Origin of the sequence: Rhizobium sp. Root483D2 (assembly GCF_001426685.1) — a bacterium.
Taxonomy (GTDB): Bacteria; Pseudomonadota; Alphaproteobacteria; order Rhizobiales; family Rhizobiaceae; genus Pararhizobium; species Pararhizobium qamdonense.
Genome location: NZ_LMFB01000012.1, coordinates 300402 through 356089, shown reverse-complemented (window position 1 = coordinate 356089; position 55688 = coordinate 300402). Strand labels below are relative to the sequence as shown.

General features: G+C 61.1%; 59 protein-coding genes (1 of these 59 only partly in view). 25 read left to right on the top strand and 34 right to left on the bottom strand.

The window, feature by feature from the left end; all coding sequences use genetic code 11:
* Positions 1-534 carry the 5' portion of a signal peptide peptidase SppA gene (gene sppA / locus ASD32_RS11260; protein WP_060638101.1) on the bottom strand. The gene continues 426 nt to the left of window position 1, outside the view, so only the first 534 of its 960 coding nucleotides appear in the window; it begins with the start codon at positions 532-534; the stop codon falls past the left edge of the window.
* A gap of 247 nt (positions 535-781) precedes the next feature.
* Here sppA and lptC point away from each other — a divergent pair, with 247 nt between their 5' ends.
* The 8 genes from lptC (at position 782) to ASD32_RS11220 (ending at position 8517) form a co-directional block, all read left to right on the top strand.
* Entirely contained in the window at positions 782-1450 is a 669-nt protein-coding gene (gene lptC / locus ASD32_RS11255; RefSeq protein WP_060638100.1) for an LPS export ABC transporter periplasmic protein LptC, read from the top strand.
* Positions 1451-1465: 15 nt separating this feature from the next.
* Positions 1466-2026 carry an LptA/OstA family protein gene (locus ASD32_RS11250; RefSeq protein ID WP_060638099.1) on the top strand — a complete coding sequence of 187 codons (561 nt, stop codon included), beginning with the start codon at positions 1466-1468 and terminating at the stop codon, positions 2024-2026.
* 13 nt (positions 2027-2039) lie between these two features.
* Positions 2040-2849, top strand: coding sequence for an LPS export ABC transporter ATP-binding protein (gene lptB / locus ASD32_RS11245; protein WP_060638098.1), 810 nt, complete (start codon positions 2040-2042; stop codon positions 2847-2849).
* A gap of 393 nt (positions 2850-3242) precedes the next feature.
* A complete protein-coding gene (gene rpoN, locus ASD32_RS11240) occupies positions 3243-4817 on the top strand; it encodes an RNA polymerase factor sigma-54 (protein ID WP_060638097.1) in 1575 nt (524 codons plus the stop codon).
* Between the two features lie 284 nt (positions 4818-5101).
* Complete coding sequence (raiA, locus tag ASD32_RS11235) at positions 5102-5677, top strand: ribosome-associated translation inhibitor RaiA (RefSeq protein WP_060500852.1); 576 nt, start codon at positions 5102-5104, stop codon at positions 5675-5677.
* Positions 5678-5853: 176 nt separating this feature from the next.
* Positions 5854-6318 (top strand): PTS IIA-like nitrogen regulatory protein PtsN, encoded by a 465-nt coding sequence (ptsN, locus tag ASD32_RS11230; protein ID WP_060638096.1) that lies wholly within the window; start codon positions 5854-5856, stop codon positions 6316-6318.
* A gap of 172 nt (positions 6319-6490) precedes the next feature.
* On the top strand, positions 6491-7258 hold the full coding sequence (locus ASD32_RS11225) for an SDR family NAD(P)-dependent oxidoreductase (protein ID WP_060638095.1): 768 nt from the start codon (positions 6491-6493) through the stop codon (positions 7256-7258).
* 23 nt (positions 7259-7281) lie between these two features.
* Positions 7282-8517, top strand: a complete 1236-nt coding sequence (locus ASD32_RS11220; protein WP_060638094.1) for a D-arabinono-1,4-lactone oxidase — start codon at positions 7282-7284, stop codon at positions 8515-8517.
* Between the two features lie 373 nt (positions 8518-8890).
* On the opposite strand, the gene grpE is transcribed toward ASD32_RS11220, so the two are convergent.
* Together grpE and hrcA are read right to left on the bottom strand one after the other, a co-directional pair.
* A complete protein-coding gene (grpE, locus tag ASD32_RS11215; protein WP_060638093.1) occupies positions 8891-9505 on the bottom strand; it encodes a nucleotide exchange factor GrpE in 615 nt (204 codons plus the stop codon).
* Between the two features lie 115 nt (positions 9506-9620).
* Positions 9621-10700 carry a heat-inducible transcriptional repressor HrcA gene (hrcA, locus tag ASD32_RS11210; protein WP_060638182.1) on the bottom strand — a complete coding sequence of 360 codons (1080 nt, stop codon included), beginning with the start codon at positions 10698-10700 and terminating at the stop codon, positions 9621-9623.
* A gap of 189 nt (positions 10701-10889) precedes the next feature.
* Here hrcA and rph point away from each other — a divergent pair, with 189 nt between their 5' ends.
* The 4 genes from rph to hemW all read left to right on the top strand — a co-directional run bounded on the left by rph (position 10890) and on the right by hemW (position 14341).
* Positions 10890-11609, top strand: coding sequence for a ribonuclease PH (rph, locus tag ASD32_RS11205; RefSeq protein WP_060638181.1), 720 nt, complete (start codon positions 10890-10892; stop codon positions 11607-11609).
* A gap of 140 nt (positions 11610-11749) precedes the next feature.
* Positions 11750-12169, top strand: coding sequence for a VOC family protein (locus tag ASD32_RS11200; protein WP_060638092.1), 420 nt, complete (start codon positions 11750-11752; stop codon positions 12167-12169).
* Between the two features lie 40 nt (positions 12170-12209).
* On the top strand, positions 12210-12854 hold the full coding sequence (gene rdgB / locus ASD32_RS11195) for an RdgB/HAM1 family non-canonical purine NTP pyrophosphatase (RefSeq protein ID WP_060638091.1): 645 nt from the start codon (positions 12210-12212) through the stop codon (positions 12852-12854).
* Between the two features lie 311 nt (positions 12855-13165).
* Positions 13166-14341, top strand: coding sequence for a radical SAM family heme chaperone HemW (hemW, locus tag ASD32_RS11190; protein WP_060638090.1), 1176 nt, complete (start codon positions 13166-13168; stop codon positions 14339-14341).
* 3 nt (positions 14342-14344) lie between these two features.
* Here hemW and ASD32_RS11185 read toward each other — a convergent pair whose 3' ends face one another.
* On the bottom strand, positions 14345-14857 hold the full coding sequence (locus ASD32_RS11185) for a MarR family transcriptional regulator (RefSeq protein ID WP_060638089.1): 513 nt from the start codon (positions 14855-14857) through the stop codon (positions 14345-14347).
* A 57-nt stretch (positions 14858-14914) separates the two neighbouring features.
* Here ASD32_RS11185 and ASD32_RS11180 point away from each other — a divergent pair, with 57 nt between their 5' ends.
* Positions 14915-15817, top strand: coding sequence for an EamA family transporter (locus ASD32_RS11180; protein WP_060638088.1), 903 nt, complete (start codon positions 14915-14917; stop codon positions 15815-15817).
* On the opposite strand, the gene ASD32_RS11175 is transcribed toward ASD32_RS11180, so the two are convergent.
* The 9 genes from ASD32_RS11175 to ASD32_RS11135 all read right to left on the bottom strand — a co-directional run bounded on the left by ASD32_RS11175 (position 15807) and on the right by ASD32_RS11135 (position 23579).
* Complete coding sequence (locus ASD32_RS11175) at positions 15807-16586, bottom strand: pyrroline-5-carboxylate reductase dimerization domain-containing protein (protein WP_162252661.1); 780 nt, start codon at positions 16584-16586, stop codon at positions 15807-15809. The genes ASD32_RS11180 and ASD32_RS11175 overlap by 11 nt on opposite strands.
* Entirely contained in the window at positions 16583-17830 is a 1248-nt protein-coding gene (locus ASD32_RS11170; protein ID WP_060638086.1) for an aminopeptidase, read from the bottom strand. Before ASD32_RS11170 ends, ASD32_RS11175 begins: the two co-directional genes overlap by 4 nt.
* Positions 17831-17916: 86 nt before the next feature.
* Positions 17917-18804, bottom strand: coding sequence for an MBL fold metallo-hydrolase (locus ASD32_RS11165; protein ID WP_348270738.1), 888 nt, complete (start codon positions 18802-18804; stop codon positions 17917-17919).
* A 7-nt stretch (positions 18805-18811) separates the two neighbouring features.
* Positions 18812-19285 (bottom strand): Cys-tRNA(Pro) deacylase, encoded by a 474-nt coding sequence (ybaK, locus tag ASD32_RS11160; RefSeq protein ID WP_060638085.1) that lies wholly within the window; start codon positions 19283-19285, stop codon positions 18812-18814.
* 2 nt (positions 19286-19287) lie between these two features.
* Positions 19288-19638 (bottom strand): ArsC family reductase, encoded by a 351-nt coding sequence (locus ASD32_RS11155; protein ID WP_060638084.1) that lies wholly within the window; start codon positions 19636-19638, stop codon positions 19288-19290.
* A 63-nt stretch (positions 19639-19701) separates the two neighbouring features.
* A complete protein-coding gene (gene phnX / locus ASD32_RS11150) occupies positions 19702-20481 on the bottom strand; it encodes a phosphonoacetaldehyde hydrolase (RefSeq protein WP_060638083.1) in 780 nt (259 codons plus the stop codon).
* Positions 20478-21608 (bottom strand): TIGR03364 family FAD-dependent oxidoreductase, encoded by a 1131-nt coding sequence (locus ASD32_RS11145; RefSeq protein WP_060638082.1) that lies wholly within the window; start codon positions 21606-21608, stop codon positions 20478-20480. The genes phnX and ASD32_RS11145 overlap by 4 nt, the downstream gene beginning before the upstream one ends.
* Positions 21609-21780: 172 nt before the next feature.
* Positions 21781-22839 carry a succinylglutamate desuccinylase/aspartoacylase family protein gene (locus ASD32_RS11140; RefSeq protein ID WP_060638081.1) on the bottom strand — a complete coding sequence of 353 codons (1059 nt, stop codon included), beginning with the start codon at positions 22837-22839 and terminating at the stop codon, positions 21781-21783.
* Between the two features lie 167 nt (positions 22840-23006).
* A complete protein-coding gene (locus tag ASD32_RS11135) occupies positions 23007-23579 on the bottom strand; it encodes a 2'-5' RNA ligase family protein (RefSeq protein ID WP_162252660.1) in 573 nt (190 codons plus the stop codon).
* 294 nt (positions 23580-23873) lie between these two features.
* Between ASD32_RS11135 and ASD32_RS11130 the strand changes: the two genes are divergently transcribed.
* The 3 genes from ASD32_RS11130 to ASD32_RS11120 all read left to right on the top strand — a co-directional run bounded on the left by ASD32_RS11130 (position 23874) and on the right by ASD32_RS11120 (position 26244).
* Positions 23874-24371, top strand: a complete 498-nt coding sequence (locus tag ASD32_RS11130; protein WP_060638179.1) for a methylated-DNA--[protein]-cysteine S-methyltransferase — start codon at positions 23874-23876, stop codon at positions 24369-24371.
* 60 nt (positions 24372-24431) lie between these two features.
* Positions 24432-24995, top strand: a complete 564-nt coding sequence (locus tag ASD32_RS11125) for a methylated-DNA--[protein]-cysteine S-methyltransferase (protein WP_060638079.1) — start codon at positions 24432-24434, stop codon at positions 24993-24995.
* Between the two features lie 145 nt (positions 24996-25140).
* Positions 25141-26244, top strand: coding sequence for an agmatine deiminase family protein (locus ASD32_RS11120; protein WP_060638178.1), 1104 nt, complete (start codon positions 25141-25143; stop codon positions 26242-26244).
* Positions 26245-26307: 63 nt separating this feature from the next.
* Here the strand turns inward: ASD32_RS11120 and guaA are convergent, their stop codons facing one another.
* The 4 genes from guaA to ASD32_RS11100 form a co-directional block, all read right to left on the bottom strand.
* Complete coding sequence (gene guaA / locus ASD32_RS11115) at positions 26308-27870, bottom strand: glutamine-hydrolyzing GMP synthase (RefSeq protein WP_060638078.1); 1563 nt, start codon at positions 27868-27870, stop codon at positions 26308-26310.
* 108 nt (positions 27871-27978) lie between these two features.
* Entirely contained in the window at positions 27979-28617 is a 639-nt protein-coding gene (locus ASD32_RS11110; protein ID WP_060638076.1) for a 5'-methylthioadenosine/S-adenosylhomocysteine nucleosidase, read from the bottom strand.
* Positions 28614-29000: a PaaI family thioesterase gene (locus tag ASD32_RS11105; RefSeq protein ID WP_244490152.1), complete on the bottom strand. Its 387-nt coding sequence runs from the start codon at positions 28998-29000 to the stop codon at positions 28614-28616. Before ASD32_RS11105 ends, ASD32_RS11110 begins: the two co-directional genes overlap by 4 nt.
* A gap of 118 nt (positions 29001-29118) precedes the next feature.
* Positions 29119-29571, bottom strand: coding sequence for a TspO/MBR family protein (locus ASD32_RS11100; RefSeq protein WP_060638072.1), 453 nt, complete (start codon positions 29569-29571; stop codon positions 29119-29121).
* 83 nt (positions 29572-29654) lie between these two features.
* Here ASD32_RS11100 and ASD32_RS11095 point away from each other — a divergent pair, with 83 nt between their 5' ends.
* Positions 29655-30194: a GNAT family N-acetyltransferase gene (locus tag ASD32_RS11095; RefSeq protein WP_060638070.1), complete on the top strand. Its 540-nt coding sequence runs from the start codon at positions 29655-29657 to the stop codon at positions 30192-30194.
* A gap of 10 nt (positions 30195-30204) precedes the next feature.
* Here ASD32_RS11095 and ASD32_RS11090 read toward each other — a convergent pair whose 3' ends face one another.
* From ASD32_RS11090 to ASD32_RS11045, 10 genes are all read right to left on the bottom strand, one after another.
* Positions 30205-31308 carry a DUF1513 domain-containing protein gene (locus ASD32_RS11090; protein ID WP_060638177.1) on the bottom strand — a complete coding sequence of 368 codons (1104 nt, stop codon included), beginning with the start codon at positions 31306-31308 and terminating at the stop codon, positions 30205-30207.
* A 140-nt stretch (positions 31309-31448) separates the two neighbouring features.
* A complete protein-coding gene (locus ASD32_RS11085; protein ID WP_060638068.1) occupies positions 31449-32438 on the bottom strand; it encodes a magnesium transporter CorA family protein in 990 nt (329 codons plus the stop codon).
* A 217-nt stretch (positions 32439-32655) separates the two neighbouring features.
* Positions 32656-33783, bottom strand: a complete 1128-nt coding sequence (locus tag ASD32_RS11080; RefSeq protein WP_060638066.1) for an imelysin family protein — start codon at positions 33781-33783, stop codon at positions 32656-32658.
* Positions 33783-35375, bottom strand: a complete 1593-nt coding sequence (locus tag ASD32_RS11075; protein ID WP_082546736.1) for a di-heme oxidoredictase family protein — start codon at positions 35373-35375, stop codon at positions 33783-33785. The genes ASD32_RS11080 and ASD32_RS11075 overlap by 1 nt, the downstream gene beginning before the upstream one ends.
* Positions 35376-35425: 50 nt before the next feature.
* Positions 35426-36706, bottom strand: coding sequence for an imelysin family protein (locus ASD32_RS11070; protein WP_060638065.1), 1281 nt, complete (start codon positions 36704-36706; stop codon positions 35426-35428).
* Positions 36707-36935: 229 nt separating this feature from the next.
* Entirely contained in the window at positions 36936-38225 is a 1290-nt protein-coding gene (locus ASD32_RS11065) for an RsmB/NOP family class I SAM-dependent RNA methyltransferase (RefSeq protein WP_060638064.1), read from the bottom strand.
* 182 nt (positions 38226-38407) lie between these two features.
* Positions 38408-38809 (bottom strand): septal ring lytic transglycosylase RlpA family protein, encoded by a 402-nt coding sequence (locus tag ASD32_RS11060; protein WP_162252659.1) that lies wholly within the window; start codon positions 38807-38809, stop codon positions 38408-38410.
* A 463-nt stretch (positions 38810-39272) separates the two neighbouring features.
* Positions 39273-40145 carry an SDR family oxidoreductase gene (locus ASD32_RS11055; protein WP_060638063.1) on the bottom strand — a complete coding sequence of 291 codons (873 nt, stop codon included), beginning with the start codon at positions 40143-40145 and terminating at the stop codon, positions 39273-39275.
* Positions 40145-41305, bottom strand: a complete 1161-nt coding sequence (gene queG / locus ASD32_RS11050; protein ID WP_060638062.1) for a tRNA epoxyqueuosine(34) reductase QueG — start codon at positions 41303-41305, stop codon at positions 40145-40147. Before queG ends, ASD32_RS11055 begins: the two co-directional genes overlap by 1 nt.
* An 11-nt stretch (positions 41306-41316) precedes the next feature.
* The gene (locus ASD32_RS11045; RefSeq protein ID WP_060638061.1) at positions 41317-42009 is read right to left on the bottom strand and encodes a glutathione S-transferase family protein; all 693 of its coding nucleotides are present in this window, start codon (positions 42007-42009) and stop codon (positions 41317-41319) included.
* 177 nt (positions 42010-42186) lie between these two features.
* Between ASD32_RS11045 and ASD32_RS11040 the strand changes: the two genes are divergently transcribed.
* Complete coding sequence (locus ASD32_RS11040; RefSeq protein ID WP_060638060.1) at positions 42187-42993, top strand: undecaprenyl-diphosphate phosphatase; 807 nt, start codon at positions 42187-42189, stop codon at positions 42991-42993.
* 95 nt (positions 42994-43088) lie between these two features.
* Here the strand turns inward: ASD32_RS11040 and ASD32_RS30245 are convergent, their stop codons facing one another.
* The 3 genes from ASD32_RS30245 to ASD32_RS11030 form a co-directional block, all read right to left on the bottom strand.
* Positions 43089-43253: a hypothetical protein gene (locus tag ASD32_RS30245; RefSeq protein ID WP_112834648.1), complete on the bottom strand. Its 165-nt coding sequence runs from the start codon at positions 43251-43253 to the stop codon at positions 43089-43091.
* A gap of 248 nt (positions 43254-43501) precedes the next feature.
* Positions 43502-44482 carry a complex I NDUFA9 subunit family protein gene (locus ASD32_RS11035; RefSeq protein ID WP_060638059.1) on the bottom strand — a complete coding sequence of 327 codons (981 nt, stop codon included), beginning with the start codon at positions 44480-44482 and terminating at the stop codon, positions 43502-43504.
* A 121-nt stretch (positions 44483-44603) separates the two neighbouring features.
* Positions 44604-44891 carry a DUF1330 domain-containing protein gene (locus ASD32_RS11030; protein WP_060638058.1) on the bottom strand — a complete coding sequence of 96 codons (288 nt, stop codon included), beginning with the start codon at positions 44889-44891 and terminating at the stop codon, positions 44604-44606.
* A 149-nt stretch (positions 44892-45040) separates the two neighbouring features.
* Between ASD32_RS11030 and ASD32_RS11025 the strand changes: the two genes are divergently transcribed.
* Complete coding sequence (locus tag ASD32_RS11025; RefSeq protein WP_060638057.1) at positions 45041-46108, top strand: right-handed parallel beta-helix repeat-containing protein; 1068 nt, start codon at positions 45041-45043, stop codon at positions 46106-46108.
* Between the two features lie 12 nt (positions 46109-46120).
* On the opposite strand, the gene pyrF is transcribed toward ASD32_RS11025, so the two are convergent.
* The 4 genes from pyrF to dnaN all read right to left on the bottom strand — a co-directional run bounded on the left by pyrF (position 46121) and on the right by dnaN (position 49383).
* The gene (pyrF, locus tag ASD32_RS11020; RefSeq protein WP_060638056.1) at positions 46121-46834 is read right to left on the bottom strand and encodes an orotidine-5'-phosphate decarboxylase; all 714 of its coding nucleotides are present in this window, start codon (positions 46832-46834) and stop codon (positions 46121-46123) included.
* Complete coding sequence (locus ASD32_RS11015; protein ID WP_060638055.1) at positions 46831-47421, bottom strand: histidine phosphatase family protein; 591 nt, start codon at positions 47419-47421, stop codon at positions 46831-46833. Before ASD32_RS11015 ends, pyrF begins: the two co-directional genes overlap by 4 nt.
* A 9-nt stretch (positions 47422-47430) precedes the next feature.
* Positions 47431-48033 (bottom strand): phospholipid N-methyltransferase PmtA, encoded by a 603-nt coding sequence (gene pmtA / locus ASD32_RS11010; RefSeq protein WP_156383143.1) that lies wholly within the window; start codon positions 48031-48033, stop codon positions 47431-47433.
* Positions 48034-48264: 231 nt separating this feature from the next.
* The gene (gene dnaN, locus ASD32_RS11005) at positions 48265-49383 is read right to left on the bottom strand and encodes a DNA polymerase III subunit beta (RefSeq protein ID WP_060638053.1); all 1119 of its coding nucleotides are present in this window, start codon (positions 49381-49383) and stop codon (positions 48265-48267) included.
* Positions 49384-49639: 256 nt separating this feature from the next.
* Between dnaN and rsmI the strand changes: the two genes are divergently transcribed.
* From rsmI to ASD32_RS10975, 6 genes are all read left to right on the top strand, one after another.
* Positions 49640-50569 (top strand): 16S rRNA (cytidine(1402)-2'-O)-methyltransferase, encoded by a 930-nt coding sequence (rsmI, locus tag ASD32_RS11000; protein ID WP_060638174.1) that lies wholly within the window; start codon positions 49640-49642, stop codon positions 50567-50569.
* Positions 50559-50927 (top strand): YraN family protein, encoded by a 369-nt coding sequence (locus ASD32_RS10995; RefSeq protein ID WP_060638052.1) that lies wholly within the window; start codon positions 50559-50561, stop codon positions 50925-50927. The genes rsmI and ASD32_RS10995 overlap by 11 nt, the downstream gene beginning before the upstream one ends.
* Positions 50928-51031: 104 nt before the next feature.
* Positions 51032-52330 carry an extracellular solute-binding protein gene (locus ASD32_RS10990; RefSeq protein WP_060638051.1) on the top strand — a complete coding sequence of 433 codons (1299 nt, stop codon included), beginning with the start codon at positions 51032-51034 and terminating at the stop codon, positions 52328-52330.
* Between the two features lie 458 nt (positions 52331-52788).
* Positions 52789-53613, top strand: a complete 825-nt coding sequence (locus ASD32_RS10985) for an ABC transporter permease subunit (protein ID WP_060638173.1) — start codon at positions 52789-52791, stop codon at positions 53611-53613.
* 14 nt (positions 53614-53627) lie between these two features.
* Positions 53628-54470, top strand: a complete 843-nt coding sequence (gene ugpE, locus ASD32_RS10980; protein ID WP_060638050.1) for a sn-glycerol-3-phosphate ABC transporter permease UgpE — start codon at positions 53628-53630, stop codon at positions 54468-54470.
* A gap of 13 nt (positions 54471-54483) precedes the next feature.
* Positions 54484-55593: a sn-glycerol-3-phosphate import ATP-binding protein UgpC gene (locus ASD32_RS10975; protein ID WP_060638049.1), complete on the top strand. Its 1110-nt coding sequence runs from the start codon at positions 54484-54486 to the stop codon at positions 55591-55593.
* Positions 55594-55688 lie beyond the last annotated feature (95 nt).

Here is a 55688-nt window from a genome sequence, read left to right as displayed (position 1 = left end):
CGACGGCTCGGCCTTCAGCGGCGCGGATTTGATTTCCTCCAGCGAGACGCCGATCTTGTCCATCAGGTTCTTGAACTGCGGATATTGAAAGATTACCCCGATGGAGCCGGTGATCGAGCTGTCGCCCGCCACGATGCGGTCGCCGGCAAGGGCAATCATATAGCCGGCTGAGGCTGCCAGGGTGCGGACATCGGAGACGACCGGCTTGTTTGCCGCGACCTTGCGGATGGCCTTGAACAGCACTTCGCCGCCATAGGTGGTGCCACCCGGCGAGGAGATGGTAACGACCAGCGCCTTCACCGCATCGGTTTCGGCGATGGTATTCAGCCGGTCCAGCAGTTCGCGATCATCCTGGATGATGCCGGAGATATCGACGCGGGCAATATGCGGCTGGCTGAGGCCACCCTTCCCGGCCGCACCGGAATAGAAATAAGCGGCAATGCCTGCGCAAAGCACGAGGGCGATGGACACAAGCCGCCAGAAACCGAGCTTCCGCCGCAGCTGGCGCCGGTCGGCGATGGCAAGCTGATCCATGATCTTTTCTCCTGTTGACGCGCGCCAGGGCACATCGCCCCGGCTGCAAATGTGGTGTTGCGGCCTATGCAAACGCACAGTTCAATAACCGCAGCGCACGCCCGTTGTAACCCGGCCAGAACAAAATTCGCGCCTTACATTGTGGTGGAACAAAAAAATCTCCATATTCAGGCTCACTCACATCGCTCGACAGACGGGGCCTGCGCGCCATTGCGCCGCGATGCATTTGAATAACGGGTTTTATTTCATGCTGAATGACGTGCAATTTTCTGGCGCCTTGCCGCATTCAGGGCCGGTTCTGACCGACGCTTACACGGTTGCTTCCCGCCATTCGCGTCGCGTCAGGCGGCTGAAAATCATGCTGCCGCTGATTGCGGTGCTGATCGGCGCCATTTTCGTCGCTGTTTCCGTGGTCAGGGCCTTTTTGCCGGAAAGCCTGCAGATCGAGAATGCCACGATCGAAAACGGCAAGATCGTCATGCAGAACCCGGCGATTTCCGGGCGCAACAAGCAGGACATCAGCTATTCGATGAAAGCCAAGCGGGCGCTGCAGGATATTGCCAATCCCGACATCATCACCCTTGAAACGATCCATGCGGAAATGCCCGTCAATGACACGCTGATCGCCACTGTCGAGGCAAACAGCGGCATTTACGATCGCGGCCACAATACGCTGGATATGAACGCTCCCTTCAGCATTACCATGAACAATGGGCTCGTCGCCGATTTCGAGGCGGCCTATCTCGATATCAATGCCGGCGAGATGGAAACGAAGAAGCCGATTGCAATCAGCATGAAGGGCGGTTCCATTGTTGCACAGACGCTGAGAATGACGGATAAGGGACGCATTGTAACATTTGAAGGCATGGTGAAGGTCGTCGCCGATCCCGCAACCATCCGTAAAACCGCAAACTAGAAAACCGGGGCACATATGTCGGCCATTTCAGCCTTTTCCTTTCGGCTTGCCGGAACAGTCATTCTCTTGAGCCTTTTTGCCAGCGCCTCAATGTCTCCGGCCGCCGCCCAGGCGACGACGAGCAAGATGAAAGGCATGCAGCTTTCCAACGACGAACCGATCCAGATCGAAAGCGACAAGCTGGAAATCAAGGACGCCGAAAGCAAGGCCATGTTTACCGGCAATGTGAAGGTCGTTCAGGGAACGACGACGCTGCAGGCCGGCAAGATGGTGGTTTTCTACAAGAAAGGTGGCGGTTCGATTTCCGGCGGCAATGCCGAGATCGATCGCATCGAGGTCGATCAGAAGGTCTTCCTGCAATCGGGAACCCAGCAGGCGACAGCCGATACCGGCGAGTTCAACATGACGGCGCAGACGCTGGTGCTGAAGGGCAAGCAGGTCGTCCTGTCGGAAGGCAAGAACGTCTTCAGCGGCTGCCAGCTGAACGTTCAGATGGACACCGGCGAGGCACAGCTGGAGGCCTGTGGCGGCCGCGTCCAGATTCAGCTTGACCCGAAGTCCCAGAAAACGAATTGATGCAGACGCCGAAGTGAACATTCCCTTTCTTCAAAAACGCAAACGGGGCGTCAAGCCTGAAGCCGCCGCGCCTGCCCGCGCAGTCGACAAGGCGCGCTATGAGGGCACGCTGATCGCGCGCGGCTTGACGAAGGCCTATCGCGGACGCCGCGTGGTGGACGGCGTGTCGCTCGTGGTGCGCCGCGGCGAGGCGGTCGGCCTGCTCGGGCCCAATGGTGCCGGCAAGACCACCTGTTTTTACATGATCACCGGGCTTGTGCCGGTCGATGAAGGCACGATCGAGATCAACGGCAACGATGTCACCTCGATGCCGATGTACCGCCGCGCCCGCCTTGGGGTCGGCTACCTGCCACAGGAAGCCTCGATCTTTCGCGGCCTGACGGTGGAAGAAAACATTCGCGCCGTGCTTGAGGTTCACGACAAGAACAGCGAGCGGCGCGAGAGCAAGCTCAACGAATTGCTTGGCGAATTCAATATTTCCCATTTGCGCAAATCGCCGGCCGTTGCGCTGTCCGGTGGTGAACGGCGGCGCCTCGAAATTGCCCGTGCACTGGCAACCGACCCGACGTTCATGCTGCTGGACGAGCCGTTTGCCGGTGTCGATCCGATCTCGGTTGCCGACATCCAGGCGCTGGTACGGCATCTGACCTCGCGCGGGATCGGCGTCCTGATCACCGACCATAATGTGCGCGAAACGCTGGGCCTGATCGACCGCGCCTATATTATCCACGCCGGCGAAGTGCTGACGCATGGGCGGGCCAACGATATCGTCACCAACCCCGACGTCCGCCGTCTTTATCTCGGCGATAATTTCAGCCTCTAAAGCCGCTATCCGGTCACATCGTGAATGAAACCGGCGGCAGCAGGCAAGAATCTGCCGCTTCTGGAACAGGTTTCTCTTGACCACCACCCGGAATTGCGCAAATTTTGCCTGCCCGGAAATGCTGCAATGCGGTATTGTTTTTGAGGCCGAAAAATGACCGTCGTCAGTCTGCGATCGAGAGCCTACGATCCGGGCGGGATGTGTGCAATTCGCTCATATTAGACGATGATTGCACATAAAATGCGCGGCACGGGCCTTCTTCACCTTATTTCCGGTTGCCGCTTGACCAAACCCCATTAATACGCAATTTTTGGGCCAGTTGACGAACTGGCATTTTCACCCCCTCGAAACATGTGAGCCAGCTCCGATCATCAAGGGGAGTTTTGCGTCAGAATGGCACTTTCAGCCAGCCTCTTCCTGCGTCAAAGCCAGACTCTGGCCATGACGCCGCAACTGATGCAGTCGATCCAGCTGCTGCAGATGACGCATTTTGAATTGAACCAGTTCATCGAGCTGGAAGTCGAGAAAAACCCCCTGCTTGAATTCGCCGCCAATGACGATGCGCCGGCTGGAATCGACCGGCATGGCAAGGACGATCTGCATATCACCCAGGACGATCGCAGCGACCGGGACAATGCCGACAGCGCAACATTCGATCCGCTGGGTGACGTCTATGACAGCGCGACCTCTGCGACCGGCGAACGGATGAGCGAGCAGCTCGATGCCAATTTCGAGAATGTCTTTCCAGACGACACCGCGCCGCAGCGCGCCGACGCGCCGGAACTGCTCAGCCAGTGGAAGTCCATGCCCGGCGGCGGCGAAGGCGAGAGCAGCGAAGGATATGACCTCGACGATTTCGTCGCCAACCGCGTGACGCTGCGCGATTTTCTCAACGAGCAGGTCCCCTTCAGCGTCCATGGCGCCGCCGACCTTCTGATCGCCCAGCACCTGATCGACCAGCTCGACGAAGCCGGCTACCTGCATGCCGACATCGCGGAGATGGCGGAACGTCTGGGATGCGCGACGGTGGAGGTGGCGCGGGTTCTCGACAGCCTGCAGCAGTTCGATCCGCCAGGCGTTTTTGCCCGCACGCTCAGCGAATGCCTGGCGATCCAGCTCAAAGCGCGCAACCGGCTGGATCCCGCCATGGCCGCCCTGCTCGACAATCTCGAACTGCTGGCGCGGCGCGACTTTACCAGCCTGAAGCGGATCTGCGGCGTGGACGAGGAAGACCTGCTCGACATGCTCGCCGAAATCCGCAAGCTCGATCCCAAGCCCGGTACCGGCTTCGAGGCAAGCCCTTCGGAAGCGATCATGCCGGATATCGTCGTTCGCCCGGCGCAGGACGGCAGCTGGGCCGTGGAGCTCAATCCCGATACGCTGCCGCGCGTTCTCGTCAACCAGACCTATTACGCGACGGTCTCGCGGCATGCCCCGAAGAACAGCGCCGATCAGGCCTTCCTGACCGAATGCCTGCAGACCGCCAACTGGCTGACCCGCAGCCTTGACCAGCGCGCGAAGACGATCATGAAGGTTGCGACGGAGATCGTGCGCCAGCAGGACGCGTTTCTGATCAACGGCGTCGATCATCTGCGGCCGCTCAACCTGAAAACCGTGGCCGATGCCATCAAGATGCATGAATCGACCGTCAGCCGCGTCACCTCCAACAAATACATGCTGACGCCGCGTGGACTGTTCGAGCTGAAATATTTCTTCACCGTCTCGATCGGATCGGCAGAGGGCGGCGACAGCCACTCGGCCGAATCCGTGCGTCACCGCATCCGCAACATGATCGTGCTAGAAAGCCCGGACGCCGTTCTTTCGGATGACGATATCGTCGATCTTTTGAAGAAGGGCGGCGTCGATATCGCCCGCAGGACTGTGGCGAAATACCGCGAAGCGATGAAAATCGCCTCCTCCGTTCAGCGCCGCAGAGAGAAAAAGGCTATGGCCAAGGTGTCTGCCTGATCCTTTGGAGCGCTTGACCGAAACCACGCCAAATGCCCATAAATCCCGGCAATCCGCGGGCTTTCGGCCTCGGATTCTTGTTTTCTTAACTGTTTCATTGACTCCAGCAACAACCGGTAGTATGAGGCGGCCGCAATGGGCATGGGACATAGAGCCTGCTCACGCATATCCCTTTAAATTCTGGGCTTTCTGGCGCAAAATTGTTTTGCGTGCGTGAAGTGCTTGGATGACGGATGCGGTTGGAATAGACTGGCTACGCAAATCACGAAAAGAGAGGAAACTCCATGAGTGTGCGTGTATCCGGTAAACATATGGAAATCGGCGAAACGTTTCGTCTGCGGATCGAAGATCAGATAGAACAAGCCGTAACCAAATATTTTGACGGAGGATATTCAAGCCAAGTCACTGTGGAAAAGTCTGGATCCCGCTTCAGCGCCGATTGCAAGATTCACCTCGATTCTGGTGCTGCCTTGCAGGCGAGCGGCGAAGCGAACGACCCGCAAGCTGCGTTTGACGCAGCGTCTGAGCGGATTGCCAAGCGCATCCGCCGTTACAAGCGGAAGCTCAAGGACCACCACAATGGCAATGGCCATGCTGGATTTGCTGAAGTAGCCTACACCGTTATGGATTCAGTGCCCGATGAAGACGATGAGCTTCCGGATAATTATGCACCGACGATCGTGGCGGAGAGTTCAAAACAACTGAAGACGATGTCTGTTGCAAATGCCGTGATGGCGCTCGACATGACTGACGATCCCGTTCTGATGTTCCGTAGTCCTGGCAATGAACAGTTGAATATCGTCTATCGACGCAATGATGGAAACATTGGCTGGATCGACGCAGCCAATATAAAGAGCTAAGTGGATGACGTCCCGGGCCGGTTCGCCGGCTCGGGGCAGTCTGCTTTTTTCTGGTGGTTTACATAGGGAAGACCGTTGACGGTCCGCCGGTAAAGCGCCGAGAGAAAGATGGATGGAGCCGCCGTCCGGCATTTTGCCGGGCGATGCGGTTTCTACCTGCGAACGAGGACAAAAGAATGGCATTGGCAGGCTTGCTGCAGCAGAATGCGATACTTCCGGCCATGAAGGCCAATTCCAAGAAGCAGTTGCTTCAGGAATTGGCGGCAAAAGCATCCAAGATCACTGATCTACCCGAACGGGAAATATTCGACGTCATTCTTCAGCGCGAACGACTGGGCTCGACCGGTGTCGGCAACGGCATTGCCATCCCGCATGGCAAGCTCGCCCATCTGTCGTCGATCGTCGGGATTTTTGCCCGGCTGGAATCGCCCGTCGATTTCGAGGCGCTGGATGACCAGCCGGTCGATCTGGTGTTTCTGCTGCTTGCCCCGGAAGGTGCGGGCGCCGATCACCTGAAGGCCCTGTCGCGGATTGCCCGCGTGCTGCGCGATCCGGAAATGGTCGCCCGCCTGCGCGCGACGGATTCTGCCTCGGCCATCTACGCCTTTCTCAGCGACGACCAGGCCTCCAACGCGGCCTGACCGATACAAGCTGAATGATTTCGTGAAACGCGGCCGCAGGGTCGCGTTTTTTGCGTTTTCATCACGCTATCAGGCCGGCATCCATAAATTACCCGACTGGGCTCGAAGAGATATCGACACGGCTTCATGGCTCGACAATACTCCCGTTCAATCAACATGGAGGAGGACGGGCATGGCAGGACGTTTGGCAGGAAAGACCGCGTTGATCAGCGGCGGTGCGGGCGGATGCGGCCTTGCCGCCTCTGAGCTTTTTGCCCGTGAAGGCGCGAGAGTCGGCATTGTCGATCTGCCGCGCAGCAAGGGGGAGGAGGTTGCCGCCCAGATCCGCGCCGAGGGTGGAGAGGCCTTCTTCGCACCGGCTGATGTCTCGGTGTCCTCAGAGGTCAAGGCGGCGGTCAAGGCCGTCGAAGACACGTTTGGCGCAATCACCGTGCTCTTCAACCATGCCGGCATTCTGGCTGTCGGGCCATTTCTGGAAACCGGGGAGGATGAGTGGGACCGGCTGATGGCCGTCAATGTGCGCTCGATGTTCCTGATGACCAAGGCCGTGCTGCCGGGCATGCTGGCCGCCGGAGGCGGCAGTATCGTCTCGACCTCCTCGATCTCCGCCGTGGCAGCGACGCCGATGGAGGTGCTCTACGATACGACCAAGGGCGCCTGCCATATGTTTGCGCGCGCCATTGCGGTCGAGTTCCGGGACCGCGGCATCCGCTCCAATGCCGTCTGCCCCGGCTTTATCGCCACCGACCACGGCAAGCGCGAACTGGTTGGCCTGGCCAAATATGGCGTCGATGTTTCCGATGCGGCCATCGCCGCGCAGCAGGGCCGCCTGTGCGATCCGATGGAGGTGGCGCAGGCTGCCCTTTTCCTGGCAAGCGACGAATCCAGCTTCGTCAACGGCACGCATCTGTTCGTCGATAATTGCTTCACCGCGATGTGAAGACCAAAGGGGAAAACGGGACCATGATGGAATCAGGCGGCCACTGGCGCAACTGGGTGGGAAATCAATCGTGCATCGTCCGGCACCGGGGCGCGCCCGATAGCGAGGCGGCGCTGGCTCAGATGGTGCGCGAGGCAACGTCGAACGGGCTGAACGTGCGCTGCGCCGGCTCCGGGCATTCGTTCACCCCGGTGGCGCTGACCAGCGGGCTGCATCTGACGCTCTCTGGCCTGCAGGGCATCAGCCATATTGACACGGCCCGCAAGCGCGTCTCGGTGCATGCTGGAACGACGATCAACACGCTCGGAAAGGCGTTGAAGCGCAGCGGTCTGTCGATGATCAACCAGGGCGATATCGACAGCCAGGCGCTGGCGGGCGCGCTCACCACCGGAACGCACGGCACCGGGCTTACGCTTGGCAACATGGCGTCGCAGATCGTCGGCATGCGGCTGGTGCAGCCGAATGGCAGCATTCTCGCCATCGACGACAGCGAACCGGACATGCTGAACGCCGCCCGCGTTTCCATCGGCATGCTCGGCGTCATCTCCGAAATCACCCTGCAGGTGATGGAAAGCTATAATCTGCATGAGAAACTGTGGCGCTGCACCTTCGACGAATGCATGGAGCAACACGACGAACTGGCTGCCAACCACCGGCATTTCGGCTTTTTCTGGTGCCCGGTACCGAAAAGCCGCCATTGCTACTGCCTGCCGGATACATCCTCCGTCTCGACCACGGCGAGCCTGTCCGATGTCTGCGAAATGAAGACGATCGACATCACCGATGCGCCGCCGATGGAAAGCGCGTTCGAGAAGATCGCCTATTCCTCGGAAATCTATCCGATCGAATATGTGCCGAATTTCCACGAGCTGGAATATGCCGTCCCGGTTCAATACGGCAAACAGGCCTGCACCGAAGTGCGCAAGCTGATGCTGGAGAAACACCCGACCTGCATCTATCCCATCGAATACCGCTTCACCGCCGGCGACGGCGGCTGGATCAGCCCGTTCTTCGAGCAGGATTCGATCACGCTCTCGGTCTCCGGCCAGCCGGGCACCGACTATTGGAACTACCTGAAGGACGTCGACGATATCCTGCGCCAATTCGGCTCCCGCCCGCATTGGGGCAAGCTGCATTTCCTGGGCAACGGGGACGTGGACGCGCTCTATCCGCGCGCCGGGGATTTCAAGGCGCTGCGCAACAGGCTCGACCCGGAAGGGCGGTTCCTGAACGATCATCTGAAGCAGTTGTTTGGGTAACCCACCACCCCCTTGAGGGGGGAGGTCGCCGCGAAGCGGCGGGTGGGGGTGATGGTCAGGGACGCGTGAAGCGTCACCCCACCCCGGCACTCACGTGCCGACCCTCCCCCTCAAGGGGAGGGTAAAGATCAAACCGCCGGTGTTTCTTCCGCCGAAACAATCTTCGGGCCGCCCTTGAAGACACAATAGCACGATGCGGAAAAGCGTTTCCTGAACAATCACCCGAAGCAGTCGTTTGGCTGACTCCCACCTCCCCCTTGAGGGGGGAGGTCGCCGCGAAGCGGCGGGTGGGGGTGGGGGTCAGGGACGCGTGAAGCCTCACCCCACCCCGGCACTCACGTGCCGACCCTCCCCCTCAAGGGGAGGGTAAAGATCAAACCGCCGGTGTTTCTTCCGCCGCAACGATCTTCGGGCCGCCCTTGGCGACGCCGACCATGGCGGGGCGCAGGACGCGTTCGCCGATCGTGTAGCCGGCCTGCACGACCTGGACGACGGTGTTGTTGGGCACTTCCGTATTCGGAACTTCGAACATCGCCTGGTGGAAGTTCGGGTCGAACTTCTGGCCGACGGGCTCCAGCTTCTGGACGCCGTGGCGCTCCAGCGCCGACAGCATCGCCCGTTCGGTCATTTCCACGCCTTCGATCAGTGCATTGAAGCCGGCATCGCCGGACTCTCGGGCTTCCGTCGGAATGGCATCGAGCGCGCGGCGCAGGTTGTCGGACACGGCAAGCATATCGCGGGCAAAGCCGGCGACGGAATAGGACTTTGCATCCTTGACGTCGCGGGCGGTGCGGCGGCGCAGATTGTCCATTTCCGCAGCAAGGCGCAGGTAGCGGTCGCGCATATCGGCCGCTTCAGCCTTGGCAAGCTCCAAAGGATCCGGCTCGGAAACGGCAGCATCGACCTGCTCATCGGCGGCTTCCGCATAGGCGGCAGCTGCTTCGTCCGCGTTCGCTTCTGCACCGTGTTTGTTCATATCGTCGGTCATGACGGTCTCCGCACTGTCAACATGTCTAGGATTTGGTCCCGATATCGAGCTTTGAAGCCGAAAAATCAAGGGTACAATCGAAAGCTGCCGGAAAAACCGGCCGATCCAGGGCCGGTTAGCGCGACAAACGCGACATCAATTGCGCAGTATAGTCCACCATCGGCACAATACGCGAATAATTCAGCCGCGTCGGGCCGATGACCCCGACGGCGCCGACGATCTTGTCGTCGCCGTCCCTGTAGGGCGCGACGATCAGCGACGAGCCCGACAGTGAAAACAGCTTGTTTTCCGACCCGATGAAAATCCGCACCCCCGGCCCGCTCTCGGCCAGATTGAGGATTTCGATCAGGCTATCCTTCTTTTCCAGATCATCGAACAGCATGCGCAGCCGGTCGACATCCTCGGCACCCGCCAACCCTTCGAGAAGATTGGCGCGGCCGCGCACGATCAGCTGCGTCGGCTTATCATCCGCCTCGCTGCCCGACCAGATGGCAAGCCCGCGCTCGACCAGATCCTGGCTCAGCGTATCCAGCTCGCGCCGGACGGTTTCCTTGACTTTTTCCAGCTGGCCGCGCACTTCGGGCAGGGTCTGCCCGGCGAGATGGGCGTTCAGAAAATTGGCGGCTTCGGTCAGCTGCGAACTGGTGACGCCGGCCGGAAGCTCGATGATACGGTTTTCGACCTGATCATGCTCGCCGACGAGCACCGCCAGCGCCTTGGTGGGCGCCAGCCGCACGAACTCGACATGCCGCAGCACTGGATCATTCTTGGCAGTGATCACCAGCCCTGCCCCGCGCGACATGCCCGACAGCATCTGGCTGGCATCGTTCAGCAAGGTCTCGACCGGCTGGTCGCGATCGGCGCGGCGCACATGCCGGTCGATCGAGGCGCGATCCTCGGCGGAGAGATCGCCGACCTGCATGAAGGCATCTACGAAGAAGCGCAGGCCATTTTGCGTCGGCAGGCGGCCGGCGCTGATATGCGGCGAATAGATGAGGCCGAGCTCCTCAAGGTCGCTCATGACGTTGCGGACGGAGGCCGGCGACAGCGACATCGGCAGGATGCGCGACAGGCTGCGCGAACCCAGCGGCTCACCGCTTTCCAGATAGCTTTCCACGATGCGACGGAAAATTTCGCCCGACCGCTCGTCGAGCGCCGAAAGCCTTTCCCGCATTGCAGATTTATCCAGGACCATTCGAACGCGGGAACCCATGTTGTTGAAGACAATTGAAATATAGTGATCCCAGCCCGGATAGCAAAAGAGAAATTGGCTGGAATGCCCGCCGTACAGCGGCTTTTGGCTCTCCGCCACTCTTTTGGCGCAAATGATTTCCCTTCATCGCAACATAGGTTAGAAGGCTGACAAACATCACAGGAGTTCATGATGCGGCCTTCCGGCAGAAAAACCGACCAGATGCGCAAGGTTTCCTTCGAGCGCAATGTTTCCAAACATGCAGAAGGATCGTGCCTGGTGAAGTTTGGCGACACGCATGTGCTGGTCACGGCGAGCCTGGAGGAAAAGACGCCGCCATGGCTGCGCAACAGCGGCAAGGGTTGGGTCACCGCCGAATACGGCATGCTGCCGCGCGCCACCGGCGAGCGCATGAAGCGCGAGGCGGCATCCGGCAAGCAGAGCGGCCGCACCCAGGAAATCCAGCGTCTGATCGGCCGTTCGCTGCGCGCCGTCGTCGATCTGAAGGAACTCGGCGAACGCCAGATCTCGATCGACTGCGACGTCATCCAGGCCGATGGCGGCACCCGGACCGCCTCGATCACCGGCGCGTGGATTGCGCTGCGCGATTGCCTCGCCTGGATGGAAGCCCGCAACATGATCAAGGTCGAGAAAGTCCTGAAAGACCATATCGCCGCGATCTCCTGCGGCATCTTTGCCAACCAGCCGGTCATCGACCTCGATTATCTGGAGGACTCGGCAGCGGAAACCGACGCCAATTTCGTCATGACCGGCTCGGGCGGCATCGTCGAGATCCAGGGCACGGCCGAAGGCAAGCCGTTCTCGGAGGAAGAATTCGGCACGCTGCTCGGCCTTGCCAAGAACGGCATTTCAGAACTGGTCACCATGCAGAAGCAGGCCATCGGGGGCTGAGGCGTTCATGCGGACAATGCCCCTCAACTGCCCTATCGGGCATCGTCTCCCCGTCCTGACGGGGAGAAGGACCGGACGGCAATCTCTGGCGTCCCCTCTCCCCGCGAGCGGGGAGAGGACTAGGGTGAGGGGCAATTCGCATGGATAAGCTGACGTTTGAAGGCATTCTGGAAACAGCACTTTATGTGGATGATCTCGATGCGGCGGAGGCGTTTTACGGCTCCGTTCTCGGCCTTGAAAAAATCAGCCGCGCCGGCAACCGGCATATCTTCTTCCGCTGCGGACCGGGCGTCCTTTTGATCTTCAACCCGGCGGAGACGGTCAAGCCACCGCCGGCAGAGGGACTGCAGGTTCCGCCGCATGGAACGCGAGGCAACGGCCATATGTGTCTGCGGGTGCAGAAGGGCCAGCTTCAGGCCTGGGAAGACAAATTGAAGGCCGCTGATATCGCGATCGAAACCGAAGTGCTCTGGCCATCGGGCGCGCGGTCCTTCTATTTCCGCGACCCCGCCGGAAACAGTCTGGAATGCGCCGAGGCCAGCCTCTGGAATATCGACTGACACGAATGGGCAAAAGCCCGCCGGATTGAGAAAGACGCAGATGCGCAAGCTTGAAGACAAGACCCTGATCGTCGCCAGCCACAATGCCGGCAAGATCCGCGAAATCCGCGACCTGATCGGCCCGATGGGCTTTGAAGCCAAGTCGGCGGCCGATCTCAACTTCGTTGAGCCGGACGAGACCGGCACCACCTTCGAGGAAAACGCCACGATCAAGGCGCTGGCCTCGGCGAAAGCCTCCGGCCTGCCCGCCCTTTCGGACGATTCCGGCCTTGTCGTCGATGCGCTGAACGGCGATCCCGGCGTCTACACCGCCAACTGGGCCGAGACCGCCGATGGCACGCGCGATTTTGCCATGGCGATGGAAAAGGTCGAGACCGCCATCCAGGACGCCGGCGCCACCGCCTTTGACCGGCGCACCGGCCGCTTCGTCTCGGTACTCTGCCTTGCCTGGCCGGATGGCCATGTCGAACTTTTCCGGGGCGAGGTGGAAGGCCATATCGTCTGGCCGCCGCGTGGCAGCCAGGGATTTGGTTACGACCCGGTCTTCCAACCGCTCGGCTACGACACCACATTCGGCGAAATGAGTGCCGAGGAAAAGCATGGCTGGAAGCCGGGCGATGCCGAGGCGCTGTCGCACCGGGCGCGCGCGTTCAAGCTTTTTGCCGAGACATGCTTGAGTGCTTGAAGGCAACAGGGGGATAGTTCCGAATGCGAGGTGAATTACCCCCCTCTGTCACTTCATGACATCTCCCCCGCAAAGGGGGAGATCATTCTTTTTCCTAGCTGCCCGAAAGCCTGCGGCTCATCTCCCCTCTTGAGGGGGAGATGTCGGCGTTGCCGACAGAGGGGGGTGACGCAGCTCTCCGATTTCGGACATAGAGAAGATGAAGCAAATCATATATGGGACGGGAGAGACGCTCAGCATCTCGGGCCTGTAGATATGCAGACGACACGACCTTAACTCCGCGCCAAAGCGCCTGAAAGACCTGAAACAGAATGGCTACTTTTTCTTCCATCGGCGACAGCAAGGAGCCCGGTTTCGGGGTCTATGTGCATTGGCCATTCTGTGCTGCCAAATGTCCCTATTGCGATTTCAACAGCCATGTGCGGCATCAGCCGGTGGATCAGCCGCGTTTCGTCACGGCGTTTCTCACCGAGATGGCGGCGATGCGGCATATGTCGGGCCCGCGCACCGTCACCAGCATCTTCATGGGCGGCGGCACGCCGTCGCTGATGAACCCCTCGACGGTCGAGGCCATTCTCGACGGCATTGCCAATCTCTGGCATGTGCCCGACGGCATCGAAATTACCATGGAGGCCAATCCGTCCAGCGTCGAGGCGACGCGGTTTCGCGGCTATCGCGCCGCCGGCGTCAACCGGGTCTCGCTCGGCGTCCAGGCGCTGAACGACCGCGACCTGAAGTTTCTCGGCCGGCTGCACAATGTCGAGGACGCCCTCAAGGCTATCGGCCTGGCGCGCGATATCTTTCCGCGCATGTCGTTCGACCTGATCTACGCCCGCCCCAACCAGACCGTCGAAGCCTGGGAGCAGGAGCTGAAACAGGCCGTCTCCTACGCCGTCGATCACCTGTCGCTCTACCAGCTGACGATCGAGGAAGGCACGCCTTTCTACGGCCTGCACAAGGCGGGCAAGCTGATCGTTCCGGATGGCGAACATTCCGCCGTGCTCTACGAGGCGACGCAGCAGATCACCGAGGGGTTCGGCATGCCGGCCTATGAGGTGTCCAACCACGCCGCACCGGGCGCCGAAAGCCGCCATAACCTCACCTATTGGCGCTATGGCGACTATGCCGGCATCGGCCCGGGTGCGCATGGCCGGTTGACGCGCGGCCGCAACAAGATCGCCACGGCAACCGAGCGCAAGCCGGAGGACTGGCTGCAGCTGGTCGAGGACCATGGCCATGGCATGGTCGACCAGGAAGTGCTGGGCTACGGCGAACAGGCTGATGAGCTTTTGCTGATGGGCCTGCGGCTCAAGGAAGGCATCGATCTCGTGCGCTGGCAGGACCTGTCCGGCCGCGAGCCGGATCCGGACCGCGAACAGTTCCTCATCGAACATGGTTTCATCGAGCGCCTGGGCAATTCGCGCCTGCGCTGCACCCCGGCCGGCATGCTGATCCTCGATGCGGTGGTTGCCGACCTCGCCTGCTAAATTTTACTCGAACGCAGCCAGATATTTCCTGGCGATCCGATCCAGCGCCGCCCGTTCATCCGGCTCCAGCAGCGCCGTCAGCCTGTGCTGGTTGGCGACATGCGCGGTGACTGTGCGCTCCACCAGCGCAAGCCCTTCCGGATTCAGTGCTATCAGCACGCTGCGGCGATCGTCCGGATGGGTCAGCCGCTCGACGAGACCGGCCTTTTCCAGCTGATCGATGCGGTTGGTCATCGTTCCCGATGTGATCATCGTGGTTGCCAGGAGGTCGCCCGGCGAAAGCCGGTAAGGCGGACCGGAACGGCGCAGCGCCGCCAGCACGTCGAAGCTCGCCGACGATAATCCGAACTGCGAAAACGTCTTCTCCACCTCGCGGCCGAGATAGGTCGAGAGCCGCGCCAGCCTGCCCAGCAGGCCCATGGGGCCAATATCCAGGTCCGGACGCTCCCGTGTCCATTGTGCCAAAATTCTATCGACGTGATCTTCTGCCATACCTGTTTGGTACGCAGCATTCATCTTGACGTCAAGATAATCGATGTTATGCTGATTTATCTTGAAATAGAGATACTTTAAATGAAGATAAAATCCAGTTCCCTCGCGGATATCGGCCTGACCGCGATCGCGCCCGCCATCTGGGGCAGCACCTATGTGGTCACCACCGAATTCCTGCCGCACGGTTATCCCCTCACCGTTGCCATGCTGCGCGCCCTGCCTGCCGGCCTCATCCTGCTTATGATCGTCCGGCAATTGCCACAGGGCATCTGGTGGGCGCGCAGCTTCATTCTGGGCGCGCTCAATTTCTCGTTCTTCTGGGCGATGCTGTTCATCTCGGCCTATCGCCTGCCCGGCGGGGTCGCGGCAACTGTCGGCGCGATCCAGCCGTTGATCGTCGTCATGCTGGCCCGCCTTTTGATCGGCTCGCCGGTGAGGGCGCAGGCGATCGCCGCTGGTATTGTCGGCATGGCCGGTGTCGGTCTGCTGGTGCTGACGCCCGGAGCGGCGCTCGATCCGATCGGCATTGCCGCAGGGCTCGCAGGTGCAGTCTCCATGGCGTTCGGCACGGTGCTGACGCGCCGCTGGGCACCGCCCGTCTCGAGCCTCACCTTCACGGCCTGGCAGCTGACCGCAGGCGGCCTGTTGCTGTTACCCGTGGCGCTGCTGCTTGAGCCGGCTCTGCCGGTGCCGACCATGGCCAATGTGCTGGGCATGGCCTGGCTCGGCCTGATCGGCGCCGCCTTCACCTATCTTTTGTGGTTTCGCGGCCTGTCCAGACTTGACCCTGCAGCCGTCGCCTCGCTCGGCTTCCTCAGCCCGCTGGTGGCAACCCTGCTCGGCTGGGGCATGCTGAACCAGAACCTGACGCCGCTGCAGATCGCCGGCATGGCCGCAGTGCTCACGAGCGTGTGGCTCGGCCAGCGGGCGCAAATGGCACCGCGCGCCGCAGCAACGGTCCCGGCGAAAACCGTCAGCCTTTAACGGCCTTCTCCGCAGCCGCTAGCCCCTTGCCGATCGGCCCGGCAATATCGGCCGAGAACATCGCCGTCAGGCCGGCGGCGGTGGTTCCGCCATAATCGGTGAAGATCCGCACCGTATCCGCCGGTGTCTCCGGCGCGTCGGCCATCCAAGTTCCGGCGCCCAGAAAGAGTTGGCGAACGGCGGTATCGGCAATATCAGGTGCAACGCCATGGGCGATGGCGTTACGGACCATGACATCGGCAAAGGCGGCGATGAACGCCGGGCCGGAGCCGGTCAGGGCGGTGAAATAATCAAGCTCGCTTTCCGTCGAAAGCTTCGCCGTCTTCCCAGAGCAGGCAAAGAAACCGTCCGCAAATTCCGCGTCTGCGGCCGTTGTTTCGTCCGTTGCATGCCAGGGGGTGAAAGACAGCCCCTGCTCGGCGCAGGCATTCGGCATAGCGCGGATGATGCGGCCGCTTTTGAAACGATTGCGAAGCGCTGCCGCAGGCAGCCGGGCCATAACGGACATCACCAGCTTGCCGGAGAGATCGAGTTCCAAAGCATCGATATCCTCCGGCCGCACCGACAGAATGACGATATCCGACTGCGCCGCCAGCGAACGGTTGTCGGTGGTGAACCGGATATGCGGCCAGGCCTCGAACCCTGCCGTCCTGCCGCTGCGCGACGACAGGATGAGATCTGTGGGGGCGATGAAGCCCCTGGCAAGGGCCGGGCGGAGAAGAGCGCCGCCCAGCCAGCCTGTTCCGCCGATGACGCCGAGCGTGGTCAAGCCCACTCGCCCTTGCGCATGACGGGAACCTTGGCGCCATCGGCAAGAACGCCATCGATATCGACCTCGCCGGAACCGATCATCCAGTCGATATGGATCAGGCTGGAATTGCCGCCCTGCGCCGTGATCTGCTCCTGCGTCAGTGAGGCGCCGTCGAGGAAGCATTTCGAATAGCATTGCCCGAGCGCGATATGGCAGGAGGCATTCTCGTCAAACAGCGTGTTGTAGAACAGGACGCCGCTGGCCGAGATCGGCGAGGAATGCGGCACCAGTGCCACTTCGCCGAGACGCCGTGCGCCTTCGTCCGTATCCAGCACCTTGTTCAGCACTTCCTCGCCCTTCGAGGCCTTGGCCTCGACGATGCGGCCGGCCTCGAAGCGAACCTGGATATTGTCGATCAGCGTGCCCTGATGCGACAGCGGCTTGGTGCTCGACACATGGCCATCGACGCGCAGCGCATGCGGCGTGGTGAAGACCTCCTCGGTCGGAATGTTGGGATTGCAGGTGATGCCGTTCTTTGCGGTCGATGCACCGCCATGCCATTCATGGCCATCGGCCAGCCCGACCGTCAGGTCCGTGCCCGGTCCTGTGAAATGCAGCGCCGAAAAGCGTTCGCCGTTCAGCCATGCGGAACGCTTGGCAAGATTGGCATTATGCCCGGCCCAGGCGGCAATGGGGTCGGCGACATCGACGCGGGAGGCGGCAAAGATGGCATTGGCCAGCTTTTCGACGGCAACCTGCTCGGCATCATCCGGAAACATCTGCCGCGCCCAGGCGGGGTTTGGATAGGAAATGATGTTCCAGTTGATGTCGAAATTGGAGATCTTCTCCAGCGCCGGCTTGTAGGCCATCGACATCGCCCTGTTGGCACGCGCCACCTTGGCCGGGTCTTGCGCTGCCAGCATCATCGGGTTGTCGCCGGATATGGCAAGGCGGGCAGTATTGCCGGCAAAGGCCTTGGCCATGCCGTCGTAAAGCCAGTTGCTGGCCTTGTCGAAGCTTTCGTCGGGGGCGTGGGCGTAGCGGGCGAGCGTCGTTTCCTCGTCGGAATAGAACGTCGTCACCAGACCGGCCCCGGCAATATAGGCATGTTTGGTGATCAGCCGCACCAGCGGCAGGGCGGCGATCGGCGCCGTGATCAGGAGATCCTGGCCGCGCTCGAGCCTTAAACCCACCTTGATGGCGACTTCGGCGAGCTTGTCCAGTTTGACGGGATCGACGGCTTGGTGCGTGGAAGAGGTCATGGGAGTGCCTGTCTGCTGAATTTACATCAGGGTTAGACTTAGAGCGCTTTGCGGCGAATTTGAAGGTGCATTTGCGCTGGCAGGTCTCATCGCATGGCGGCCGTCACGGCCGCGATATTGCTGTGATGAACCGTTTCATAGGGCTCGAAATAGACGAGAGCGCCCGACGCGATATCGGCGGCGGCAAATTCCGTCAGTTGCGGGATCACGGTTTCGCCCTGCGCAATTGCGGTGGACAGGCGCTCCAGATAGTTCCGGTTCGCGTCGATCAGCGCCGGCGCATATCCCCCTTCGGCAATCCGCGCCTTGTCACCGTGGCTCGGAAGGATGTTTTCAATCGGCCATTCCCGCATGCGCCGCAGTTCGGCAATATGCGTGCCGATCTGGCCGGGCTCGGCGATATAAGTGACGGTATCTTCCAGCGTGTCCCCGGCGAGCAGCACTTTTTCGTCCGGCAGCCAGATAACGTTGCCGTCCGAGCTGTGAACCGCGAAATGATGCAGTTCGATGCGGCGGCGGCCGACAAAGAGTTCCAGTGTTTCCTCAAACAGCCGCGTCGGCATGACCAGCGGCGCAATCGGCGGGTTGGCCGCTTCGATCCTGCTGCGGTTCTCCTCCAGCTTCTGCGCCGTCAAAGCAAGGGCGATAATCTCGCAGTCGGCAAACACGGCATTCCCGGCAATATGGTCCTTGTGCCAGTGGCTGAGCACGACGCGGATTGTATGGACGCCGAGGCTTTCCAGATGCGCACGGATCGCGCGCGCGTGCGCCAGCGAGATATGGGTATCGTAAACCACAGCTTCAGCGCCATCGACGATGGCATAGGAGGCCACACCCAGCGAATAGGCGCCGTCGTCCAGCCAGTTCGGCCCCTCGGCATGCAGCCGCTTGCCTCTAACGCGCCCGTCATAATAGGCGAAGATGCCGGGATAGGGTTCAAGGATCGAAAGCGTCGCGGTCATCTCAGACATCATGGTTCTCTCAGGCAATCAAAGACGCGGCAACGGCATTCAGCGCTTTGCGGGCATCGTCGGGGGCCAATCGCACCTGCAGGCCGCGCTGGCCGCCATTGATATAGACCAGCGGCTCGGCAAATGCCTGTTCCTCGATCGCCGTTGGCACCTGTTTCCTCTGTCCGAACGGACTGATACCGCCGACATGATAGCCGGTCAGCCGCTCGGCCTCGGCCGGTTTCATCATCTGGGCCGATTTCCCCTGAAACGCCGCCGCCAGCTTCTTCATGCTCACTTCGCGGTCGGAGGGTACCACCACGCAAACCGGCTTGCCATCGACCTCGGCCATCAGCGTCTTCAACACACGGCGCGGCTCCTCCCCCAGCGCCTCGGCCGCCGCCATGCCGATCCGGTCGGCAGACGGATCGTAATCATAGGTATGAACGGTAAAGGCGGCCGCAGCTTTTGTCAGCGCAAGCGTTGCACGGGTGCTCTTCGACATGTTTACCCCTGGAAAAGGCGGCCATAAATCTCAGGCTTGAAGCCAGCCGTCAGCTTGCCGTCATGATCCAATATCGGCCGTTTGATCATGGAGGGCTGGGCGAGCATCAGGGCGATCGCCTTGTCTTCGTTGAGATCCTGTTTGTCGGCATCACCAAGCGCGCGGAATGTCGTGCCGGAGCGGTTCAGAACCGTCTCCCAGCCGAGCGCTGCCGTCCAGCGCTGCAGCGTCTCGCGGGCAATGCCGGATACTTTGTAGTCGTGGAAATCATAGGCGATCCCCTGGCCTTCCAGCCAGGTCCGCGCCTTCTTCATCGTGTCGCAATTCTTGATGCCGTAGATGGTCACGCTCATGCTCAATCCCTTTTGCCGGTATGCGGGATAGCATGAAGATATGCGGCTGAGAATGCCGGAAGATCAGCGCTCCAGCATGTCGATCAGTTGCGGCAGTCCGGCCACGGTTTCGATGACGTGATCGGCACCGGCGGCCTTGAGCTTGGCGCCGACCTTTTCATGCAGGGCCGAACGTTCATTGGGCGACAGCGCGGCAAGCTCCGCCGCGGTCAGGCCTGCCTCGTTGCCCGAAAGCGTCAGCCCCACCGTGATGCAGCCGGCGGCCACGCCCTCGGCAATGCCCGGCTCGGTGTCATCGACCTTGATTACCGCGCCGGCCGGATAGACCATCAGGTCGAGGAAGCATTTGTACATGCCGATCGGCGTCGGGCGCCCGAGCGGCAGATCATCGGCACAAATCAGGTTTTCCGGCGCAAAGCCTTGTTCGGCCGCCAGCGGCAGCACCCGCTCCATGATCGAGCGCGTATAGCCGGTCGTCGAGCCAATCCGCATGCCCTTGGCGCGCAGATAGGCGACCGTTTCGAGCGTGCCGGGCACCAGCGTGCAATAGTCGCTGACCACCTCTTCGTTGAGCGGCACGAAGAGGTCATAGACCTTGTCGACGGCGCCTTCATCGGGTGCTGCCCCTTGCGCGGATGCCCAGCGCGCCGAAATATGCGGCTCGGCCAGCATGGCGCTGATATGCGCGCGCTTGGGCAGCCCCATCGGCTTGCGCGCATCTTCGATGGTCACATGCACGCCGAATTTGTCAAAGGTTTCGACAAAGGCGCCCATCGGGGCAAACGACCCGAAGTCGATGACGGTGCCGGCCCAATCGAAAATCACGGCCTTGAACTTGCTCATGCGGCACTCCCATAGAGTTCGTTGATGGTTTCCTCGCCGATCCCGAACGCCGTCGAGGCGCCGCATCCGGCGGTAACGACGACAATGCGCACGCGGTCGGACGGCCTGTCGGTAAAACGCCAGCGATCGGGCGCCGAGGCATAGGTCCCCAGCCAGCGCTCGGCGATTACCCGTCCCGGCAGATCAAGCACCCGGTCGAATTCGCCAAGGATGAGATCATCGACCGCATCCGAGGCAAACGGATCAGGGGTTTTGGCATAATGATGGCTATCGCCGACCACCAGCGAGCCATCGGCCGACTGGGTGACGATCAGATGAATGCCATTGCCGCGCTCCGCCTGCAAATCGGCATCCAGGCGCTGTTTCAGCGGCGCGGCCTCGGGCAAGCCGGCATAGCCGAGATAGCGGCCAAGCCCGAGATCGGACATGACGGCCGTGTTGAACCGGACCGGCTGTTGCGGCCGCAGCCGCAGCATCTGCAGCTTGCAGCGGGTGACATTGTAGGCCGCGATGCGGTCGGCAAAAAGCCCGGTGAAATCGTCGCCCAGGCAAACGATCGCGGTTTCGGCCTCGATCACACCATCCGCTGTTTCCACACGCGGCGGTTCGACTGCAGTGACGGTGGTGTTGCGCAGGAAGGTGACGCCGAGCTGCTCTTCCAGAAACCGGGCGAGCAGCGGGATCGCCGTGCGGGATTCGACGCGGATTTCGTGCGGGCTGTAGAGCGAGACGCGGGCAGCGTACGTGCGCAAGGAGGGGACATGCGCCTGCGCCTGGCGCGCCGTCAGCCTTTCGCAGCCATCGGCCATTTCCGTGCGCAGGAAAGCATCGATCACCGCTTCGGATTCGTCGAACCGCGAGGCGAGCACCATGCCGCGCTGAACGATGGCGATGCCGGCTTTTTCCGCCACCTCTGCCCAGATATCCCGCGACTGCCGTGCCATGGTCCAGCAATCTCCGGCCTCCTGGCCTGTGACGGTGACGAAACCGAAATTGCGCACCGAAGCGCCATTGGCCTGCGCATCACGGTCGATGACAACGACGCGCTTGCCGCGCTTGGCCGCCGCATGCGCGTGCGCCAGGCCGACGATACCGGCACCGGCAATGGCGAGATCATAGATGGGCATGCGCGCTCTCCTGCGTGCCACAGTGGACCAGGTCCGGGTTGGCTCGCGGCTAAAGAACGCAATTCCATAAAGGGATTATGACAACCGCCAGCAAGGCGGCGATTGTCCACGTTATTCATCTCAGGCCGGGCACGTCACACCGGGAGGCACAGCGCCGCCAGAAGACCGCCGCTCAGGCCTCGAGCGCGCCGGGCTTGCGCACCGCCTTGGTGGGCTCGTCGCAGGCGATTTTCATCAGGTTGTCGCGGCGGCGGGCAAAGCGTTGCGAGGTGCGCGTGGCGACCAGCCCTGCCTGCGGCGCATGGATATCGATCGCACCACCTTCCATGCCCGGTGTGGTGATGATCGTCGCCAGCAGATCGCCGGCAGCGACGGTATCGCCGATGTCGCGATGAAACAGCACGGCGCCGGCCTGCGGCGCGCGGATCATCTCGATATTGTCGAGCGGCGTCACCTTGCCGCGATAGGGCTCGATCGTTGCGGCCGCGCCGCCCACCGCGCCGCGCGCCACCAGAAAGCGCCAGAGCCCTTCGGCATCCTTGCGGGCCATGTCCGGATAGACATCGCGCGTGCCGCGAAGCTCGACGGTGACGGCCAGCCGGCCCGGCAGCCGCTTGGCCTTTTCGGCCGTTTCATGCTTCCAGGCATAGCCGACCGCTTCCTCAAACGCGCTGCTTTCGCCATCGGCGAGAAACACGGCTTCCATGTCGAGCGCCGATGCCAGATCGGCGGCTTCCGGCCAGAAGGCCTCATCAACATAGGTATATTGCACGGATTCATCATCGCAATGCAGATCGAGCATCAGATCGGCACCGAGCGCCATATGCAGCAACTGCCGCTTCAGCTGTTCCACCACCGGATAACGCTCGAGATCGTCGATCAGCGTTTCGCGCTCGGACAGCCCGATCAGCGGAAATTCGCGGTTGAAATTGGTGCGCGAGCCCAGATCGAACCGGCCCTGCAATTCGCCGAAATGCGATTGCGCCGTGCCGATCGGATTGGCCTGCGGAACGATGGTGATATCGCTGAAAATTTTCCCATCGGCATCGGCCTGCCGCAGCTTTTCGCATAGAAAATGCAGGAGAGCCGTGCCCGGAAGCTCGTTGGCGTGCAACGCCGCCTGGATGTAGATTTTTGGCGCCTTGGCGTCGCTGCCCTTGAACCGGATGACCGGCAGCCGCCATTCGACACCCGGCGTATCACCCCTGATGACGATTTCAGAAATATCCATGACCATCCTCCCTTTTATCGTTTCAAGGGCTTATGCGGCTTGCTGCAGGCAGGCGCAAGATGCCAAAATTTGCGGCTTGCTTTGTGTTGTAGATCGGCCCCGGCACACAGAAACGGACGCAACCGGCGCGCCGTATCCGCACGCCGGTTGCTCCGGGCCCGATCCCGTCAATCCAGCAATGGCCAGCGATCGAGATATTCATATTCGCTCTTGCCGATGACGCTGCGGATCAGCACGAATTCGCGCGCAATCCAGCGGACCGGTTCGGCAAGCAAGTGCTCGGGCACCGGCACGTCGTCATAGAGAACCGTCATATGCGGCATGAAACGCGGATTATAGGTGAAATTCAGGCCGACACTCCACATTTCCTTGGCAAGCTGCACATGCAGATCCATCATCTCTTCGCTGCGGATCGCATTGGCAAGCACGACAGCCCGGGCATTGGTGACGGACATGGCGCGATCGAAATTGACCTCGAAAGGGGCTGCCTTGACGGTGGCCATGGCTGCGGAGACGGCGAAGACGATATCATCGGGGAAATCCGGATATGTGCCGATGGCATTCAGCGAGACATGCATGCGCTCATGCGGGCGTGGACTTTTCGACAGGCCGTAGCGCCGCGCAATCTCCCTGCCGGTCTCGACAGCCTGCAAAGCCACCTCCCGCTCCGGCACGAGCGCCAGGAACAGATTGCTCTTTCCATGATCATCAGCATATTTCTGCTGGGGCTGGACCGGCACCGTGCTGCCCGCCCGACCGCGTAAAAATGACTGCTGTTCAATGCGCAAAACCTCGGCTTTTCCAAGCATGGCAGACCTCATCTCTTTCTGGATGCCACCAGTATATTCGAGTCGGATATTTGATCAAGAACAAAACATGAACATTGTGAATTTATTCCCACGATCGTGAAATGGATGGGTTGGGCGTTGCGTCAAATCGAGCCTGCCACAGCCAAGCGGATACAGCGTTCGATCCACCTCTTCCAGCGCAAGAATCGGGTGGCGGGATCGGTAAAACTGAGCGAAACTCAGACCATGATCACCGTTTGCAAATTCATCGCCTCGCCGGTCGGCGCATTGGAGCTGGTTGCCCGCAGCGACGGGCTGGCTGCCATTTTGTGGGAGAACGACGCCCCCAACCGCGTCAGGCTTGGCGAACGCGTGGAAAGCGCCAATCATCCGATCCTGCTCGAAACAGAACGGCAGCTGGCGGAATATTTTGCGGGCGAGCGCACGGAATTCAGCATCCGGCTGGATCTCACCGGTACCGCATTCCAGAAGGCGGTCTGGCAGGCGCTGTTGACGATCCCCTTTGGCGAAACCCGGACCTATGCCACCATTGCCCGGCAGATCGGGCATCGCAAAGCCTATCGCGCGATGGGAGCGGCAAACGGCAGAAACCCGGTTTCGATCATCGTCCCCTGCCACCGCGCGATCGGATCGGACGGGCAATTGCACGGTTTTGCCGGCGGGCTGGAGGCCAAGCGGTATCTGCTGGCACTGGAACGCAAGCGCCTGAGCGCGGCAGCGTGACAAACAGAAGCGTATTTTGACCCCACGCATTGGCGCGGGAGTTGGACAAGGAGCGGACCGATGGCTGAGAAAGCACAGACCTATCATGTTTTTGAGACTGCCGGCGGCTATTGCGGCATTGCCTGGAACGCGATCGGCATCACCCGGTTCCAGCTGCCGGCACGCAGCGCCGAGGCCACGGAACGCAACATTCTGCGCCGCGTGCCGGACGCTGAACGCGGGGACCCCACCCCGGCGATCCGCGAGGTCATCGCTGCGGTGCAACGCTATTTTGACGGCGAGATTATCGATTTCTCCAGCGTTGCCCTCGACCTTGACGGCCAGGACGACTTTTTCCGGCAGATCTACCAGGCGCTGCGCGCCATCGGCTGGGGCCATACGACCACCTATGGCACGCTGGCCAAGGCGCTCGGCGCCGGACCGCAGGCCGCCCGCGATGTCGGCCAGGCCATGGCGAAGAACCCGGTGCCGCTGATCATCCCCTGCCACCGCGTGCTCGCCGCCGGCGGCAAGGTCGGCGGCTTTTCCGCCCCCGGTGGCGCGACAGCCAAGGTTCATATGCTGGAACTGGAAGGCGTACATGTCGGCACACCGGAACCGGCGCAGCAGTCGCTGCTCTTGTGAACAAACGGCTTTGACACCTGAACCGCCGTTTCGCAGCCGGTGCGCCCGCAGCCGCTTTTGCCATTGCTTGACGCGTTTGAAATTCCGTGCCCGGTCCGCTCACCGGTGATACATCGCAGTGACCCAGTCAGAAATGGAGCCCTTGATGATGACGCGGCGAAAATTGTTGAAGCGGGGACTGCTGGGCGGCGCTCTGGCAACCGGCGCGTTGGCGCATGATGTCAACACGGCCGCCGCCGCGCCTGACGGCACATGGCTGATGCCGGATGAAGGAGCAGCGCATGCGGCAACGTGGATGGCCTTCGGTCCGACCGTGGATATCTGGGGCCGAAAGCTGCTTCCCGTTGCCAGAGAAAACCTGGCCAGCATCGCCAAGGCGATTGCAGCGCACGAACCGGTGAAGATGCTGGTGCGCGCGGAGGAATACGATATCGCGGCGCGCCTGTGCGGCCCCTCGGTGACGCTCGTGGTTCAGCCCATCGACGATCTGTGGATGCGCGATACAGGGCCGGTCTTCGTGAAAAATCAGGCCGCCCAGTCCGGCGCGGCCGGATTTAATTTCAATGGCTGGGGCGGAAAGCAGGCGCACGCTGATGATGCCGAAGTTGCAGGCTTCATCTCTAAAACGGTTCACTCGGAGTTTATCGAGACAGATCTGGTGCTGGAAGGCGGCGGTATCGAGGTGGATGGTGAAGGAACCGCCATCATCACCGAAAGCTGCGTGCTCAACGCCAATCGCAATCCGGGCGTCAGCAAGGCGCAATGCGAACAGGAACTCTTGCGCCTGCTGGGCGTGCGAAAAGTCATCTGGCTGCCGGGCATTGCCGGTATGGACATCACCGATGGTCACACCGATTTCTATGCGCGGTTTGCGACCCCCGGCGTGGTCGTTGCCGGACTGGATCTGGACCCGCAATCCTATGACCACGCCGTCACCCTGCGCCACCTGGACATCCTGCGGCAATCCACCGACGTCAAAGGACATAAACTGGATGTGGTGGTCATGCCGGGGCCGTCAACCATACGCAAGGCCTATGAGAATGCGGATTTCGCAGCCGGCTATATCAATTTTTATGTTTGCAACGGCGCCGTCATCGCCCCGGAGTTTGGCGACCGGAAAGCCGATGACAATGCCCGCGACGCCTTACGGGATCTGTTTCCAGGACGTGACATCATCCAGTTGAACATTGACGGCATCGCCGCCGGTGGCGGTGGAATTCACTGCACAACGCAGCAGCAGCCCGCTTGAAACCACCTGGATCGGGAACATAACGCTGGCCGCGACATGCGCGACCAGATTTCTGCTATTGTCTCATTCCCACTCGATGGTTCCCGGCGGCTTTGATGTCACGTCGTAGACGACGCGGTTGATGCCGCGGACTTCGTTGATGATGCGGGTGGCGGCGCGGCCGAGGAAGTCCATGTCATAGTGGTAGAAATCCGCCGTCATGCCATCGACGGAGGTGACGGCGCGCAGGGCGCAGACGAATTCGTAGGTGCGGCCATCGCCCATCACGCCGACGGTCTGCACCGGCAAAAGCACGGCAAACGCCTGCCAGATGGCATCGTAGAGGCCCGCTTTACGGATTTCGTCGAGATAGACGGCATCGGCTTCGCGCAGGATCTCCAGCTTTTCGCGGGTAATGCCGCCCGGGCAGCGGATGGCAAGGCCCGGACCCGGGAACGGGTGGCGGCCGATGAAGCTGTCGGGAAGACCCAGTTCCTTGCCGAGGATGCGCACTTCGTCCTTGAACAGTTCGCGCAAGGGCTCGACCAGCTGCATGTTCATGCGGGCCGGAAGGCCGCCGACATTGTGGTGCGACTTGATGGTGACAGACGGGCCGCCGGTGAAGGACACGCTTTCGATGACATCCGGATAGAGCGTGCCCTGGGCGAGGAAATCGGCGCCGCCGAGCTTCTTGGCTTCCGCCTCGAAGACGTCGATGAACAGGCGGCCGATGGTCTTGCGCTTGGTTTCCGGATCGCTCTCGCCTTCCAGCGCATTGATGAACATGTCGGACGCATCGACATGAACCAGATGCAGATTGTAGTGCTCCTTGAACATGGCGACCACATCGGCCGCCTCGTTCTTGCGCATCAGGCCGTGGTCGACAAGGATGCAGGTCAGCTGGTCGCCGACCGCCTCGTGGATCAAAAGTGCGGCAACGGAACTGTCGACGCCACCGGAGAGGCCGCAGATGACGCGCTTGTCGCCGACCTGTTCGCGGATATTGGCAACGGCCTTGTCGCGATAGGCGGCCATCGACCAGTCGCCCTTCAGACCGGCGATCTTGTGGACGAAATTGGCAAGCAGCTTGGCGCCATCAGGGGTGTGCACGACTTCCGGATGGAACTGCACGGCATAGAATTTCTTGGCTTCATTGGCGATGAAGGCAAAAGGCGCGTTCGGCGATGTGGCAACGACTTCGAAGCCATCCGGGATCGCGGTGACGCGGTCGCCATGGCTCATCCAGACCTGGTGGCGGGAGCCAACGGTCCAGATGCCGTCGAAAATCGCGCAGTCCTTGTCGATCTCGATGAAGGCGCGGCCGAATTCGCGGTGATGGCCGGCTTCAACCTTGCCGCCCAGCTGTTCGCACATGGTCTGCTGGCCGTAGCAGATGCCGAGCACAGGCAGGCCGCTGTCGAACACGACCTGTGGCGCCCTCGGCGAGCCAATGTCGAGCGTCGAGGCCGGGCTGCCGGACAGGATGATCGCCTTCGGATTGAGGCGCTTGAAGCCTTCTTCCGCCGATTGGAAGGGCACGATCTCGCAATAGACGCCGGTCTCGCGCACGCGCCGTGCGATCAGCTGGGTGACCTGGCTGCCGAAATCGATGATGAGAACGGTATCGGGATGGACTGTCGCTGTCATAACGCGCTTCCGTGGCTTGGCTTATGTGATGGGGAACTAAGGCCGAGCCTTTAATTAAAGGTGGCTCCAAGCGCAATGATTACATTGCACCCGGACAATTTTGCGGCCTCAAACCGTGATTTCGCCGGTTTTAACGGCCGTTTCCATGGCATCGACGGCGCTTGCCAGCTTCTCGTCGATGACGTGCAGATATTCCGTCCAGTCGCCGATATGCTTGAGCTCGGCCTTGCCATCGGAAATGCCGCGCAGGCCGATCAGGGGAATGCGGAAGGACTGGCAGGCGCGAAGGACGGCGAAGGTTTCCATTTCCACCATGTCGGCGGCGATGCTGTCATAGGTGGCGCCGGAAACGATATTGGCGCCGGTCGAAAGGCTTGCGATCTTTACGCCGGGAATGCGCAAGGGCAGATCGACGGTGACGGGCAGGTCGAGAAACGGCGTCGCGCCCTTTTCAAAGCCGAGCGGCGAGGCATCCATGTCGCGATAGGCAACCGATGTGGCCTGATAGACCTCGGCCTGTTCCAGCCGGGCGGAGCCCGCAGAGCCGAGCGAGACGACAAGGCCGGGCAGGCTGCCACGGCCGCCGAGCTCAGCAAGCGTGCGGGTCAAGGTCACCGCCGCTTCGACCGGGCCGACGCCGGTCATCAGCGGCGAAATGCGCTCGCGCAGATGCACGCCATATTCGGCATCGACGGCCATGACGTAGAGGATCGTCCGGCCCGCGATCGTCTTCAGTTCATATGTCATCCTTCGATCCCCTCGCGCCCGCGGATCACCATCATCGTTGCGGTCATCGAGGCGATCAGCTTGGCCGGTCCGTCCGGCGAAATCGCGTAGCCTCGGCCGTCCGAGACGATGATCGTCGTGCCGGGCTTGGTGACTTCGCCGCGAAACAGGAAACGCTCGCCCCGGCCTGGCGACATCAGGTTGACCTTGAATTCAATGGTGAGGATGGACGCATCGGGATCGATCACCGAATAGGCAGCGTATGTGCCGGCGGCATCGAGCGCCGCCGAAATGATCCCAGCATGCAGAAATCCGTGCTGCTGGGTCAGCTTCTCATCGAACGGCAGCTCGATCTCCACCGAGCCCTGCTCCACCCGCGTCAATTCTGCGCCGATCGTGGCCATGGCGGCCTGCCGGCCGAAGCTGTTGCGGATGCGCTCGCGAAATTCCACCGTGTGCTCTCTATCGTCTGCCGGTCACTGTCGCGCAGACAGTCGCATGACGCAAAAACAAGGACAAGCCTCAATTCATGAGGAAAATCGATGTGTTGAGCAAAGTGGCAAAGGATACCCAGGCGAGATAGGGCACAAACAGCAGCGCCGAGAGATAATCCTGCCTGCGGCTTACGGCCATGAAACCGAGGATCGAGATCAGGAGCGCGATGATGACGATCAGCGCCAGCGCGATTTCCTGAAATCCGAAGAATAATGGCGACCAGGCGAAATTGAAGATCATCTGCGCCACCCAGAACCGCATCGCCGCCGAGGCGCGATAGTTGAGGAAGGTGCGGGCGCCGACAAAGCCGATGATGATATACAGCGCCGACCAGACCGGCGCGAAAATCCAGTTGGGCGGATTGAAGGCGGGTTTCGCCAGCGACTGATACCATTCGCCGGGAATATTGTTGATGCCGATCAAAAGGCCGCAGCCGAGAACGGCGATGATGAAGAGAATATGGATCAGGATACGGTTCATGCGGGCGAAATAGGGCGATCAGATGCGAAGCGCCAGATGGACCGGGCTTTTAATTTTCCGCCGGCAATCCCACTATCATCGTCATGAGCGACGACAATCCTTTTGAGATCAGGCCCGGCACGGGCGACGACCTGTTCGAGATCGCCGGCGTCCTGGTCGATACCTGGCGATCGGCCTTTCGCGGGCTGCTGGCGGATGATTTTCTCGACGGCATGTCGCGCGAGGATCAGGCCGTCCGCCACGCCCGGCGCATGGGCGCTCCCGGTGTCAACTATCTCGTCGCGGTGGAGCGTTCGGAAGGCGGGATCGTCGGCTTTGCCAATTTCGGTCCGGGACGCGGCACGGTGCCGGCCGATCTCCACGAGATTTATGCGCTCTATGTCCGGGCCGAATATCAGGGTGTGGGCATCGGCACCGCGCTGGTCTCGACGGCGGCAAGGCACTGCGCGCAGCAAGGCGCGAAATCATTGTTTGCCTGGGTCCTGTCGGGCAATCCGAACCGGAAATTCTACGAGCGGCTCGGTGCCAAGGCGGTGGAAAGCTCCAGCATCTGGCTCGACAACAGGCATTACGATCAGGTTGCCTATCTCTGGGACGACATCGCTGCGCTGTTGAACCGCTGACGGCGCGCGATCAGAGCTTGCCCACCCGCACGATATGCTGATCCCAGGCGACCCGGCTGCGGGTCTTCCCGAACGTGCCTGAATAGGACGAGGCGACGAAACCGTCCGCTGCGGGGGCAATCCCTGCCGCATCGGCCAATTGTTCCTGCCGCACCACAAGCCCGGTCTTGGCATCGACCGTCACGGCGGTTCCGCCTTTTGGCGATGTCAGCCCGACCATCCCGTCGCGGCGGTTGACGGCGATGGCGCCGACATAGTTGGCGAGCGCCAGCGTCACCTCTTCAGGCAAGTCCAGAAAGCGGATGTCTTCGCCGCGCGCAAACGAACCGGCGAGCGGCGGCAGGTCGTTGCGGGCGCCCTCGTACTGGCAGGCAAACCAGACCTTTCCATCGGCATCGATATCGACATGGCGGGTGGAAAGCTGCCGCAGGGTATCGGGCATCGCATGGCGTTCGATCAGAGCGCCTGTTGCCGTGTCGATCAGCGCCAGCGATGGTTCCATATGGTCGAGATTGAGCTTGGTGCGGCCGAAATCCGGATGGGTCTCGATGCCGCCATTGGCGACGACGAGCATATGGCCATCGGCCGACAGGGTCATGTCGTGCGGTCCGATGCCATAGGAGGGGAATTCGCCGATGCGGGCAAAGCCGTCCGTGCCGTCATAGACGCCGATCATGCCGCGATTGCCGGCAAAATCATTCTCCGTGGCATAGAGCAGCCGCCCGTCCGCCGAAAAGCAGCCATGGCCATAAAAGTGCCGCCCCTCGACCGACGTGATGACGATCGGCTCGATGCTGTCATCGGGCGCAAAGATCATCGCATAGGTGCCGGGGCGACGGGCAAAGGCAACAGCACGGTTGGTCACCGACGACCAGGTCATGCCATGCGCGCGGGCGGGCAGCGGCACCCGCTCGATAATCTCTCCGGCCTCGGTCAGCGTCGCCACGCCATAGGAGCCGTCGGGCGCCATGAAGGCAGACGCATAGGTCGCATCGGTGCGCGACAGTGCGAAGGCAACTTTCGGGGCAAGGGTGGCCGCCCAGGCAGCACCCGCCATCGTCAGGAAGGTGCGGCGATCGGTGAGATTTTGACCGGGGATGTGTCGATAGGCCATGTAAAACAGATCCAAATTGGCCGGTGGCGATTTCTAGAGCCTCTTGCGGCGCGGACGCGCCGCAACTGTATCCCCGCCGCAAGGGCGAGGATGACGGAGAATCTGGAAAATCGCCAGAGACACCGGGGCGAAAACGCCGGTCAAAGCCAGCCGCGCCGTTTGAAATAAAGGAACGGCAACAGAGCCGACAGCACCATCATGAACAGGGCCAGCGGATAGCCGAAGTCGAATTTCAGTTCCGGCATGGCATCGAAGTTCATGCCGTAGATCGAAGCGACCAGGGTTGGCGGCAGGAAGACGACGGAGGCGACCGAGAAGATCTTGATGATCTGGTTCTGCTCCAGATTGATCAGGCCGAGCGTCGCATCGAGCAGGAAATTGATCTTGTTCGACAAAAACAACGCGTGATCGCCAAGCGAGGCAGCATCGCGCTGGATCAGCTTGATCCGCTGCCGGCTTTCCTTGATCGCCTTGCGCGTGCCGATCCCATCCAGCGCCGTATGATAGGCGACGAGCCGGCCGACACTGACGAGGCTTTCGCGGATGACGCTCAAGAAATCGCCTTTCTGGCCAATCTGCTCGATCAGCGACTGCAGGTCGCGGGTCTTCTTGGTGACGCTCGAATGGTTCTTGCGGAACACTTCGCGCGAGATACCGTCGATCTCGTTGCCGATGCGCTCCAGGGCATCGGCGGTACGGTCGATCATCGCTTCCAAAAGGCCAAGCATTACCAGCTCGCCGCTTTCGCAGGACACCCCGTTCAGTCGCTGCATGCGCGCGGCATAGAGATGAAACGGCTTGGGATCGGCATGGCGCACGGTGACAAGCGTGGCGCCCTTCAGGATGAAGGTCACGGGCACCTTGATCGGGTTGTCGCCATCGAGCTCGGTCGCCGCCGTCATCGTCATGAATTCGGCGCCGTCCTCCTGATAGAGGCGGTCGGAAAGCTCGATCTCCTGCATTTCGTCACGCGTGGGAATTTCGATGCCGAGCTGCTGCTCGACGATGCGGGTTTCATCCTGAGCGGGATTGAACAGGTCGAACCACACGACCGGCGTGATATCGCTCAGTTCCGGGATGGCGTCGATAACGGCAAGGTGATTGTTCTGGCAGGAATAGATGCGCAGCATGTCGGTTTCCAATCTGGCAAGTCATCGACCGCCAGCAGAAACCCCGTGTGATCAGGGCCTGACGGTCGAAAAAATCGAAGCTCTACTTCGACTGTCGGGGTTCATGATCCGTTGATCCTTGTTTGGCCGTGCCCACAGGTGAACACGGCCGATCCATTGCGCCAATGTACGTTTGTTGTCAACCGCTTGCCGGATGCCGGAATGCAGTCTTTTTTGCTCAGTCGCCATCGGCAAAAGAGAAGCCCGAGCTCAGCCCGATCGCGGCGCCGAAATCAAGGTTCAGCCGCTGCAGGACGTCGTTGGTATTCTGCAAAATACGGTTCAGCCTGCCGCGCTGCTCATCATTGGCAATCGCCTCTTCGACCGGCAGATCGATCTCGTCGAGATCATCGACGATCGCCTGCAGCAGGTAGTTCACGGCGGTGACCACATCGGCCTTGCCATCCGGCAGCAGCGCTTTCATTCCGGCCGTGTCGAACAGGGTCTGCAGCGCGGCGAAATTCGCCGAGAGCGCCGGCATGGTGTTGCCGGAGCGCCAGTAGATCGCCATTTTCGGATGCCCCTTGTCAGGTTCTCCCTTGATGATCCCGGCATAGAACGGCCGCAACCGCTGGTCCCGGATCGCCTCGACACCGTGGACGAGGATGCCGAGCAGTTCGGTTGCCGCTTCCTTGCCGTCGCGGTAGACCGGATTGTCCGGTCCCGGGTTCTTCCAGGCGGACTGGATGCCATCCGGTTTTTCCCATTCGGCATGCAGCTCGCCGGCCACCGCTTTCAGGTTGTCGGCAATGGCTGCACCATAGCGGCAGCGAAAGCCGTTCTTTTCCGCCGTCAGGACGTCGGCTCCCGTGCCGTAGAGCACATATTCGAGCGCGCCGAGCCCCTGCGCCGCCACGCTCTTGCCTTTCAGGCTGTCCGCCGACGTAGCCGTTTCGTCATTGGTCGCCAGAATGCGCTGGACCTGTTTCAGGCCGGTGCTCTTGCGATCGGGGAAAAACAGGAAGCGCTCGAAGCGATTGCCTTCGATCACCGGCCCCACTCTTACGATCTCGATGGTCGACCATTGCTGGATGACCTCGTCGAAGCTCATCTGCACATCGCCGAGCGTCTCATCGGATGGCTTTTCGCAGAGCATATGCGCCGCCTCCGCCAAGGTTTCGGTTCCCTCCAGCAGATCGCGGTAGCCTGGCCGGATGAAATCATCGACAGCTTTTCGCATGACTTCAGCCACCGCCTCCTGTTTCAGCCCGGCGCGCGGCGCCACCGCCTCTTCATCGTCTGCCATGGCAGGCAGCGGCAGGAAGGCAAGGCTCAAACCGAGAAGCAGGATATGCCGGTGGCGCATCAGAGGGACTCCAGAAATGTGATCAGGGCTTGTCTATCGGCTTTTTGCAGCGCGGCAAACCGGTCGCGGGCTTTTGTGGCCTCGCCGCCATGCCAGAGAATGGCTTCCGTCAGGTTCCGCGCGCGCCCATCGTGCAAGAAGAACGTGTGGCCGCTGACCGTCTTCGTCAATCCGATTCCCCAGAGCGGGGGCGTGCGCCATTCGCTGCCGGACGCGACACCCACCGGCTGCCCATCGGCAAGCCCATCGCCCATGTCATGCAGCAAAAAATCGGAATAGGGCCAGATCAACTGGAACGCATGCGCGGGATTGGCTGCATCGCGGCGGGTGACGAATTTCGGCACGTGGCAGGAGACGCAACCCGCCTCGTAAAACACCTTCTTGCCGCCAAGCGTTTCGGCAAAGCTTGCCTTGCGGCGGGCCGGAACGGCCAGGTTTTCGGAATAGAAGGTGATGAGACCGAGCACCGGGTCGGGCGCTTCCGTATCGCCAAGGCGCGTCTGCACGCCATCGGCCATCGAGAGGCACGCCGTCTGCGCGGCCGTGCAATCGCCATGGCTGCGCCGGGCATCGGGGGACGAGATGCCGATATCATTGGCCAGCGCCTCGGCCGCCTGCTGGCGCACCGTGGCACTTTGGGCTTTCCAGCCGAACCGACCGAGTGCGAGCTTTCCCGATTGCGGATCGCGCACGACAGGCACCTTGCCGCTGATGCCATCGCCATCCGTGTCATCGGGATCGGCATTGGCGATGATATCGGCGGGATGAATGGCTTCGATCAGACCGAGCCCCGACATGACTTGCGTCACACGCGGCGACAGCGTCGTCGCCGGATCGAGCGGGCCGTAACCCAGCGTGTCGATCGCATATTCTGGCTTGCGCAGGGACACGGTCTCTCCACCCGCCAGCTTGACCGGTATCTCGCTATAGCGGATGCGTAAATGGCCCTCGGCGGGAAGACCGGGGACAGCGCTGTCCTGCAATTGCTGGCCATAGACCGGGTCGGGGAAGTTCAGCACCTCATGTGCGGCGATCGCCGCGCGCTCGGCATCGGTTCGGGGGACGCGCGCCAGCCGCAGGAACATCGACGTCGCGTCGCTGGAGCCTTCCGGCGGGTGACCGCGGCCGTCCTTCAGATGGCAGGTCTGGCAGGCGCGGGCGTTGTAGAGCGGTCCCAGACCGTCCGATGCCTGCGTCGAGGAGGGCGACGAGACCCAGAGCTTGCGAAACAGCGCATTGCCGAGCTTGAAGCTCTCTTCCTCGGCAAAACGAATATTGGCGGAAAACTGCGAGAGGCTGTCCTGATTGACGGAGGCGATCGACGTGCCGGCACCGCCGGACATGGCTTCGAACTTTTCCGCCTTGGAAAACGTGGTCGCGGGGCGGGTCACGGCCGCGACACGGGCGCGGTCCGCCTCGGTCAGGTCATCGCGGGTGGCGGATTGAGGAAGCGTTTGCGCGCGTCCTTCCGTTTTGGCAGGCGGTTTGCCCCCCGCCAAGATGCCCCCGCCAGAAACGGAAAAGCCGCCCGCCGCTGTCAGGAACAGAACGGCAGACGGCAGGATCAGGCGTCGGACAAGCCAAGCACACATTCAGAAAAAACCGGGCCGCTCACCACAAGTGGCGGCCCGCCTTTGCTTTCTCATTGGAAGACAGCGTTAGGATTATCCAGGCTGTCGGAACCTTCAAGCTCGATCGTACCAAGTTCCAGCGACGCAATGACGCGCTCGACCGTCTTGGCCTGCGCAACGAGGCCATCGATGGCGGCCTGCACGACAGCATTGCCTTCCTTATTGCCTTCGCCGATCATCTGGTCGTATTTTTCGACCGTTTCGCCGCGCTTGGCCATGGCCTGCATTGCGGCGATTGTTGTCGCCAGCTTTTCCTTCATTTCCTTGTCGAGCGCCGGATCCTTGGCGGCAACGAGTTCGGAGAGCGACGGGCCGGTCACCTTGGTGCCATCGACCCTGGTATATTCGCCGGTATAGGCCGACTGGATGCCGATCGCGTCATGCAGATGCGAGTTGTAGGTGTTGTCGGAGAAGCAATCATGTTCTTCTTCCGGATCGTGCAGCAGAAGGCCAAGCTTCATGCGCTCGCCCGCGAGTTCGCCGTAGGACAGAGAGCCCATGCCGGTGAGGATGGCGCCAAGGCCAGCCTTCGGATCGGCTTCGACATTCTTGGTGGCAGCGCCATCCGGCGTCCAGTTGGCAACCATGTCCTTGAGATCGGAGACCAGCAGGTCGCTGGCAGCCTTCAGATAGGCGGCGCGGCGGTCGCAATTGCCGTTGGTGCAGGCTTTCGTGTCATAGTCCGTGTAAGGGCGGTTGCCGGCGCCCGGGCCGGTGCCGTTCAGGTCCTGGCCCCAGAGCAGGAATTCGATGGCGTGGTAGCCTGTCGCCACGTTCGCCTCGATACCGCCGGCTTCCTGCAGGGTTCCTGCGAGAAATTCCGGGGTGATCTTGCTGGCGTCCACATCCTTGCCGTCGATCTTGATCGTCTTGTTGGCAATGACATTGGCGGTGAACAGCGCGTTCTCGTCGCTTTCCGCGCCATAGCTCGGATCGACATAATCGATCAGGCCTTCATCCAGCGGCCAGGCGTTGACCTTGCCTTCCCACTCATCGACGATCGGGTTGCCGAAACGGTAGACCTCTGTTTCCTGGTAGGGGTTGCGCGCGGCAAGCCAGGCTTCGCGGGCTGCCTTCAGCGTCCCGTCGCTCGGCTTAGCGATCAGCGCATCGACGGCCTTGTCGAGGGCTTCTGCGGTCGAAAGCGCATCCGAAAACTTGGCATGTGCCACATCGGCGTAATGCTTGACGACTGCGGCCGCATCGGTCGCGGCCTGCGCCGGCTGCAGCGCAAGCATCGAGGTGGCAGTTGCAAGCGCGAGCGCCGCGCTGCGAAGGAATGATTTGGTCATGACCTCTCCTGGTATTGTCCGAATGACGGCGGCGTTCCCCACCGCCCGGCTCCCCCGGTCGCGCAAGCCGCGCGGCCCGATGGATGGACGTGGCTGTTCAGCCGCGTTTTCATGAACCAAAACTAAACTTGTGTCAAAGTGTATAGTTTAGAACGTTTTCAAATTCGAATGGGGCTGACCAGACCCGCCGCATGAGCTGCGGCAGGTACGGTCAAAACGCCTTCTAAACTTAACCCTTGCGGCCCATCAGGCAGAAGAAAAAGCCGTCCGTATCGGTGGAGGCCGGGGTCAGCGTCACGGTCTTCATGTCCGCCGACCAGGGCTGCTTCTTGTCGGTGCCGAACAGATCGGCCCAGGCATCGGCTGCCGACAGGATTTCGAATTCCGGATTGTCTTCGCAGAACGCATAGACCTGCGCCTCGTTTTCCTCCGGCAGCACCGAACAGGTGACGTAGATCAGGTGACCGCCGGGGCGCACGAAAGATGCGGCGCCCGCCAGCGCTTCCTGCTGCTGGCCGAGCCGCTCCTCGAGGTTCTTCTGCGTCAGACGCCATTTGGTGTCCGGGCGGCGGCGCCAGGTGCCGGTGCCGGTGCAGGGCGCATCGACAAGGACACGGTCGAACTTGCCGGTAAACGGCATCAGGCCGTCCAGCCGGTCATGCACCTGAACATTGCGGGTACCGGCGCGCTTCAGGCGCTCGATGATGGGCGCCAGGCGCTTGCGGTCGGTGTCATAGGCGTGGATCTGGCCCTTGTTGTTCATGGCTGCCGCCATGGCCAGGGTCTTGCCGCCGCCGCCGGCGCAATAATCGAGGATCTGGTCGCCCTCCTTGGGCATGACGAGATCGGCAACGATCTGCGAGCCTTCGTCCTGGACCTCGAACCAGCCCTTCTCGAAGGAGATTTCGGCGGTTACGTTGGGAAGGCGGGAGGCGCCCTCGCCGGCCTTGACGCGGATGCCGTTGCGGGCAATCGTCGCCGGCTCAACCGCGCTGCGATCGAGCGCCTTCAAGACCTTGTCGCGCGTCGCCTTCAGCGTATTGACCCTGAGGTCCAGTGCCGGACGGCCGGCAAGCGCCTGCGCTTCGGCAAGCCAGTCTTCATCAAAGTTTTCTTCAAACGACGGCTGGACCCATTCCGGGATATCGCCCTGTACGTGGAGCGGCGCATCGTCGAGCTTGCGGCTGGCAAAGGCGGCGGACATGTCCTGCGTCAAAGGCTCGGGCGCGAATTTGTCGCCGTCCAGCTCGGCCGCCAGCTGCTCTGGCGAAACGCCCCATTGGCGGAACATGACGGCATGGCCGAGCGCTGTCGCACTGTCGCTGTCCATCAGATAGGCATGCGAGAGTTTCATGCGCAGCGCGTCATAGACGATGTTGCCGATCGCGGCACGATCGCCGGACCCGGCGAAACGATGTGCCAGCCCCCAATCCTTGAGGGCATCGGCAACGGGACGCTTGCGCGTTTCGATATCGGCGAGAACCTCAATGGCTCCGGCGAGCCTGCCACCCAGTCGCATCTTTCAAACTCCATTTTCCGCCGTGGTAGCGGTGATGGCCGTCAAGAGCAAGCCGGGAGGCGAAAGCCGATGACGAATGCTGACCAGATGGGAGGCTGTGGTTTCAGACCGGAAGATCATCTCGTCCCGGCGAAACCCCTATCAATCTATCCGAAACAAATCCCGGACAGGGGTGTTTTGCGTCAGCTGACGACGCGATAACAGATGCTGGCAGTGCCGGAGCTGACCATGCCGATATGGGACGCGGCGGCCTTGGAGAGATCGAGAACACGGCCGCGAATGAACGGGCCACGGTCGTTGATGCGAACGACGACGGTCTTGCCGTTGCGCTTGTTGGTAACGGAAACCTTGGTGCCGAACTTCAGATTGCGATGAGCGGCCGTCAGATAGCTGGCGTTCATCCGCTCGCCGGAAGCGGTGCGCGATGACAGGGCATACCAAGATGCACCGCCGCAATTACCGGCCCGTGCCTGGCTTGGCTTTCCCTGACCCGGTGCAGCCTGGCTCGGCGTCACCGCAGTAAATGTTGCCCCCAAGGCAAACACCGTTGCCAGAGCAACGGACGTTATCTTCATCTTGATCAAACAGATGACCCCTACGCTTGAAATTTAGTTAAGTCTTAATAACGAAGGCTTGGTTTTTCGGGGGGAAAAATGGCGAAAACGTGCTTCAACCTTTAACGTTGCATTAGGCTCTATTAACAATCTGGGATAATTTAAAATTGCGAAATTTTGAAATTCTATGTTTGAGCCAGTTAAACCCTTTGGATTCAGTACTTAACCTTCTGAAGGCCGTGCGTGCCGGTTCGATCATCTATCGATTGAAGAAAAAGGATTCAATTTTTTGAAATTGGCTAAATCCATCCCGTTTCGAAGCTAAAGAATCCGATATGCGCGTCATAGGTGTATGATTTTGGCGGCACTACGGGGATATTCTTGCCTTTTGAGCAGACCAAACCGCCATCTCGGGGGCGATATTTCGCCACAATTCGCCCCGATCTATCGAAACCGGAACATAGACTATCCGCAGATGTTTTTACTTGAAATATTAGCCACGCCAGCGGCCGTTACTCCATAAATCAGCTAGCGAAATCCGATAGTCTGGAAAGCGGAAGTCAAAGCCGAGGTCGCGCAGGCGTCTATTAGAAACCCGCTTGTTTTCGCCATAGAAAGACCTTGCCATCGGCGAGAGTTCGGCGGTTTCGAAGGGGATTTCCGGCGGTGGCGCAACACCCATGAGGCGGGCGGCCTCGGACACGATATCCTGCGGCGGTGCGGGTTCGTTATCAGTGACATTATAGATGCCACCCGTCGCCCGTCCGGACAAAAACAGGGCAGCGCCGGCAATATCCTCGACGCGGATGCGGTTGAAAACCTGGTTGGGCTTGATCAGGCGGCGCGCGGTGCCGGCGGCAAGATTGCAGAACGCATTGCGGCCGGGTCCATAGATGCCGGACAGCCGCAAGACCGCCACGGGAATGTTGCTCGCTTTGCCAAAAGCCAGCCATGCCTGTTCGGCAGCCACCCGCTCGACGGAGCGTGCGGAGACCGGCTCCAGCAACGCGTCCTCTGTTACCCAGGCGCCGCCATGGTCGCCATAGACGCCGACTGTCGAGAGATAGGCCGCCCATTTGAGGTTCGGCATCAGACCGCCAAGCGCCGGCGCGTCCTCCCGCATTATCGGATCGCCGTCGCGCCCAGGCGCAATCGACTGGATGAGATGCGTCGTGCGCTTCATGACGGCCGCAAGCTCTGACGAGATCACCGCGCCGTCATAAACCAGCGCATCGATCCCGAGCGTGCGCAGGCCCGACGCCTTTTCCTCAGACCGGGTGGTTCCCGTAACCGATTGCGCGGCGGGCAGGAAAGCCTTGGCAATCGCCGAGCCGGAAAACCCGGCACCCAGAACCAGAACATGCATCAGACAACTCCTGCCAGTTTCCATTCGGCGATCACCTCGAGATCGGTCTCGTCCTGCCGTCTTGCCGCAATAGCGGAGAAATCGCCAGCCGTCATCAACCGCGACAGCGCCCAAACGGCCATGCCCCGCACCACCGGCGATGGATCGGCCGAAAGCGTGAGACAAAGGCCGGTCAGACTGCTATCGCCGGAATTTCCAGCAGCGATCAGGCAGTTGCGGACAAACCGGTCGCGGCCGATACGCTTCACCGGCGATCCGGAAAAGAAGGTGCGAAATGCGGGATCGTCGAGCTGCAGCAGAAACGAGAGCGGCGGCTCCTTCAGGTCCTCGCGCGCCTTCAGCTTCATCTCGGAGGCTGCGGCTGCAAACTTGTTCCAGGGACAGGCGGCCAGACAGTCGTCGCAGCCATAGATGCGGTTGCCGATCCGTGGGCGAAGGGCGGGATCGATCGGGCCCTTATGTTCGATCGTCAGATAGGAAATGCAACGGCGCGCATCGATCCGGTAGGGTGCTGGAAACGCATCGGTCGGACAGGCGTCGAGACAGGCGCGGCACGAGCCGCAATGATCCCGTTCGGGCAAGTCGATCGCAAGATCGGCGGTGGTGAACAGGCTGCCGAGAAACAGCCAGGAGCCGAATTCGCGGCTGACAAGATTGGTATGCTTGCCCTGCCAGCCAAGGCCGGCCTGTTCGGCCAACGGCTTTTCCATCACAGGTGCCGTATCGACGAAAACCTTGACGTCTTCGCCTGCCCTCGCGGCAAAGCGCGTCGCCACCTCTTTCAGCTTGCCCTTGATCACATCGTGATAGTCGCGGTTTCTCGCATAGACCGAGATCGCACCAAGCTCCGGCTTGTCGAGAATGGTGCGCGGGTCTTCGTCCGGCCCATAGTTCATGCCGAACAGCACGACGGAGCGCACGTCGCTCCACAGCACGCGGGGATCGGCGCGGCGCGCTTGCGTCTCCGCCATCCAGTCCATGGTGCCGTGATAGCCGTGCGAGAGGAAATCGGCGAGCCGCTCAGGTGCTTGGGGAATGGAATCGGGCAGCGTCACCCGGCAGACGTCGAACCCCTTGTCGCGGGCCTCGTCCTTCAGGAAACTGGTGAGCGTTCGGCGCCTCCTGTCATGCTTCTCCTCAAGGAGCGCATTGCCGGGCACTGGACCGCTCCTTAAAAATCGAGATCGGCGTAATGGGACACCGGCGTGACGCCGCGCACGCGCTCGGCCAGAAGCGGCCGGAACGACGGGCGCGACTTGAGGCGCTGGTACCAGTCCTTGACGGCCGGCGCCTCAGACCAGTCGATTTCGCCGAGATAGTCCAGCACCGAGATGGCAGCCGCCGCCGCGAGGTCGGCATAGGACAGACGGTCGCCGGCCAGATAGGTGCGCGAGCCCGCAAGCCAGCCCAGATATTTCAGATGCTGGCGGATATTGGACCGCGATGTGCGCAGCATTTTGGAGTCGGGCGCGCCGCCGCCCTGGTCGGGTGTCATCTGCAGCTTGAAGATACGCTCGCGCACCAGCGGCCGCGTCACGTCGGCTTCCATCTTCTGCAGGAACCATTCGACCAGCCGGCGAATTTCCGCCCGCTGGAACGGATCTTCCGCCAGAAGCCGCCGGTCGCGCTTCAAGACACCGTGGGTCTCGTCGACATATTCGGAAATGACCATCGCGCCACAGAGCGCCCGCATGCTGTCATCGACATAAACCGGCAATGTGCCGGCCGGATTGAGCGTCAGGAAATCCCGCCGCCTTTCCCAGGGCTGCTCCTCCGCCAGTTCCGTCTGATAGCCGTATTCCGACAGGATCAGGCGGACGAACCGGGAGGAGGTGGACATCGGGTGGTGATAAAGTGTCGGCATCAGCGATCGGATTTCGTCAGTTCGTTGGGAGGGAACGGATGTTGCGTGGCGGTTTCGTCTGGCCACGATGCGTTAGAAAAAGCTATAGGAACTTGCTGCCGCAAACACAAGCGAATCAGCCAAAGCCCCTCGTTGGCCCCAGAGCCTAACCTCCAATGCTTCAGGGAAGCTTAATTCATGGCCGATCAATCGATCATCAGTGCGCTTATCCTTGGCCTTATCGAAGGCCTGACCGAATTCATTCCGGTATCGTCCACCGCCCATGTCCTGCTCGCCGGGCATTTCCTCGGTTTCAAGTCTCCCGGAAACACCTTTGCGGTTCTCATTCAGCTCGGCGCGATCCTCGCCATCCTGCTGGTCTATTTCCAGCGCCTGCTGTCCATCGCCCTTGCCCTGCCCTCCAGCGAAAAGGCCCGCCGCTTCGTTCTGTCGGTTCTGGTTGCCTTCCTGCCGGCTGCCGTGATCGGCGCCATTGCGCATGACTTCATCAAGACGGTGCTGTTTGAAACACCCGCCCTGATCTGCATCGTGCTGATCGTCGGCGGCGTCATTCTCTATGCGATCGACCGCATGCCCTTGAAGCCGATCTATCGCGACGTCATGGATTACCCGCCGTCGCTCGCCTTCAAGATCGGCCTGTTCCAGTGCCTGGCGATGATCCCCGGCACCTCGCGCTCCGGCGCGACGATTGCAGGCGCGCTGCTGATGGGAACCGACAAGCGCTCCGCCGCCGAGTTTTCGTTCTTCCTCGCCATGCCGACGATGCTCGGCGCCTTCACGCTCGATCTCTACAAGAACCGCGCCGCACTCGATTTCAACGACGTCACGGTGATCGCGGTCGGCTTCATCGCCGCCTTCGTGTCCGCGCTGATTGTGGTGCGCTCGCTGTTGAATTTCGTCTCGAACCGCGGCTTTGCGCCCTTTGCCATCTGGCGCATCCTGGTCGGCACCGCCGGCCTTATCGGCCTCTGGCTGTTCGGCTGAAGCCAATAAAAAACCGCATGCACCTCATTGAAGAGGATGCATGCGGTCCCTGGCCCCCGCCATAGTCCGTGCCGCCCTGTTACGGGCGGAAACTTTTATTCTGCAGCGAGCGTGCCGATCGACGCCGTCGTGCAGGGATCGACGCCATAGGCCGGCGCGCAACCGCTGTGATTGCTGGCGACCGTCTTCGGCGCAGCGAAGGATCCAGCCAGGATAATAAGTGCCGCGCACGCAAAGAAAATCGCGATCGACTTGCCCATAAAAAATGTGCCTCTCAAGGTGATGTGACTGCCCCGGCCGTTCCTTGGGTAAACGATGCGGTGCGGCTGCTGTGTATGTGCTGGAACTGTTCTTATCAATATCGATACATGTTGAATCGACGGTAAAGACCAATCGCTTTTTTTAGTGAGGCAGAACTGCAACGGTTTGTTCTGCGACAGTCAAAAAGAAGCCGCCGGTGGGCACCGGCGGCTCATGGAACACGATCGTTTCAATCAGCGTAGTGGGATCAGGCGGCGCTGCCGGAGCGGGTATACTGGCCCTGCGGGCGGTAACGGACCACGTAGGACGGCAGCACGGCCTCGACGGACGTCGGCTCGATGCCGAACGCCTTCAGCGTGCGGCCTTCCGCTTCAGCCGTCGCGGAGACGACATTGTCGCTCTTCAACAGCGTGACCTGGTCGGCCGTGAGCGGCGGCGCGACGAACGGCACCAGCGAGGCGACAGAGCCGATCAGGGAGGCGACACCGAAGGGCAGCGGCAGCAGGGTGCGCTTGCGATCGATGGTCTTCAGGAGAATTTCAAGACAGTTCTTGAAGGTGAGAACATCCGGGCCGCCGATCTCGTAGATGCGGCCGCGTGCAACCTTGCCCTCGACGGATTTGGCAACCGCTTCTGCAACGTCGGTGACATAGACCGGCTGGAACGCCGTATTGCCACCGCCCACCAGCGGCAGAACCGGCGAGAAGCGTGACATTTCCGCGAACTTGTTGAAGAAGCCATCCTCCGGCCCAAAGACGATCGACGGCCGCAGGATCACCGCTTCCGGAACGGTTTCAAGAATCGCCTTTTCCGCGCGGCCCTTGCTGCGGGCATAAATCGATTCGGCCTTGGTATCGGCACCAATGGCCGACACATGCGTCAGGGTCGCGCCCGTAGCACGCACCGCCTCGGCCACGGCGCGGGCACCGAAATCCTGGACTGAGTCGAACGTGTTGCGCCCGGCCTCAAACAGGATGCCGACGCAATTGACGACGTGATCGGAGCCATGGACGGCCGCATCGACCGATTTGCGGTAGCGCAGGTTGGCCTGGACGAAAGAAATCTGCCCGACATTGCCCAAAGGCTGCAGGAAACCGGCCAGATCCGGGCGGCGCACGGCGACGCGAATGCGAAACCCGCGCTTGGCCAAGGCCCGCACGACATGCCGGCCAACAAATCCGGAACCGCCGAAAACGGTGACGAGCGGCGGAAGATTGGACAAAGTCATGGCACAGGCACTCCTGATCTGCAGTATGGCGTCTCAGAGCTACATAGACCAATCGGCGGGCCACGGGAAGGCTTATCGCAACGGCTTTCGCACCGCTTTTCGCCGCAGGTGCACAGCTGTCTCAGGCGCCCTCGACGACGACCATTTCAGCACTGGCAGCTTCCTGGCGGATCGCGGCGGCGATCTGGTATTCCGGCGAATTGTAGCAGTCGATCGCCGCCTGCATCGACGGGAACTCGATCACCACGTTGCGGGCACGCACATCGCCCTCCAGGCGCTGGAAAGCACCGCCGCGGGCCAGAAAATTCGCACCATATTTCTCAAAGGCCGGCTTGGCAGCAGCAACATAATCCTTGTAACGTTCGGCATCGCGGACATCGACCCGCGCAATCCAGTAGCCCTTGGCCATGGCAATCTCCCTTATTTCGTCGCAAGTTGGACGTATCGTCCCGGTTTGTCAGCCAAATCACCTGACCGGTCAAGATATACAATCTTCTCAGGAAAGTGCGACAGCCGTGCAACCGGCTTAAAAAACCTCTGGAATTGGAAAGATCGCGCATGTTTGCCGGCACAAAATTTGCGGCCCTCTCAGCCGGATTGTTTGTCCTCTTCCTCTCCCTCGGATTGTCGGCCGCCAAGCCCGTGCAATGCGATGCCAGCATCTATCAGAGGGTCAGGGCGCCTGCGACGAAACAGGACGCAACCGTCGAGCTCAGCTGCAATCTGACCCTGTCACCCGGCGATATCATCACCAAACGCCTGATCCTTTCCGGCGCTGCCGCGTCGGGAACGGTGCTGGACTGCAAGGGTGCGACGCTGGACGGGTCGCGCGGTACGGTCAATTTCAGCCGGCCATCCATCCTCATCCGCTCCACCAAGCCCGGAAACGGCGCCTGGAGCGCGCCATCGGATATCACGGTGCGCGACTGCGTCATCAAGGGCGCGGTCCGTCTCCAGGGTCTGGGCACCAACGGCCAGGCAAAGGCCGTCAAAGCGTCGTCGCTCACGGAGGATCACACCGCCTTTGCCCAGGCATCGGCTCCGGCGAACATCCTGCTGTCCGCTCTGACCATCGTCGCAGACGAGAGAGTGCCGCTTTATATCGGACCTGGGGTCACCAAAGTGCGTGTCGAAAAATCCACGCTTACGGGACAGAGCAATGGCCCTGGCCTTTATCTCGATGCGGAATCGGCTGAGAACACCATTTCCGAAAACCGGTTTGCGGTGGAAAGCCCGCGCGAGCAAATCGCCATCGACGGGTCGGCAAGGAACACGATCAGCGCCAACACCTTCGACAACCCGGTGCGCGGCGGCATCTTTCTCTATCGCAACTGTGGCGAAGGCGGAACGATCCGCCACCAGAAACCGCAGCACAATACGATTTCCGGCAATATGTTTGAGTACCGCAGGACATTCCTGGTCAAGCCTGCGGTCTGGATGAACTCGCGCAATGGCTTGCGGCTCTATTGCTTCCGCGACCCCGCACACCCGTTCGGCAGCAGCCTCAGTTCGCAGGACTTCGCCCAGTTCAACACCGTGACCGGCAACCGCTTTACCGGCGCAACGCCATCGCTGATCTGGAATTCCGACCCCAGCAATATCGTCACCGGCAATAGCGGGCAGTGACCGGACGGACCGTTACTGGTTTGCAGGCCAGGATGCTGTCAGCATCTCGTTGAGGATCGCGCGTGCGGCGGCCTTCGGATCGGCGGCTTTCACGATGGGGCGGGCGACCACGAGATGGCTGGAGCCGGCCTTCAGGGCATCGTAGGGCGTCATCACTCTTTTCTGGTCCCCGGCCTCGCTGCCGGCCGGGCGGATGCCGGGCGTGACGATGGCCATGTCGGGACCGACGATATCGCGCACGGCGGTGGATTCCTCGGCCGAGCAGACGATACCGCCCATGCCGGCATCGCGCGCCTGTGCGGCGCGCCGCAGCACCAGTGTGCGCGGATCATAGTGATAGCCGGCATCGATGACGTCCTGTTCGTCCATGGAGGTGAGCACGGTCACCCCGAGCAGGCAGAGACCGGAACCCTGCGCCGCCTCGACCGCCGCCTTCATCGCCTTCGGATAGGCATGCAGCGTCAGCATCGACATGCCCATCTTGGCGATGTTCTCAACGCCTTTGGCAACGGTGTTGTCGATATCGAGCAGCTTCATGTCGAGGAAGATCTTCTTGCCGTCCGCAGTGAGATCGCGGGCAAATTCCAGCCCACCGGCAAAGGCCAGCTGATAGCCGATCTTGTAGAACAGCACGTCGTCGCCAAGCGTCTTGACGATGGCCTCGGCCTCGCCGACGGTTGCGATATCAAGCCCGACAATCAGCCGGTCGCGAGCGGTCTCAGTCATTTTTGCCATCCTTGCCAGAGCTCCATCGCGGTCCAGTCGCATGCAAGGGAACGGTCTGCAAGGGAAAATGCGTAGAGGCAGCCGCCGCCGGCCGGCTGATCGCCGCCGCGTGAAATCGGCAGGCCCGAAAGGTGGCATTTCAGCAGCGTGCCCACGCCGCCATGCCCGACAAAGGCAATCGGCCTTGCCGGATCGTGCCGGTCAAGCACTGACGCCACTGCGCCAACGATCCGCTTCTGCGCATCGATGGCCCGCTCCCAACCCTGAAAACTCTGTTCGGGATGGGCAAAGAACCAGTCCGCCACCCTCTCGAATTCGTCTGGCACCAGAAAGCCGGTGGCGGAGCGGTCGTTTTCACCGGACTGCGCGAGCACTTCGACGTCAATGCCACCGGGATGGGCGATGATTGCCGCCGTTTCCAGCGCCTTGGTCTCGTCGCTGGAAAGAAGACGGGAAAGCTGGCGTACCCAATCGGACTGCGCCGCCTGTTGCGCCCGCGCGATGCCGGTCTCGGACAATCCCCAGCGCGGCACCGGCACATCCGGCTCGATGCGGATTTGCGGATGCGTGATGTAGACCCCGAACATCGGCAGGCCTCAATGCGTCTTGCGGTACACCCATAATTGCGCCGGCGGGATATTGCGCACGACGAAATCATAATGGGAGATCTGATAGCGATCCGGCATGGCAACGACCGGCGATAGCGGCCCATAGGAAATCTGGATGACGGGACGGCCGACGGGAATGCGCGACAGAAGATCGTCGATCAGCGAGACCCGCATATGCATCGGAAAGTTCAACAGCGGCACGGCGGAAATGACGCTGTCGAACTGCTGGTCACGCCGCGCGCCGAGCGTCTTGTCGAGATCAAAGGCATCGCCATTGATGAAACCGACATCGGGAAAGGTTTTCACAAGGTGCTGATAGAAATCGGTGGAAAATTCAACAGAGACCAGATTTTCCGGCAGAATGCCTTTCTGCAGGATCGCCTTGGTGATGACGCCGGTGCCGGGGCCAAGCTCGAGAACGGGAAGGCCTGAATGCGGATTGACGACGCTCGCCATGCGCCGGGCGGTGATGCCGGATGTCGGCACGATCGAGCCGACGGCCTTCATATTGCTTCGCCAACCTTTGAAGAAACGGATTTCCTCATCGAATTTCTTGCCAAAACGCTCTTTCAGACGAAAATTCATGCGTATCTCCAGCAATCCCTCGCCCACGCTCAAACAGGCATCATACCCAATGGCGCAAACTTCGCGGCTCCAACCGCGCCATGATTATGTCGTACCCTGTGCGACAAAAACAAGTCATTTCGCGCCATTATATTACACAGCCAACAACCGGGTAAATCCAGTCCTCAGCTGACAAGCGCATACGAAAACGGCCGGATCAGGTCCGGCCGTTTTCCATCTCAAAACGCAGTACCGGGCCTAAACCCGCATCGGCATCAAAACATAGAGAGCGTCGTCGCCCGCCATGTCGCGCACCAGCGTCGGCGAGCCGGCATCGGCCAGCATGAAAACGGCGTCGGAGCCGGAAAGCTGGGCGGTAATATCCAGCAGATATTTGGCATTGAAGCCGATTTCCAGAGGCTCGTTGTCATAGCCGACCGCAAGCTCTTCCGTGGCACTGCCCGAATCCGGGTTGTTGACGGTGAGCGTCAATTGTCCGTCCGACAGCGCCAGCTTGACGGCGCGGCCACGCTCGGACGAAATCGTCGAAACGCGGTCAACGGCCTGTGCAAAGGACTGGCAGTCGATCTTCAGTTCCTTGTCGTTATTGGCCGGAATGACGCGCTGGTAGTCCGGGAACGTGCCGTCAATGAGCTTCGAGGTCATGATGATCGAGCCGATCGTCAGGCGGATCTTGGCGTCCGACACTTCGACGGTGACGACCACATCCGGATTGTCGACCAGCTTCTGCAATTCGCTGACCGTCTTGCGCGGAATGATGATGCCGGGCATACCTTCCGAGCCTGCAGGGGCTTCAAGGTCTGCACGGGCAAGGCGGTGACCGTCAGTGGCGACGGCACGCAGCTTCAGCGCACCCTTGCTTTCGATGGTGTGGATGTAGATGCCGTTCAGGTAGTAGCGGGTTTCTTCCGTCGAGATCGCAAACTGGGTGCGGTCGATCAGCATCTTCAGGTCCGTTGCCTTCATGCGGAAGGTGTGGGTGAAGGCGCCGGCGGTCAGATCCGGAAAGTCGGACTGCGGCAGGCATTGCAGCGAGAATTTCGAGCGGCCGGACTGCACGGTCATGGCCGTGCCCTCGGCATTGGTGGCGAGCACCACTTCGGAACCGTCAGGCAGCTTGCGGACGATATCGTAGAGCAGATGCGCAGGCACGGTCGTCGCACCAGGCGTTTCCACCTGCGCCGGCGTCGCCTCGGTGATCTCGAGATCAAGGTCGGTTGCCTTCATCTCAAGGCTGGCGCCGTCGGAGCGCAGAAGCACGTTCGAGAGGATCGGAATGGTATTGCGACGCTCGACCACGCGGTGAACGTGGTTCAGCGACTTCAGGAGATTGGACCGCTCGAGAGTAATGCGCATGAGATGCTACCGCTTTCAACCATCGCCGGGCGGGCCGCGCCTCCCGGCTTGAACTTTGAAGTGTCCCCTTTCGGAGGGGCAAGATGTGGACGGGCAAAATGGCAGAAACAAGCCGTGAAAAGCAAGGGGTAACGCAGGTTGCGCCCCAGTAATGTTTGCATTGCCGCAAATCGGCTCTCTTGCCGAAGCGCTGCCGCTCACCCATAAAGACCGGGCGCCGGCTCAACGGCGGGCAAAGGCTGAAGGGCATACCGTTTTGGAAAAGCAGGCATCGGGCGAAACGCAGACGAACGAGCGGCAGAAAAGCTACCGGCTGCACAATATTTCCGTGCCCGCCCGGCCGCTGGAACCGGCGCTCTATCTGGTCGCAACCCCGATCGGCAATCTCTCCGACATTACCCTTCGCGCGCTGGAAACATTGGCTGGCGCCGATGTGCTGGCCTGCGAGGACACGCGCGTCACCCGCGTGCTGCTTGATCGCTACGGCATCGTCAACAGGCCCTATGCCTATCACGAATACAACGCCAACGAGGTTGGCCCCAAGCTTCTGGCAGCGCTCGACGACGGCAAGTCCGTTGCGCTTGTGTCCGACGCCGGCACGCCGCTGGTGTCCGATCCCGGCTACCGGCTCGGCCAGATCGCCATCGAGGCCGGGCACCAGGTGGTTCCCATTCCCGGCGCATCTGCGCCGCTCGCAGCGCTGGTCGGCTCAGGCCTGCCGAATGATGCTTTCCTGTTTGCCGGCTTCCTGCCCTCCAAGGACAAGGCGCGGCGCGACCGCTTTGCCGAGCTCGCCCATGTTCCGGCCACCCTGATGTTCTTTGAATCCCCGCACCGGATCGCGGCCGCCATCGTTGCCGCCCATGATGTTTTGGGCGGAGAGAGGCGGGCGTCGGTCTGCCGTGAACTGACCAAGACGTTTGAGGAATTCCGGCGCGGCACGCTGGCCGAGCTCAAGGCCTTTTACGACGAGGGCGCCACCGTCAAGGGCGAGATCGTGCTGGTCATCGGCCCGCCCGATGCGCCGGCAGCGCCGGAGGCCGATGATGTCGATGCCATCCTGTTGAAGCTCGTCAAGGACATGCCGACCGGCAAGGCGGCGACCGAGGCCGCAAAACAGACCGGCCTCAACCGCAAGGACCTCTACGACCGCCTGCTGGAGCTCAAAGACCGGAATGAGACCTGAGCCGGGAAGCCAGAAGAGACGGAAAGCGCTCCGGCGCGGCGCGCTGGCGGAATATCGCGCCGCGCTTTGCCTTCTTCTCAAGGGCTACCGGATCGTCGCATTCCGCTACCGCACGAAGCTGGGTGAGATCGACATTATTGCACGCAAGGGCAATCTGGTCGCCTGCGTCGAGGTCAAAGCCCGCAGCTCCCTGGAGGATTCCGTCTTTGCCGTTTCCGATTTTGCACAACGCCGCATCCGCGCTGCAAGCGACCTATGGCTCGGAAAACAACGGGATTGCGCGGCACTTTCAATCCGCTACGACATCATCGCCGTGATCCCCCGGCGCTGGCCCGTCCATCTTCCCGATGCCTTTTGAACAGCTGTGCACAGTTGTAATCGTCCCGACACAAAAGCGTTATCCTGATGTCATGAAAGAGCTTTAGCCGGTTCCTCACCTTAACCCTGGTGAAAGGAACTGCCATGATCAGGAAATTCACGATGACCGGCCTCGCGCTGGTCTTCTCCGCCACCTCCTCGTTTGCCGCGACCAATATCAGCTGGTGGCACGGCATGGCCGGCCGCAATGGCGAAGTCATCAACGAGATCGCCACCAAGTTCAACGCGTCGCAGACGGCTTGCGCGCTGACCCCGGTTTCCAAGGGCACCTATGAGGAGGCGCTCGCTTCCGGCATCGCCGCTTTCCGTTCGGGCGAACAGCCCGACATCCTGCAGGTTTTCGACGCTGGTGCGGCAACCATCATCAACGCCAAGGGCGCCGTCATCCCGGCTGAAGACCTGATCAACAACGCCGGCTACAAGTTCGACCGCGAAGCCTTCATCGATGGCGTCCGTTATTTCTACGCCGATAGCGACGGCAAGTTCGTCGGCATGCCGTTCAATTCCTCGGCGCCGATCATGTATATCAACGACGAAGCCCTGAAGAAGGCCGGTGTCGAAGCCCCGAAGACCTGGGAGGAATTCGAAGCCGCCGCTCCGAAGCTGAAGGAAGCCGGTTTCATCCCGCTCGTCCAGTCGCAGCTGACCTGGCAGTTCACCGAGAACTTCTTTTCGCGCAACAACATCCAGTTCGCCTCCAACAATAACGGCTATGACAGCGTCACCGATACGACGCTGAAGGTCACCGACCCCAACCTCGTCATGATGTTCGACAAGCTGAAGGCCTGGGCTGACGAAGGCTATTTCGCCTATTACGGCGCCGGCTGGAACGATAACCAGAAGATGTTCGAGGAAAACAAGGCCGCGCTCTGGATCGGCTCGTCCGGTTCGTTCGGCGGCCTGCAGAAGACGGCGCAGATGCCGTTCTCGGCAACCTTCCTGCCCTATTGGGGTTCGATCAAGGGTGCGGGCACCTCGTCCTTCATCGGCGGTGCAGCACTTTTCGCCATGGCCGGCAAGCCGGAAGCGGAAAACAAGTGCGTGGCCGACTTCTTCCAGTTCCTGACCTCGCCGGAAATCCAGGTCTTCTATCATGAAGCCACGGGTTACGTCGCAATCACCAAGGCTGCCTACGAGCTGGCCAAGAGCCAGGGCTATTACAAGGAAAAGCCTGCTGCGGAAGTCGGCATCCAGCAGCTGATGCTGCCGGCCGGTGAATGGTCGAAGGGCTACCGCCTCGGCTTCTACCCGCAGATCCGCGAAATCATGGAACGCGAATACGGCCGCATCTTCGCCGGCGAAGTCTCCGTCAAGGACGCCTTCGACACGATCGAGAAAGAAGGAAACGCACTTCTCGCCCGCTTCGCAAAGACGGCTGGTTGATTTGGTCCGGTCCTCTTCTCCCCTCGGGGAGAAGATGGCCAAAGGCCAGATGAGGGGGTGTTTCCGCGCGCTCAGAGTGTGCCGCCCACCCCCCTCTGCCCTGCCTGCCTTCAAGGGAGGAGATCGCCCCTCATCCGGCCTGTCGGCCACCTTCTCCCCGTGAACGGGGAGAAGGGACAAGCGGCAGCCTCCGTCATCCCCTCTCCCCGCCTGCGGGGAGAGGGCCAGGGTGAGGGGCAAGCCTCGGCATCCGCTAAATCCCATGTTTTGAAAGCCCGTTCATGACGAACACACCTCATTCCCAGGCCATGTCCAGAACAATCGCTGCCCCCGCGCCCAGCGGGTTCTGGCGCATCTTCGGCCTGACCAAATCCGCCGCCAAGCCGCCGGAAGAAACCGGTGCCAAGCGCGTGCAGTTCAATTCGCGGCTCCTGCCCTATCTCTTTCTTGCGCCGCAGATGGCGATCATCTTCGTGTTCTTCTATTGGCCCTCGGTACAGGCAATCCAGTCGTCCTTTTACCTGGAGGACCCGTTCGGCTTCGGCTCCACCTTCGTTGGCCTTGCCAACTATACCGACGTGCTGAAATCCGGCGAATATCTGGGCATTGCCCGCTTCACCGCCGTCTTCACCGTCCTCGTCACCTTCTTTTCGCTGTCGATCGGCCTGCTCCTCGCCGTCAAGGCCGACGGCGTCATTCGCGGCAATGCCACCTACAAGACGCTTTTGATCTGGGTCTATGCCATTGCCCCGCCGGTTGCCGGCCTGATGGGCATGATGATGTTCGATCAGCATATCGGCCCGCTGGTAAAATTCGCCGCCTTTTTCGGCTGGGATTTGAAAGTCGGGCTCAACTACAACGACACCGCCTTTGCGATGATCGTTGTCTCGGTCTGGAAGCAGATCCCCTACAATTTCATCTTCTTTCTCTCCGGCCTGCAGGGCATTCCGGTTTCGGTGCGCGAGGCGGCGCTGATGGATTGCCGCTCGGGTTTTCGCCGGTTCTGGACGGTCATCCTGCCGCTCTTGGCGCCCACCGCCTTCTTCCTCCTGATCATCAACACGACCTATGCCCTGTTCGACACGTTCGGCGTCATCGACGTGATGGTGAAGGACAAGGCCGCCAACAACCCGATCACGCTGGTCTACAAGGTCTATATGGACGGCTTTCGCGGCAACGACCTCGGCGGTTCCTCGGCCCAGTCGGTCATCCTGATGATCATTGTCTTCGTGCTCACCATCTTCCAGTTCCGCTTCATCGAGCGGCGCGTCCACTATAATTGAGCGGGGGCGAGACAATGCATCGCACGAAACTTTTCGACCATGTCATCCTGATGATGGGCGTCTTGTTCATGGTCGGCCCTTTGCTGGTGGCGCTGATGACCTCCAGCCACGAGGCCGCCGATATCCACCGCAACGGCTTGCAGATCCTGCCCGGCGGCCATTTCATCGATACCTACACCACCGTGCTCACCAAGCAGGGCGGCTTTACCGGCAAAATTACCGGTCTCAGGATGATGATGAACTCGCTGATCCTCGGCGTCGGCTTTGCCGCAGGCAAGATCATCCTGTCGATGCTGGCGGCCTATGCGCTGGTCTATTTCCGCTTCCGCTTTGCCACCATCACCTTCTGGATGATCTTCACGACGCTACTCCTGCCGCTCGAAGTGCGCATCCTGCCGTCCTACGAGGTGATGAACACACTGAAGCTCACAAATACCTATACCGGCCTGATCGTGCCGCTCCTGGCGTCCGCCACCGGCACTTTCTATTTCCGCCAGTTCTTCAAATCGATCCCCGATGAACTTCTGGAAGCCGCCCGCATCGATGGCGCCGGACCCCTCAAGTTCTTCATCGACGTGATCGTGCCACTCTCGAAAACCATGATCGCGGCGATCTTCATCATCATGTTCGTCTATGGCTGGAACCAGTATCTCTGGCCAACCCTGATGACCACCGACGAGAGCTTCTTCACGCTGGTGCGCGGCATCAAGCAGATCCTGCTCGTCTGGGTCGGCTCCAATATTCCCGATTACAACGAGGCCTTTGCCCTGGCGATCCTCGCCATGGTGCCGCCTGTGATGATCGTCATGATCTTCCAGCGCTGGTTCATCAAAGGCCTCACCGAAAGCGACAAGTAAGGGAGACGCCGCCATGGCAGCGATCAACATCACCAATGTTTCGAAGATCTATACCGGCGGCGTCGAGGCGGTGAAATCCGTTTCCATCGACATTGCCGACGGCGAATTCATCGTGCTGGTCGGCCCGTCCGGCTGCGGCAAGTCCACGCTGTTGCGCATGGTGGCAGGGCTCGAAGCCATATCGAAGGGCACCGTCGAGATCGGCGACCGCGTCATCAACGATGTCGAACCGGCCGAGCGCGATATCGCCATGGTCTTCCAGAACTATGCGCTCTATCCGCACATGACCGTCTACAACAACCTCGCCTATGGCCTGAAAAACCGCGGCACGCCGAAGGCCGAGATCGATGCGCGCGTGGCCGAAGCCGCCCGCATGCTGGAAATCGAGCAATACCTCACCCGCAAACCACGCGCGCTGTCCGGCGGCCAGCGCCAGCGCGTCGCCATGGGCCGCGCCATCGTGCGCAAACCTGCGGCCTTCCTGTTCGATGAACCGCTGTCGAACCTCGACGCCAAGCTGCGCGTCTCCATGCGCGGCGAGATCAAGCAGCTGCAAAAGCGCCTCGGCACTACCTCGCTCTACGTCACCCATGACCAGCTGGAAGCGATGACGCTCGCCGACCGCCTCGTCGTCCTCAACGGCGGCGAGATCGAGCAGATCGGCCGGCCGCTCGATGTCTACCACACCCCCGCCTCCACCTTCGTTGCGAGCTTCATCGGCTCCCCCGCCATGAACCTCCTGCGCGGCACCCGCGAAGGCACGCAGCTCCATTTCGGCAGCCAGGTCCTCGACCTCGGCCGCGCGGCAGCCTTCCCCGGCCAGGTCACCGCCGGCATCCGCGCCGAAGACCTGCGGATTGCCGCAGCAAGTGAACAGGCCCTGACGATGAAGGTCGACTATATCGAAGAACTCGGCGCCCAACGCCTCGTCCACGGCACGATCGACGGCAAGAAGCTAACGGCATCGCTATCGCCCGAGATCGGGATCGGCGAAAGCCTGTCCCTCACCATCGCCCCCGACCGCCTGCACTTCTTCGACGCCACAACGGGCAAACGCCTGGCGCAACCCTTCGCGGCATCCGGCAGCAAGCGCGCGGAAAGACTGGAGATCGCGGACGCATGAGCGGTAGGCGGTGATGGCGGGTCTTTGGCCCGTCAGACTGCGGACAAACCATGAATAGGCTTGTTTGACGACAGCGATACCCACCCTCCTTCATC

Bases quoted from the DNA above. Each gene is read 5' to 3' on its own strand.
- ASD32_RS11200 (WP_060638092.1), top strand. From the start codon at position 11,750: ATGGATAAGCTGACGTTTGAAGGCATTCTGGAAACAGCACTTTATGTG.
- ASD32_RS11110 (WP_060638076.1), bottom strand. From the start codon at position 28,617: ATGACATATGAACTGAAGACGATCGCGGGCCGGACGATCCTCTACGTC.
- ASD32_RS11085 (WP_060638068.1), bottom strand. From the start codon at position 32,438: ATGCTGCGCATCTATTCCTGCCAGAACAATCACCTTGCCGTTATCGAC.
- ASD32_RS10985 (WP_060638173.1), top strand. From the start codon at position 52,789: ATGGCGATCATCTTCGTGTTCTTCTATTGGCCCTCGGTACAGGCAATC.
- ASD32_RS11065 (WP_060638064.1), bottom strand. From the start codon at position 38,225: ATGCGACTGGGTGGCAGGCTCGCCGGAGCCATTGAGGTTCTCGCCGAT.
- hrcA (WP_060638182.1), bottom strand. From the start codon at position 10,700: ATGGTCCTGGATAAATCTGCAATGCGGGAAAGGCTTTCGGCGCTCGAC.
- ASD32_RS11250 (WP_060638099.1), top strand. From the start codon at position 1,466: ATGTCGGCCATTTCAGCCTTTTCCTTTCGGCTTGCCGGAACAGTCATT.
- ASD32_RS11055 (WP_060638063.1), bottom strand. From the start codon at position 40,145: ATGCATGTTCTGGTTCTGGGTGCCGGGTTTTCCGGCTCGGCGATTGCC.
- ASD32_RS11040 (WP_060638060.1), top strand. From the start codon at position 42,187: ATGGCCGATCAATCGATCATCAGTGCGCTTATCCTTGGCCTTATCGAA.
- ASD32_RS11090 (WP_060638177.1), bottom strand. From the start codon at position 31,308: ATGGCCTATCGACACATCCCCGGTCAAAATCTCACCGATCGCCGCACC.
- rph (WP_060638181.1), top strand. From the start codon at position 10,890: ATGCGGCCTTCCGGCAGAAAAACCGACCAGATGCGCAAGGTTTCCTTC.
- ASD32_RS11225 (WP_060638095.1), top strand. From the start codon at position 6,491: ATGGCAGGACGTTTGGCAGGAAAGACCGCGTTGATCAGCGGCGGTGCG.
- ASD32_RS11070 (WP_060638065.1), bottom strand. From the start codon at position 36,706: ATGACCAAATCATTCCTTCGCAGCGCGGCGCTCGCGCTTGCAACTGCC.
- ASD32_RS11095 (WP_060638070.1), top strand. From the start codon at position 29,655: ATGAGCGACGACAATCCTTTTGAGATCAGGCCCGGCACGGGCGACGAC.
- ptsN (WP_060638096.1), top strand. From the start codon at position 5,854: ATGGCATTGGCAGGCTTGCTGCAGCAGAATGCGATACTTCCGGCCATG.
- ASD32_RS11120 (WP_060638178.1), top strand. From the start codon at position 25,141: ATGATGACGCGGCGAAAATTGTTGAAGCGGGGACTGCTGGGCGGCGCT.
- ASD32_RS11075 (WP_082546736.1), bottom strand. From the start codon at position 35,375: ATGTGTGCTTGGCTTGTCCGACGCCTGATCCTGCCGTCTGCCGTTCTG.
- ASD32_RS11220 (WP_060638094.1), top strand. From the start codon at position 7,282: ATGATGGAATCAGGCGGCCACTGGCGCAACTGGGTGGGAAATCAATCG.
- ASD32_RS30245 (WP_112834648.1), bottom strand. From the start codon at position 43,253: ATGGGCAAGTCGATCGCGATTTTCTTTGCGTGCGCGGCACTTATTATC.
- ASD32_RS11170 (WP_060638086.1), bottom strand. From the start codon at position 17,830: ATGACCTCTTCCACGCACCAAGCCGTCGATCCCGTCAAACTGGACAAG.
- rdgB (WP_060638091.1), top strand. From the start codon at position 12,210: ATGCGCAAGCTTGAAGACAAGACCCTGATCGTCGCCAGCCACAATGCC.
- ASD32_RS11030 (WP_060638058.1), bottom strand. From the start codon at position 44,891: ATGGCCAAGGGCTACTGGATTGCGCGGGTCGATGTCCGCGATGCCGAA.
- ASD32_RS11145 (WP_060638082.1), bottom strand. From the start codon at position 21,608: ATGCCCATCTATGATCTCGCCATTGCCGGTGCCGGTATCGTCGGCCTG.
- ASD32_RS11105 (WP_244490152.1), bottom strand. From the start codon at position 29,000: ATGGCCACGATCGGCGCAGAATTGACGCGGGTGGAGCAGGGCTCGGTG.
- pyrF (WP_060638056.1), bottom strand. From the start codon at position 46,834: ATGACTGAGACCGCTCGCGACCGGCTGATTGTCGGGCTTGATATCGCA.
- ASD32_RS10990 (WP_060638051.1), top strand. From the start codon at position 51,032: ATGATCAGGAAATTCACGATGACCGGCCTCGCGCTGGTCTTCTCCGCC.
- ASD32_RS11045 (WP_060638061.1), bottom strand. From the start codon at position 42,009: ATGCCGACACTTTATCACCACCCGATGTCCACCTCCTCCCGGTTCGTC.
- ASD32_RS11080 (WP_060638066.1), bottom strand. From the start codon at position 33,783: ATGCGCCACCGGCATATCCTGCTTCTCGGTTTGAGCCTTGCCTTCCTG.
- phnX (WP_060638083.1), bottom strand. From the start codon at position 20,481: ATGAGCAAGTTCAAGGCCGTGATTTTCGATTGGGCCGGCACCGTCATC.
- raiA (WP_060500852.1), top strand. From the start codon at position 5,102: ATGAGTGTGCGTGTATCCGGTAAACATATGGAAATCGGCGAAACGTTT.
- grpE (WP_060638093.1), bottom strand. From the start codon at position 9,505: ATGACCGACGATATGAACAAACACGGTGCAGAAGCGAACGCGGACGAA.
- ASD32_RS11155 (WP_060638084.1), bottom strand. From the start codon at position 19,638: ATGAGCGTGACCATCTACGGCATCAAGAATTGCGACACGATGAAGAAG.
- guaA (WP_060638078.1), bottom strand. From the start codon at position 27,870: ATGACAGCGACAGTCCATCCCGATACCGTTCTCATCATCGATTTCGGC.
- ugpE (WP_060638050.1), top strand. From the start codon at position 53,628: ATGCATCGCACGAAACTTTTCGACCATGTCATCCTGATGATGGGCGTC.
- ASD32_RS10995 (WP_060638052.1), top strand. From the start codon at position 50,559: ATGAGACCTGAGCCGGGAAGCCAGAAGAGACGGAAAGCGCTCCGGCGC.
- ASD32_RS11015 (WP_060638055.1), bottom strand. From the start codon at position 47,421: ATGTTCGGGGTCTACATCACGCATCCGCAAATCCGCATCGAGCCGGAT.
- ASD32_RS11185 (WP_060638089.1), bottom strand. From the start codon at position 14,857: ATGAATGCTGCGTACCAAACAGGTATGGCAGAAGATCACGTCGATAGA.
- ASD32_RS11125 (WP_060638079.1), top strand. From the start codon at position 24,432: ATGGCTGAGAAAGCACAGACCTATCATGTTTTTGAGACTGCCGGCGGC.
- lptC (WP_060638100.1), top strand. From the start codon at position 782: ATGCTGAATGACGTGCAATTTTCTGGCGCCTTGCCGCATTCAGGGCCG.
- ASD32_RS11100 (WP_060638072.1), bottom strand. From the start codon at position 29,571: ATGAACCGTATCCTGATCCATATTCTCTTCATCATCGCCGTTCTCGGC.
- dnaN (WP_060638053.1), bottom strand. From the start codon at position 49,383: ATGCGCATTACTCTCGAGCGGTCCAATCTCCTGAAGTCGCTGAACCAC.
- hemW (WP_060638090.1), top strand. From the start codon at position 13,166: ATGGCTACTTTTTCTTCCATCGGCGACAGCAAGGAGCCCGGTTTCGGG.
- ASD32_RS11165 (WP_348270738.1), bottom strand. From the start codon at position 18,804: ATGATGTCTGAGATGACCGCGACGCTTTCGATCCTTGAACCCTATCCC.
- ASD32_RS11035 (WP_060638059.1), bottom strand. From the start codon at position 44,482: ATGACTTTGTCCAATCTTCCGCCGCTCGTCACCGTTTTCGGCGGTTCC.
- ASD32_RS11025 (WP_060638057.1), top strand. From the start codon at position 45,041: ATGTTTGCCGGCACAAAATTTGCGGCCCTCTCAGCCGGATTGTTTGTC.
- ybaK (WP_060638085.1), bottom strand. From the start codon at position 19,285: ATGTCGAAGAGCACCCGTGCAACGCTTGCGCTGACAAAAGCTGCGGCC.
- rpoN (WP_060638097.1), top strand. From the start codon at position 3,243: ATGGCACTTTCAGCCAGCCTCTTCCTGCGTCAAAGCCAGACTCTGGCC.
- ASD32_RS11180 (WP_060638088.1), top strand. From the start codon at position 14,915: ATGAAGATAAAATCCAGTTCCCTCGCGGATATCGGCCTGACCGCGATC.
- ASD32_RS11130 (WP_060638179.1), top strand. From the start codon at position 23,874: ATGATCACCGTTTGCAAATTCATCGCCTCGCCGGTCGGCGCATTGGAG.
- ASD32_RS11140 (WP_060638081.1), bottom strand. From the start codon at position 22,839: ATGGATATTTCTGAAATCGTCATCAGGGGTGATACGCCGGGTGTCGAA.
- ASD32_RS10975 (WP_060638049.1), top strand. From the start codon at position 54,484: ATGGCAGCGATCAACATCACCAATGTTTCGAAGATCTATACCGGCGGC.